57 protein-coding genes, 1 tRNA gene, 3 pseudogenes and 2 riboswitches are annotated in these 57460 nt (G+C 59.5%); of the genes and pseudogenes, 43 read left to right on the forward strand and 18 right to left on the reverse strand.

Annotation, left to right across the window (positions count from 1 at the left end; all coding sequences use genetic code 11):
• Window positions 1-305: 305 nt before the first annotated feature.
• From HW450_RS12130 to HW450_RS12180, 10 genes and pseudogenes are all read right to left on the reverse strand, one after another.
• Window positions 306-1046 (reverse strand): annotated as a pseudogene (locus tag HW450_RS12130) (IS256 family transposase); the annotation flags it as partial.
• A 45-nt stretch (window positions 1047-1091) separates the two neighbouring features.
• Window positions 1092-2015, reverse strand: a pseudogene (locus tag HW450_RS12135) (IS3 family transposase); the annotation flags it as partial.
• 14 nt (window positions 2016-2029) lie between these two features.
• Window positions 2030-2317, reverse strand: coding sequence for a transposase (locus HW450_RS12140; RefSeq protein WP_182384945.1), 288 nt, complete (start codon window positions 2315-2317; stop codon window positions 2030-2032).
• 56 nt (window positions 2318-2373) lie between these two features.
• Window positions 2374-2969 (reverse strand): annotated as a pseudogene (locus HW450_RS13115) (transposase); the annotation flags it as partial.
• A 9-nt stretch (window positions 2970-2978) separates the two neighbouring features.
• Window positions 2979-3917, reverse strand: coding sequence for an IS3 family transposase (locus HW450_RS12155; RefSeq protein ID WP_407926245.1), 939 nt, complete (start codon window positions 3915-3917; stop codon window positions 2979-2981).
• Window positions 3918-4059: 142 nt separating this feature from the next.
• The gene (locus HW450_RS12160; RefSeq protein ID WP_182385871.1) at window positions 4060-4617 is read right to left on the reverse strand and encodes a hypothetical protein; all 558 of its coding nucleotides are present in this window, start codon (window positions 4615-4617) and stop codon (window positions 4060-4062) included.
• Window positions 4618-4871: 254 nt separating this feature from the next.
• A tRNA-Arg gene (locus HW450_RS12165) sits at window positions 4872-4944 on the reverse strand.
• A gap of 88 nt (window positions 4945-5032) precedes the next feature.
• Complete coding sequence (locus HW450_RS12170) at window positions 5033-5665, reverse strand: LutC/YkgG family protein (RefSeq protein WP_182385872.1); 633 nt, start codon at window positions 5663-5665, stop codon at window positions 5033-5035.
• Window positions 5658-7172 carry a LutB/LldF family L-lactate oxidation iron-sulfur protein gene (locus tag HW450_RS12175; protein ID WP_182385873.1) on the reverse strand — a complete coding sequence of 505 codons (1515 nt, stop codon included), beginning with the start codon at window positions 7170-7172 and terminating at the stop codon, window positions 5658-5660. The genes HW450_RS12170 and HW450_RS12175 overlap by 8 nt, the downstream gene beginning before the upstream one ends.
• The gene (locus tag HW450_RS12180) at window positions 7169-7954 is read right to left on the reverse strand and encodes a (Fe-S)-binding protein (RefSeq protein WP_182385874.1); all 786 of its coding nucleotides are present in this window, start codon (window positions 7952-7954) and stop codon (window positions 7169-7171) included. Before HW450_RS12180 ends, HW450_RS12175 begins: the two co-directional genes overlap by 4 nt.
• Window positions 7955-8253: 299 nt before the next feature.
• Here HW450_RS12180 and HW450_RS12185 point away from each other — a divergent pair, with 299 nt between their 5' ends.
• The 9 genes from HW450_RS12185 to HW450_RS12225 all read left to right on the forward strand — a co-directional run bounded on the left by HW450_RS12185 (window position 8254) and on the right by HW450_RS12225 (window position 18018).
• Complete coding sequence (locus HW450_RS12185; RefSeq protein ID WP_182387539.1) at window positions 8254-9840, forward strand: L-lactate permease; 1587 nt, start codon at window positions 8254-8256, stop codon at window positions 9838-9840.
• A gap of 51 nt (window positions 9841-9891) precedes the next feature.
• Window positions 9892-11544, forward strand: a complete 1653-nt coding sequence (gene argS / locus HW450_RS12190; protein ID WP_182385875.1) for an arginine--tRNA ligase — start codon at window positions 9892-9894, stop codon at window positions 11542-11544.
• Window positions 11544-12866, forward strand: coding sequence for a diaminopimelate decarboxylase (lysA, locus tag HW450_RS12195; protein WP_182385876.1), 1323 nt, complete (start codon window positions 11544-11546; stop codon window positions 12864-12866). Before argS ends, lysA begins: the two co-directional genes overlap by 1 nt.
• A 73-nt stretch (window positions 12867-12939) precedes the next feature.
• The gene (locus tag HW450_RS12200) at window positions 12940-14226 is read left to right on the forward strand and encodes a homoserine dehydrogenase (protein WP_182385877.1); all 1287 of its coding nucleotides are present in this window, start codon (window positions 12940-12942) and stop codon (window positions 14224-14226) included.
• A gap of 2 nt (window positions 14227-14228) precedes the next feature.
• Window positions 14229-15299, forward strand: coding sequence for a threonine synthase (thrC, locus tag HW450_RS12205; protein WP_182385878.1), 1071 nt, complete (start codon window positions 14229-14231; stop codon window positions 15297-15299).
• A 1-nt stretch (window position 15300) separates the two neighbouring features.
• Window positions 15301-16215 carry a homoserine kinase gene (gene thrB / locus HW450_RS12210; RefSeq protein WP_182385879.1) on the forward strand — a complete coding sequence of 305 codons (915 nt, stop codon included), beginning with the start codon at window positions 15301-15303 and terminating at the stop codon, window positions 16213-16215.
• 123 nt (window positions 16216-16338) lie between these two features.
• Window positions 16339-16800: a hypothetical protein gene (locus tag HW450_RS12215; protein ID WP_182385880.1), complete on the forward strand. Its 462-nt coding sequence runs from the start codon at window positions 16339-16341 to the stop codon at window positions 16798-16800.
• The gene (locus HW450_RS12220; protein ID WP_182385881.1) at window positions 16797-17273 is read left to right on the forward strand and encodes a hypothetical protein; all 477 of its coding nucleotides are present in this window, start codon (window positions 16797-16799) and stop codon (window positions 17271-17273) included. The genes HW450_RS12215 and HW450_RS12220 overlap by 4 nt, the downstream gene beginning before the upstream one ends.
• A complete protein-coding gene (locus tag HW450_RS12225) occupies window positions 17266-18018 on the forward strand; it encodes a hypothetical protein (protein ID WP_182385882.1) in 753 nt (250 codons plus the stop codon). Before HW450_RS12220 ends, HW450_RS12225 begins: the two co-directional genes overlap by 8 nt.
• Here HW450_RS12225 and HW450_RS12230 read toward each other — a convergent pair.
• Window positions 18015-19325, reverse strand: a complete 1311-nt coding sequence (locus HW450_RS12230) for a hypothetical protein (protein ID WP_182385883.1) — start codon at window positions 19323-19325, stop codon at window positions 18015-18017. The two genes, HW450_RS12225 and HW450_RS12230, sit on opposite strands and share 4 nt — an antisense overlap.
• 54 nt (window positions 19326-19379) lie before the next feature.
• A complete protein-coding gene (locus HW450_RS12235; RefSeq protein ID WP_182385884.1) occupies window positions 19380-21101 on the reverse strand; it encodes a long-chain fatty-acid--CoA ligase in 1722 nt (573 codons plus the stop codon).
• A gap of 355 nt (window positions 21102-21456) precedes the next feature.
• Between HW450_RS12235 and rho the strand changes: the two genes are divergently transcribed.
• From rho to HW450_RS13120, 17 genes are all read left to right on the forward strand, one after another.
• A complete protein-coding gene (gene rho / locus HW450_RS12240; protein WP_182387541.1) occupies window positions 21457-23319 on the forward strand; it encodes a transcription termination factor Rho in 1863 nt (620 codons plus the stop codon).
• Window positions 23319-24392, forward strand: coding sequence for a peptide chain release factor 1 (gene prfA / locus HW450_RS12245; RefSeq protein ID WP_182385885.1), 1074 nt, complete (start codon window positions 23319-23321; stop codon window positions 24390-24392). The genes rho and prfA overlap by 1 nt, the downstream gene beginning before the upstream one ends.
• Window positions 24393-25232, forward strand: coding sequence for a peptide chain release factor N(5)-glutamine methyltransferase (prmC, locus tag HW450_RS12250; protein WP_182385886.1), 840 nt, complete (start codon window positions 24393-24395; stop codon window positions 25230-25232). It abuts the gene before it with no gap.
• A 39-nt stretch (window positions 25233-25271) separates the two neighbouring features.
• Window positions 25272-25922, forward strand: a complete 651-nt coding sequence (locus tag HW450_RS12255; protein WP_182387543.1) for an L-threonylcarbamoyladenylate synthase — start codon at window positions 25272-25274, stop codon at window positions 25920-25922.
• Window position 25923: 1 nt separating this feature from the next.
• Window positions 25924-27081, forward strand: coding sequence for an MraY family glycosyltransferase (locus HW450_RS12260; protein ID WP_182385887.1), 1158 nt, complete (start codon window positions 25924-25926; stop codon window positions 27079-27081).
• Window positions 27071-27481, forward strand: coding sequence for a hypothetical protein (locus HW450_RS12265; RefSeq protein WP_182385888.1), 411 nt, complete (start codon window positions 27071-27073; stop codon window positions 27479-27481). Before HW450_RS12260 ends, HW450_RS12265 begins: the two co-directional genes overlap by 11 nt.
• Before the next feature lie 363 nt (window positions 27482-27844).
• Window positions 27845-28657 (forward strand): F0F1 ATP synthase subunit A, encoded by an 813-nt coding sequence (gene atpB / locus HW450_RS12270; RefSeq protein ID WP_182385889.1) that lies wholly within the window; start codon window positions 27845-27847, stop codon window positions 28655-28657.
• Window positions 28658-28755: 98 nt separating this feature from the next.
• On the forward strand, window positions 28756-28998 hold the full coding sequence (locus HW450_RS12275) for an ATP synthase F0 subunit C (RefSeq protein ID WP_182385890.1): 243 nt from the start codon (window positions 28756-28758) through the stop codon (window positions 28996-28998).
• 37 nt (window positions 28999-29035) lie between these two features.
• Complete coding sequence (locus HW450_RS12280; RefSeq protein WP_182385891.1) at window positions 29036-29605, forward strand: F0F1 ATP synthase subunit B; 570 nt, start codon at window positions 29036-29038, stop codon at window positions 29603-29605.
• Between the two features lie 5 nt (window positions 29606-29610).
• Window positions 29611-30429: a F0F1 ATP synthase subunit delta gene (locus HW450_RS12285; RefSeq protein WP_182385892.1), complete on the forward strand. Its 819-nt coding sequence runs from the start codon at window positions 29611-29613 to the stop codon at window positions 30427-30429.
• A 57-nt stretch (window positions 30430-30486) separates the two neighbouring features.
• The gene (gene atpA, locus HW450_RS12290; protein ID WP_182385893.1) at window positions 30487-32127 is read left to right on the forward strand and encodes a F0F1 ATP synthase subunit alpha; all 1641 of its coding nucleotides are present in this window, start codon (window positions 30487-30489) and stop codon (window positions 32125-32127) included.
• 54 nt (window positions 32128-32181) lie between these two features.
• A complete protein-coding gene (locus tag HW450_RS12295; protein ID WP_182385894.1) occupies window positions 32182-33159 on the forward strand; it encodes a F0F1 ATP synthase subunit gamma in 978 nt (325 codons plus the stop codon).
• Between the two features lie 3 nt (window positions 33160-33162).
• On the forward strand, window positions 33163-34611 hold the full coding sequence (gene atpD, locus HW450_RS12300; RefSeq protein WP_182385895.1) for a F0F1 ATP synthase subunit beta: 1449 nt from the start codon (window positions 33163-33165) through the stop codon (window positions 34609-34611).
• A 12-nt stretch (window positions 34612-34623) separates the two neighbouring features.
• On the forward strand, window positions 34624-34998 hold the full coding sequence (locus HW450_RS12305) for a F0F1 ATP synthase subunit epsilon (protein ID WP_182385896.1): 375 nt from the start codon (window positions 34624-34626) through the stop codon (window positions 34996-34998).
• A 97-nt stretch (window positions 34999-35095) separates the two neighbouring features.
• On the forward strand, window positions 35096-35548 hold the full coding sequence (locus HW450_RS12310) for a DUF2550 domain-containing protein (RefSeq protein WP_182385897.1): 453 nt from the start codon (window positions 35096-35098) through the stop codon (window positions 35546-35548).
• Window positions 35549-35551: 3 nt separating this feature from the next.
• Entirely contained in the window at window positions 35552-36244 is a 693-nt protein-coding gene (gene nucS, locus HW450_RS12315) for an endonuclease NucS (protein WP_182385898.1), read from the forward strand.
• Window positions 36244-36513, forward strand: coding sequence for a hypothetical protein (locus tag HW450_RS13120; protein WP_232843269.1), 270 nt, complete (start codon window positions 36244-36246; stop codon window positions 36511-36513). The genes nucS and HW450_RS13120 overlap by 1 nt, the downstream gene beginning before the upstream one ends.
• A gap of 5 nt (window positions 36514-36518) precedes the next feature.
• On the opposite strand, the gene HW450_RS12320 is transcribed toward HW450_RS13120, so the two are convergent.
• Both HW450_RS12320 and mce read right to left on the reverse strand, forming a co-directional pair.
• Window positions 36519-36767, reverse strand: a complete 249-nt coding sequence (locus tag HW450_RS12320) for a hypothetical protein (RefSeq protein ID WP_182385899.1) — start codon at window positions 36765-36767, stop codon at window positions 36519-36521.
• Window positions 36768-36823: 56 nt separating this feature from the next.
• A complete protein-coding gene (gene mce, locus HW450_RS12325) occupies window positions 36824-37279 on the reverse strand; it encodes a methylmalonyl-CoA epimerase (protein WP_182385900.1) in 456 nt (151 codons plus the stop codon).
• Window positions 37280-37321: 42 nt separating this feature from the next.
• On the opposite strand from mce, the gene HW450_RS12330 reads away from it, so the two are divergent.
• The 4 genes from HW450_RS12330 (at window position 37322) to HW450_RS12345 (ending at window position 39414) form a co-directional block, all read left to right on the forward strand.
• On the forward strand, window positions 37322-37621 hold the full coding sequence (locus HW450_RS12330; RefSeq protein WP_182385901.1) for a thiamine-binding protein: 300 nt from the start codon (window positions 37322-37324) through the stop codon (window positions 37619-37621).
• Window positions 37614-38438, forward strand: coding sequence for a tetratricopeptide repeat protein (locus HW450_RS12335; protein ID WP_182385902.1), 825 nt, complete (start codon window positions 37614-37616; stop codon window positions 38436-38438). Before HW450_RS12330 ends, HW450_RS12335 begins: the two co-directional genes overlap by 8 nt.
• Before the next feature lie 246 nt (window positions 38439-38684).
• A complete protein-coding gene (locus HW450_RS12340; protein WP_182385903.1) occupies window positions 38685-39149 on the forward strand; it encodes a hypothetical protein in 465 nt (154 codons plus the stop codon).
• Entirely contained in the window at window positions 39136-39414 is a 279-nt protein-coding gene (locus HW450_RS12345; protein WP_182385904.1) for a hypothetical protein, read from the forward strand. The genes HW450_RS12340 and HW450_RS12345 overlap by 14 nt, the downstream gene beginning before the upstream one ends.
• A 12-nt stretch (window positions 39415-39426) precedes the next feature.
• Here HW450_RS12345 and HW450_RS12350 read toward each other — a convergent pair whose 3' ends face one another.
• The 3 genes from HW450_RS12350 to HW450_RS12360 form a co-directional block, all read right to left on the reverse strand.
• Window positions 39427-40035 carry a CPBP family intramembrane glutamic endopeptidase gene (locus HW450_RS12350; protein ID WP_182385905.1) on the reverse strand — a complete coding sequence of 203 codons (609 nt, stop codon included), beginning with the start codon at window positions 40033-40035 and terminating at the stop codon, window positions 39427-39429.
• Between the two features lie 252 nt (window positions 40036-40287).
• The gene (gene glgB / locus HW450_RS12355; RefSeq protein ID WP_182385906.1) at window positions 40288-42405 is read right to left on the reverse strand and encodes a 1,4-alpha-glucan branching protein GlgB; all 2118 of its coding nucleotides are present in this window, start codon (window positions 42403-42405) and stop codon (window positions 40288-40290) included.
• 1 nt (window position 42406) lies between these two features.
• Window positions 42407-44410 carry an alpha-1,4-glucan--maltose-1-phosphate maltosyltransferase gene (locus tag HW450_RS12360; RefSeq protein WP_182385907.1) on the reverse strand — a complete coding sequence of 668 codons (2004 nt, stop codon included), beginning with the start codon at window positions 44408-44410 and terminating at the stop codon, window positions 42407-42409.
• Window positions 44411-44459: 49 nt separating this feature from the next.
• Between HW450_RS12360 and HW450_RS12365 the strand changes: the two genes are divergently transcribed.
• From HW450_RS12365 to HW450_RS12425, 13 genes are all read left to right on the forward strand, one after another.
• Window positions 44460-45329 carry an ABC transporter ATP-binding protein gene (locus tag HW450_RS12365; protein ID WP_232843270.1) on the forward strand — a complete coding sequence of 290 codons (870 nt, stop codon included), beginning with the start codon at window positions 44460-44462 and terminating at the stop codon, window positions 45327-45329.
• Between the two features lie 11 nt (window positions 45330-45340).
• On the forward strand, window positions 45341-46102 hold the full coding sequence (locus HW450_RS12370; protein ID WP_182385908.1) for an NUDIX hydrolase: 762 nt from the start codon (window positions 45341-45343) through the stop codon (window positions 46100-46102).
• On the forward strand, window positions 46096-47202 hold the full coding sequence (locus HW450_RS12375; protein ID WP_182387547.1) for a THUMP-like domain-containing protein: 1107 nt from the start codon (window positions 46096-46098) through the stop codon (window positions 47200-47202). The genes HW450_RS12370 and HW450_RS12375 overlap by 7 nt, the downstream gene beginning before the upstream one ends.
• A gap of 19 nt (window positions 47203-47221) precedes the next feature.
• Window positions 47222-47998, forward strand: a complete 777-nt coding sequence (locus tag HW450_RS12380) for an electron transfer flavoprotein subunit beta/FixA family protein (RefSeq protein WP_182385909.1) — start codon at window positions 47222-47224, stop codon at window positions 47996-47998.
• Window positions 47995-48861, forward strand: a complete 867-nt coding sequence (locus tag HW450_RS12385) for an electron transfer flavoprotein subunit alpha/FixB family protein (RefSeq protein WP_182385910.1) — start codon at window positions 47995-47997, stop codon at window positions 48859-48861. The genes HW450_RS12380 and HW450_RS12385 overlap by 4 nt, the downstream gene beginning before the upstream one ends.
• Window positions 48861-49958, forward strand: a complete 1098-nt coding sequence (locus HW450_RS12390; RefSeq protein ID WP_182385911.1) for a cysteine desulfurase family protein — start codon at window positions 48861-48863, stop codon at window positions 49956-49958. The genes HW450_RS12385 and HW450_RS12390 overlap by 1 nt, the downstream gene beginning before the upstream one ends.
• A riboswitch (cobalamin riboswitch) is annotated at window positions 49958-50164 on the forward strand. (Overlaps the previous gene by 1 nt.)
• Before the next feature lie 45 nt (window positions 50165-50209).
• Window positions 50210-50887 carry an energy-coupling factor ABC transporter permease gene (locus HW450_RS12395; protein ID WP_182387549.1) on the forward strand — a complete coding sequence of 226 codons (678 nt, stop codon included), beginning with the start codon at window positions 50210-50212 and terminating at the stop codon, window positions 50885-50887.
• Window position 50888: 1 nt separating this feature from the next.
• Window positions 50889-51191, forward strand: coding sequence for an energy-coupling factor ABC transporter substrate-binding protein (locus HW450_RS12400; protein ID WP_182385912.1), 303 nt, complete (start codon window positions 50889-50891; stop codon window positions 51189-51191).
• Window positions 51192-51899, forward strand: coding sequence for a CbiQ family ECF transporter T component (locus tag HW450_RS12405; RefSeq protein ID WP_182385913.1), 708 nt, complete (start codon window positions 51192-51194; stop codon window positions 51897-51899).
• On the forward strand, window positions 51887-52663 hold the full coding sequence (locus tag HW450_RS12410) for an energy-coupling factor ABC transporter ATP-binding protein (protein WP_182385914.1): 777 nt from the start codon (window positions 51887-51889) through the stop codon (window positions 52661-52663). Before HW450_RS12405 ends, HW450_RS12410 begins: the two co-directional genes overlap by 13 nt.
• Before the next feature lie 7 nt (window positions 52664-52670).
• Window positions 52671-52787, forward strand: a riboswitch (TPP riboswitch).
• Complete coding sequence (gene thiC, locus HW450_RS12415) at window positions 52778-54424, forward strand: phosphomethylpyrimidine synthase ThiC (protein WP_182385915.1); 1647 nt, start codon at window positions 52778-52780, stop codon at window positions 54422-54424. (Overlaps the previous riboswitch by 10 nt.)
• Before the next feature lie 157 nt (window positions 54425-54581).
• The gene (locus tag HW450_RS12420) at window positions 54582-54749 is read left to right on the forward strand and encodes a hypothetical protein (RefSeq protein WP_182385916.1); all 168 of its coding nucleotides are present in this window, start codon (window positions 54582-54584) and stop codon (window positions 54747-54749) included.
• Complete coding sequence (locus HW450_RS12425) at window positions 54750-56240, forward strand: disulfide bond formation protein B (protein ID WP_182385917.1); 1491 nt, start codon at window positions 54750-54752, stop codon at window positions 56238-56240.
• Window positions 56241-56285: 45 nt separating this feature from the next.
• On the opposite strand, the gene HW450_RS12430 is transcribed toward HW450_RS12425, so the two are convergent.
• Window positions 56286-57458, reverse strand: coding sequence for an HNH endonuclease signature motif containing protein (locus tag HW450_RS12430; RefSeq protein ID WP_182385918.1), 1173 nt, complete (start codon window positions 57456-57458; stop codon window positions 56286-56288).
• Window positions 57459-57460 lie beyond the last annotated feature (2 nt).

Raw genomic sequence — 57460 nt, forward strand, 5'->3', positions numbered from 1 at the left:
GCGTAGCTTTTTAGGGAAATCCGGGAAGTACTTCCCGGGTCTTGGGGGAAATTTTGCTGATTTGCGAGGTTTCAGGCGAGTCGCGCCCCGAGATCCGGGTCGTACTTCCCGGGAAATGGAATTTGTGGGGGGCCTTCCCGAGTTTTCTCGGCGCTGTGGCTGGTGTTGGCCTGAATGCTAGACCTCGACATTACGCGCCCGAGGCTTCTTCGATATAGGGTCCGGGTGTACGGACTTTTTCTTGGAGTCCTACGCGTCGATAAATCGGTGGGCGTGTCAAGTTGTTTGTGTGTGGTGGTTGGTTTTTAGATGTATTGGTTGAAACGGTCTGGGTAGGCGACGATCATTTGGTTGAGTGCTTCCATCCAACCGACCGTTGTTCGACCTTCGATCATGCGGCCTGATCCGTCTGCTTTGGGTTTCTTGGCTCGTTTGATCGCTCGTTTATCTTCGATGTTGCAGATCGTCAACCACAACGCCTTCACCGCAGCCTGATCATTCGGGAACTGGATGCGGTTACGCGTTGCTTTCCGCAACTCACTACTTGAGCGATTCGATCGCGTTAGTGGTGTACACCATCTTCCTTGACCTGTGGTGTGAACTGTAAAAACGGCACAAACCTGTCCCAGGCACGTTCCCATACCAGCACCGATTGCGGGTACTTCCTACCCAACTCACTGTCAGCAAATGCATCCAGTGCCTGACGTGCCTCGGTCTCGTTGACAGCAGTGTAAACCTGTCGCAGCGCTGCACTGACCGCCTTGCGATCACCGTAGGCGACGTACTTGTTGGCATTACGAATCAAGTGCACCACGCAGGTTTGCACCAAGGACCCAGGCCAGGTCGCTTCGATCGCCTCTGGCAGGCCTTTAAGCCCGTCACAGGCAACAATAAACACATCCTCAAACCCCTCGGTTAGCAAGCTCTGCGCACACACCAGACCAAAAGGATGCACCTTCGTTGGCAGCAACCCAGATACCAAGGACATGGTTAGCCCCACTTAGGTCAATACCGACCGCGATATGGGCTGCCTTGTTAATGACCCTTGGGCTGTGTCAAGTTTTGTTGACGGTTAGACCCGTTTGTTTTGGTTAGGCTGCAAGGGCCTCGGGGAGTAATTCGGGGCTGGGGGTCAGGAAATCGGCCATCGCCTCAGCGGGAATGAGGCCGGTCGCACTATGGCGGCGCTGTCGGTTGTAATACGTCTCAATCCACGACAGTGTCTCTAGGCGGGCGTGCTGCTTGGAATCGAATTGTTTGCGCTCATGCAGCAGGTGAAGTTTCAGCGTGGAAAAGAAGGATTCCGCCACCGCATTGTCCCAGCACACGCCAACAGAGCCGACAGACAAGCGAACGTCGAGTTCTTCGGCGCAGTCAGCGAACACCTTTGAGGTGTACTGACTGCCTCTATCCGAGTGGAATATCGCATCACCAGCAACGAAGCCTCGATCATGGGCCATGGTCAAGGCATCCACCACAAGCTTCGAGCGCATGGAATCGGCCATCGACCAGCCCACCACCATCCGGGTGCCCAGATCCATGACTGTGGCCAGGTACATCCAGCCTTCACGGGTGCGCAGGTACGTAATATCTCCGCACAAGACCGTGGTGGGCACTGGGGGATAAAACATCCGCCGCAGGTAGTCTTTGCGCAGGTCAGCGTCAGGATCCGCAATGGTGGTGCGTACCTTCTTGCGTCGGTACTTCGTGACTAAATTGTTCTGCGCCATGATGGTGCGCACCGCGTACAACGTGGTGTCAATACCTTCAGCGACCAGGTCAGCAAAAATGGTGCGAGCACCGGCAAACCCTTTGTGCTTGGTCGTGAAAAGCTCTGTGACGCGGGCACTGATGGCAAGCCTGCGCCCCCTGGGAGAAGATGCAGCCACAGGGGTGTGGTGGCGTTTCTTCCAGGCGTAGTAGCCGGCTCTGCTGACGTTAAGGACGCGTGCCATCATGGTGACCGAGTATCTGGGCTTGGTCGTGCCTTCTTTGTCGAAGTGGTAGATGACGCGGAAGAAGTCGTCTTCTACTGCTCCTTGGCAAAGAAGGCGCTGACTTTTTTTAAGAACTCGTTTTCAAGCTCCAGCTCCCGGATTCGTTTGGTCATTTCAGCTGGGTCTTGGGAGTTGGGGTCTGCTTTGCGCAGGTGAGAGCCGCGGCCGGTGCCTTGGGTGCCTTTGGCTTTGGCCACCCACCGGCCCAGAGCTGAGGAGGAGATCCCGTACTCGGCAGCGACTTCCTCGCGTGTCTTGCCCAACACGAGAACCGCATCCACGCACTGCTGTTGAAATTCTTTTGGATAAGCCTTCGGCATAATCACACATCCTTGTCGTTGAGGGTTTCACCGTCAACAAGAATCATGACAGCTCACCTGCCACCATCACGGACGTTGATGCGGATGGCATCTAAGGAACATGATCGGGTAAAACGCATCCAACCTGCGGTGCCATCATTGCATTACCGCTTCCAACACACTGTCGGTAACGTTGCTTATTGTCTCATGCGACATGTCCACCCCATATGAGGTGGCGATGTGGTGCTGGATATCCCTGACCGTCATGCCACCGGCATACAACGAGACGATCATGTCACCAGGGTTCCGTGATCCTGCGGGCCCCTTTAGGCACCATACGAGGGATAAAGGTGCCGTCGCGATCACGAGGAACATCAATATCGATCGGTCCGTAATGAGTATCGACAGTTGTGGAATACGACCCGTTGCGGGAATTGCTCTGCCCAGCTGCAGCCTTGCCTGCCCGGTCACCGGAGCTGTATCCCAGGTGGGCGTCCATTTCAGCGGCTAAACCACTATTGATGGATGATTGCAGCACGCCACGAACAAGCGCATTGATATCGCCATCAGCAGCTTCAGCAAGCTCACCGATCATCTTCGCTAGTTCAGGGCTCGCCAGGATCCGCTGAGATACGGCACGGACCTGATCGGCATCCTTATGCTTCTTTGTCAGACGTAACAGTCATAATGGTTCATCCTTCCGGCTATGTGGTGGAAACCCCACACACAAACCATTTGACACTCTCATATCGGTCAGTAACGGTTCCAACCCCCGGCTTGCAGCCAGGGTTCGATATCCCCGGCGTTTAAACCGCCTGCGATAAACATACCAAGTAATGTACTCATCCAACAGAGTCACCACTTGACTTTTTGTCAACTCCCTCTGATTAATATCGTGGTAATAAAACACCTCACGTTTTAACACACCGAAAAACCCCTCCATCGCAGCATTATCACCACTGGTAGCTTTCCGCGACATCGATGGAATCACCCGGTAATCGGCCAAATCCTCAACCGGCGTGGTGCTGTCAGTGACCGTGATCGTTTCAAACCACGCCTTCGCCCGGTAATGAAACCCCCGATCCGAATGGATAATCGGCTTTTCACCAGGGCCTAGCTGATCGATCGCATCCTGGATCATCTCGGTCACCAACGCCACCGACGGACGATGACCAATCATCACCGACACCGGATACCTATCATGCAGGTCAATAACCGGGGATAGATACAACTTACCGTCCTTACAGGGGATTTCACTGATATCAGTGACCCATTTCTGATTCGGGGCATCAGCATAAAAATCATGAGTTAACACCGGCACACCATCATCGTCCACACACTCCCGGTAGGTGGCAGACAGCTCGATGACCTCTTCATGCGCTGTACGGCCTTTCTCATCGGCGACATACAACCGGTTGGCCACACTCGGGTCCGTCTCTTCCTTGTAGGAGCTGTAGGATCGACGTCGTTTGATCTTCGGGGATAGATCAAACTCGGCCATGATCTCCCGCACGATCTTCTCTGATACCCGTATGCCGGTTTCTTTCAAGATCGCATGCACTACCCGGTACCCGACCCGATAATGCTCTTCATCGCAGATCTTAATCACCTTAAGCAGCAAGCGACGCGCGACGAGCTAAACCTGGGTGATCAAGCCGCGTGCGGGCGTAGTAAAACGACGAGGAGGCAAGACCTAAAAACCGCAACGTTTCCGCCACAGCAAATCCCTGGGCGATCACCCCAACAGCGATCCGGGTGATGTCTTAAACACCCCATGTCGGGGCGTGGTCTTTTCCCAGGCGGATGATCCCTTCTTCGACCAGTTTTTGCCGCTGGGCAAGCACGGCGTAGGCCAGTTGCTGCTGACGTAAAATCTTCTTCAGCTCATCCGGGTTGCTGGTGAGTTTGTCCATGTCAGGGGTGGCGAACATGTCAGCGCCTGGGATGTGCTTCGGGATGGATTCCAGCAACTGCACATCCACGCCTTGCGCTTGTAGCCAATCATAAAGCTGTTGGTGCATGCGCTGCTTGTGCGCGCCTCGACCGGTGGTGGCGGCGCGGTGGTTTGTCTTTTTTGTTTCATCCACGGCTTTGATAATGGCAGCAACGAGCTCATCGAAGGGGATGTTGTGCGGTGTGTCAACGACATCGCTGTATAGCCGGCACCACTGTCTGATGCGCACATCACTGGGGCCGAAGGTGCGTGACAAGGCTGCCCACGAGGTGGGGTTGTGAAGGTAGGTCGCGACAACAGGGGCGATGAATTCGGAGGAATAACGCTGGTACCTACGTCGAGGAGTAACAGGTTGGTCGGTAGGCATAGTTTGAAGGCTTTCTCCCGGTGTGGGCACCGGGCTTGGTGCCGCGTAAAACCTTCCAAGAAAACGTCCGCAGTCCCTCCGCGATCCCGAACTTCGGGAGGGTAATGTCAGGGCCAACGTAGAAACCACATGCCAGGCCTCGTGAATAGCGCAAAGCCAAGTGCATACAGCCCACTGTCGCACAGGTGCCAAAAGTCACCACAGGAAACACCGCAGCCCCGCTCTCCGAAGAGAACGGGGCTGCATTTTAGCTGTGCCCTCGAGAGGATTCGAACCTCCGACCTTTGGTACCGGAAACCAGCGCTCTATCCCCTGAGCTACGAGGGCGAGTCGCGTTGCGACTAAGGTGCTACACCTAGCACCTCGCGTTGCGGCGACGTGCCGAGTTTAGCACCTCGCCGCCGCGAGACTGAAATCAGGATACGTAAATCACGATCAGGGTGCGTGGACCGTGGACACCTTCGACGCGATTGAGCTCGATGTCGGAGGTTGCGGATGGTCCGGAGATCATGGTGTTAGGCACTGCCGGGTCAAGGCGACCGACCATCTCGGGTACCGAGTAGACCACGTTGTCCTTGCGCACGAGGCAGATGTGGACGTCGGGGACGAGGGTGAGAGCGCGGCGGCCACAGACGTCGTTGGCTGCGAGGCAGATAGTGCCGGTTTGTGCGGAGGTGACGTGGGAGTCAGTGACGACGGCGTCGACGTCATTGAGCCCGCGGGGGTCGGTGTCAGAGGAATCTGGTGTGGCGACCCCGCTGAACTCCGCGAACAGGGACTCGGGGAGCCCTGGGGCGTGTACGACGGTCTGTGCGCCCCGATCGCCCAGGATACGGGCGATGGTTGCGGGCAGGTCGGCCTCCGTGGATTCTTCCACGATTGCTTTGTAATCGACGAGCCTGTCGATCAAGATTTCTCGCAGTTCCTCCTCCGAGTGAGTGAAGGTGGTGTGGTAGTCGCGTGGCACGGGGTGTGGCCCGGGCGGGGTGCCAGCGAGTTGGTGCGCGTTGCGGATGCGCTCCAGGATTTCCTGCTTTGCGCTAGTCATTGGGGATGCCTTTCTCGCGGGCGTTGGCAAGCAGTGCTTGGCCCTCTTTGCTGTCGAACCAGGTGCGGAAGCTCTTCTTTGGCGGGACTGGGGTGTCGCGGACCTTTGTCCAGCCGCCGAGGAAGCTTGGGAGTTTATCGATCTTGCCGTTGAAACCACCGAGGATACGGCCCATGAAAATGACCTTGGTGACGAGGCTCCACACGTGCTGGTTGCCGAAGGTCAGGCCGACAGCATCGAAAATCAGGTTCTCGATTGGTGGTTTGGCGTCGGTGATCTTCTTGTGGCGCAACTCGAGGAGCACGTCGGTGATCGGGATCTTCACCGGGCATACTTCGTTGCATCGGCCGCACAGCGTCGAGGCGTAGGCGAGCGAGGCATTCGGATCGTGGTGATCATTGAATCCGGTCAGCTGCGGGGTCAGGATCGCGCCGATGGGGCCCGGGTAGGTGGAACCGTAGGCGTGGCCGCCCGCGCGCTCGTAGACCGGGCAGACATTCAAGCAGGCAGAGCAGCGGATGCACTTCAGCGCTTCGCGGCCAATGGCGTCGGCAAGCACGGCGGTGCGACCGTTGTCCACGAGCACCACGTGGAAGTTCTGCGGCCCGTCGCCCTCGGTGACACCCGACCAGGTGGAGACGTACGGGGCTTGGCGCTCGCCGGTGGAGGAACGGGGGAGGAGCTGCAGGAACACTTCAAGGTCTTTGAAGGTAGGCAGCAGCTTTTCGACGCCCATCACTGAAATCAGCGTCTCCGGGAGGGTCAGGCACATGCGGCCGTTACCCTCAGACTCCATGATGGCAATCGTTCCGGTTTCGGCAATGCCGAAGTTTGCGCCCGAGATAGCGACCTTCGCCTGCATGAACTGCTGGCGGAGGAAGGAACGGGAGGCTTCCGCCAAGTCAGCGGGTTCCTCGGTGAGGGATTCGTCGGTGTTAGGCATCTCCCGAACGAAGATTTCGCGGATCTCCTGGCGGTTGCGGTGGATCGCGGGAACCAGAATGTGCGAAGGGCGGTCCTTGCCCAGCTGGACGATGAGCTCCGCGAGGTCAGTTTCCTGGGCGTGGATGCCGACCTTCTCCAGCTGCTCGTTGAGGGCAATTTCCTGCGTCGCCATGGACTTAATCTTGACGACATTCTTCTCGCCCGTCTCTTGCACCAGTTTGGTGATGATTTCGCCGGCTTCCTTGGCGTCCCGCGCCCAATGCACGTGCCCGCCCTTGGCGGTAACGGCGGCCTCAAACTGCTCAAGCAGTTCCGGGAGCCGAGCGAGGACGTCGCGCTTGATGTTGGAGCCAGCCTCACGCAGGTCCTGCCAATCGTCCAGCTCATCGACGACGTTCTGCCGCTTGCCACGAATGGTGGTGGTGGCCTTGTTTAGATTGCGACGCTGCGTTTCATTGTGCAGCGAGGTCTTGACGTTTTCCGTAAAGAGGTGGTCGCCGCGCAGCAAACTGATGTCAGCAGCGTGCGGTGGCACGGTTGGGGTTCCGAGTTCGACTTTCACAGCATGGCCTCCTTGCCATACACAGCTGACGTTGGGGACCAAGGATGTTCCTTGGTAGATGCCAGGATTTCTGCCAGATGCAGCACGCGGACACCGGTCTTGTCGCGGGAGAGGCCACCGCCGATGTTCATCAGACAGGAGGCGTCACCGGCGGTGACGTACTCAGCGCCGGTCTCCACCACGTGGCGGACCTTGTCGTGCATCATCGCTGCGGATACATCTGGGTTCTTCAGGGAGAAGGTGCCACCGAAGCCGCAGCATTCTTCGACGTTGGGCAGCTCGCGAAGGTCGATGCCTTCCACGTTGCGCAGCAAACGCAGTGGGCGATCGCCCACCTCGATGAAGCGGAGGGAGTGGCAGGAAGCGTGGTACGTCACCGAGTGTGGGAAGTAAGATCCGAGCTCGTCGGTGCCTGCGATATCGATGAGGAATTCGCTGAGGTCGAACGTCTTCGCAGCTGCGATCTTGGCCCCGCTGGCCAGCGCGGAATCTCCGTAGCGGTTCGCCACGTGCTCGTGCTGCTCTCGGACGGCGCCAGTACAGGAGCCGGAGGGGCACACCACGTAGTCGATGGAAGAATCAGCGAACGCGTCGACGTAGTTGCGGATCTGCGGGATCGCTTCCTTTTGGTAGCCGGTGTTGACGTGCATCTGGCCACAGCAGGACTGCTCGGGAGGGAATACGATGTCGTAACCCAGGCGGGACAGGATGACCGCGGTGGCTTTCACTGCATCGGGGAACATGACGTCACCGATGCAGGTGGAGAAGAGGGCAACTCGCATGAGTGTTCCTTTGTTGTATTGCGGGCAAAGTCAAAAGAAATAGAAAAGTAATTAGTTACTTAAATCGCGCGATTTCTATGGTCCAGCATACCGGGAAAATTTGCGGTGGGAAAGTTGAGATATTTCATAATATTATCCAGCTACCAGCACTTATGTATTTATCTAAATGTATCCAATGTCATGCTTTTGCAACTTCTCGCTCGGGGGTGCCCCTTGCTAGCCTGGGAAGGAAAATGTTTGTAATTTGCATATAAAACAAACAAAAGCCCAACTTGGAGGGTTAAATGCCACAGGAACCTGTGTTTGTACCGGCTGTTGACGCGGTTGCGGGTAGTTTGCCGCTAACAGCTGTTGTGGGGCTCGCCCCGTTGATTGTGTTTTTTCTATTTCTCATGGGGCTGAAGCAGTCTGCATACGTTTCCGCAGCTGCCGCGCTGGTCACCGCCCTCCTCGGAGCGGTCGTCGGTTTCGGGATGCCCGCTAAGCTCGCGGCGCTGTCCATGTCCGAGGGTCTCATGTTCGGTCTGTTCCCTATCGTGTTCATCATCTGGATGGCGGTCTGGATCTATGACCTCACCGTCCGGGCGCATCGCTTTGAGGATCTGCGTCAGATTTTCGCGGCACTTGGCCGGGGCGATCAGCGCGTTCAGGCGCTGCTCATCGCGTTTTCCTTCGGTGGCTTGCTGGAAGCTCTCGCGGGCTTCGGTGCTCCCATCGCGATCGTGACGGCGATGCTGCTGGCCATCGGTATCAAGCCGCTGCGTGCGGTGATTACGACGCTGGTTGCTAACACCGCTCCTGTCGCATTCGGCGCCATGGCTATTCCTGTGACGACCGCGAGTATTTTGTCCGAACAACCACTTCATGACGTCGCAGCCACCACCGGCAAGCTCATGGCGATCCTCGCCGCAGTAGTTCCATTTGTGCTGTGCTTCGTCCTTGATGGTTCCCGCGGTTTTCGACAGATTTGGCCGGTCGCCGTGGTGCTGGGCGCAACGTTCTCCGGCGGCCAGTTCCTCGCGTCGAACTACCTCACCTACGAGCTGACCAACGTTGTGGCCAGCCTGCTGTCGCTGTCGGTGGGCATTGCTTTCCTTAAAGTGTGGGCGCCTACGACCCCAGAGGAGCAGGCCTCTGCCGTGTCGGCATCGCCGCTCACAGTGCAGCGGACTACCTTGGCGCTGTTTCCTTATGTGCTGGTGGTTGTGGTGTTTGGCGTCGCGAAGCTGTGGCGTATCGGGGTGGACATCCCTGCGTGGCTGCAGAGCACGGACATTGCGATTGCGTGGCCCGGCCTGCACGGCAAGATCCACAGCAACGGCACCATGTTCAACGTCAACTGGCTCTCCGGGCCGGGCACGTTGCTGCTGCTGTGTGGCCTCGCCACCGCTGTGGTCTACGCGGCCACCGACCGCGAGTTCACCGTCGGTGGGGCGCTGCGCGAGCTTATCGACGGCCTGAACCGCATGAAGTTCAGCTTCCTCACCATCGCTCTGGTCATGGCACTGGCATATGTGATGAACTTCTCGGGCCAGACGACAGCGATCGGTGCGGCCTTGGCCACCACCGGGTCGGTGTTCCCACTGCTTTCTCCGGTGCTCGGCTGGGTTGGTACCGCGGTGACAGGATCTGCCACCTCTTCCAACGCCCTATTCGCAAACATGCAGGCCAGCACCGCGGAACGCATTGGCGCAAACCAGACCTTGCTGGTTTCGGCGAACGCTGCTGGTGCGGTCACCGGTAAGATGCTGTCCCCACAGACCGTTTCCATCGCGGCGGCCGCCGCCAAGATGGACAATGGCGAAGCGCAAATCATGCGCGCAATTGCAGGTTTCTCCTTCGGCCTGCTGGCGTTCATGTGCGTCGTGGTGTTCCTGTTTGCCTAAACCTTCGGCAAATTCTGAGTCGCCGTCAGTGGTGCATTAGGATAGACCACCGTGACTCCTGCAGATTTAAGTAACCTCATCAAGACCACCGCCACCACCGTCCTAGAGGACAAAGAACTGGACGTAACCGTTCTCCCGGAGACCGTGGTGGTGGAGCGCCCTCGCAACCCCGAACACGGCGATTACGCAACGAACCTTGCGCTGCAGATCGCCAAGAAGCTCGGGGTGAACCCACGCGAGCTGGCTAGTTGGCTGGCTGAGGCACTGGGCAGCGATGACGCCATCGACGTTGCTGAAATCGCCGGACCTGGCTTCCTCAATATTCGGCTGGCCGCCGCTGCACAGGGTGGCATCGTCTCCACTGTGCTGGCAGCAGGGGATGCCTACGGGCATAACGACTCTTACCAGGGACTCAAGGTCAATCTGGAGTTCGTCTCCGCTAACCCCACCGGCCCGATTCATCTCGGTGGCACCCGCTGGGCCGCAGTGGGTGACTCGCTGGGGCGCGTCCTCGCTGCCAACGGCGCTGAGGTCACCCGCGAGTACTACTTCAACGACCACGGCGGTCAGATCGACCGCTTTGCTCGCTCCCTCGTTGCCTCCGCGAAGGGTGAGCCCACTCCTGAGGATGGCTACGCCGGCGCCTACATCGAAGAAATCGCAGCCGCGGTTGTTGCTCAGAATGCAGGAGTTCTGGAGCAAGAACCAGCACAGATGCAGGAAACCTTCCGCGCCTGTGGCGTGGAGATGATGTTCGCCCACATCAAGGAGTCCCTGCACGAGTTCGGCACCGACTTTGATGTGTACTTCCACGAAAACTCCCTCTTCGAATCGGGTGCCGTGGACCGCGCCGTGGAGATGCTCAAGGCCAATGGCAACCTGTACGAAAACGAAGGCGCCTGGTGGCTGAAGTCCACCGACTTCGGTGATGACAAGGACCGCGTCGTCATCAAGTCTGACGGTAACGCCGCCTACATCGCCGGCGACATCGCCTACGTGGTGGACAAGATTGAACGCGGCCACGACCTGTGCATCTACATGTTGGGCGCCGACCACCACGGTTACATCGCCCGTCTTAAGGCAGCAGCCGCGGCCCTGGGATACAACCCGAATGCCGTGGAAGTGATGATCGGACAGATGGTCAACCTGGTCCGCGACGGTAAGGCAGTGCGCATGTCCAAGCGCGCCGGCACCGTCATCACTCTCGACGACCTGGTCGAGGCCGTGGGTGTCGATGCAGCGCGCTACTCCCTGATCCGGTCCTCGGTGGACTCCTCCCTGGATATCGATATGGGGCTGTGGGCGTCGCAAAGCAGCGAAAACCCGGTCTACTACGTGCAGTACGGACACGCCCGGCTGTGCTCCATCGCTCGTAAGGCCGCTGAGGTGGGCGTCGCGGTGAGCACCGACAACCTCGACCTCCTCACCCACGAGCGCGAGGGCGAACTTATCCGTACGCTGGGTGAATTCCCAGCCGTCGTGAAGTCCGCAGCAGAGCTGCGCGAACCGCACCGCATCGCGCGCTATGCCGAAGAACTCGCTGGCAGCTTCCACCGCTTCTACGACACCTGCCAGATCCTGCCCAAGGCCGATGAAACCGAGCAGCCTATCCATGGCGCTCGCCTGGCGCTGGCAGCCGCGACCCGCCAGACCCTGGCCAATGCGCTTGGCCTCGTCGGAATCACCGCACCGGAAAAGATGTAATGACCTTTAACGAACTCCCAGCACACGTCTGGCCACGCACTGCGCGTCGGGAAGAAGACGGCATTGTCACCATCGGTGGCGTACCACTGACCGAACTCGCCGAAGAATACGGCACGCCCTTGTTCGTCGTGGACGAGGACGACTTCCGGTCGCGCTGCCGCGATATGGCAGCTGCGTTCGGTGCCGAGAAGGTGCACTACGCCTCCAAAGCGTTCCTGACCACCACGGTTGCCCGCTGGGTGGATGAAGAGGGCCTGAGCCTGGATGCCGCCTCGCCCAATGAACTCGGCATCGCGCTGGCCACAGGTTTCCCCGCCGAGCGGATCACCGTGCACGGCAACAACAAATCCGCTGCCTTCCTCACAACGTGCGTGACGGAGGGCGTCGGCGCCGTCGTGCTAGACAACGCCGCTGAGCTGGAACTGCTAGACCTGATCGCAGCTAAGCACGACACCATCCAAAAGGTGCTGGTGCGGGTGAAGCCCGGTGTGGAGGCACACACCCACGAAATGATCGCCACCGCCCACGAGGATCAGAAATTCGGTTTCTCTCTCGCTTCCGGCTCCGCGTTCGCCGCTGCGGGCGCTGCGATCACCGCGGAGAACCTGGACCTGGTGGGGCTGCACTGCCACGTCGGTTCGCAGGTGTTCGACGCCACCGGCTTCGCGCTCGCCGCCGAGCGCGTGCTGGGGCTGGTGAGCCAGATTCATGAGGAATACGGACACCAGCTCGCCATCCTGGATCTCGGTGGTGGCTACGGCATTGCCTACACCGCTGACGAACAGCCATTGAACGTGGCTGAGGTGGCACGCGACTTGATCGACAAGGTGAGCAGCCATGCCGCCCAGCTAGGCCTTGAGACCCCGCATGTGATGGTGGAGCCAGGCCGCGCGATCGCGGGACCATCCACCGTGACCCTGTACGAGGTGGGCATGATCAAAGACGTGCACGTCACCGACGAAAAAACCCGCCGCTACATCGCCGTGGACGGTGGCATGAGCGACAACATTCGTCCCGCGCTGTACGGCGCACAGTACGACGGCCGGGTGGTCAGTCGCTTCGTGGATGGGGAACCGACCGCGACGCGAGTAGTCGGCAGCCACTGCGAATCCGGAGACATCCTCATCGACGATGAGCAGTACCCCGACGACATCACCACCGGCGATCTGTTCGCGCTGGCAGCGACCGGCGCCTACTGCTACGCCATGTCCTCCCGATACAACCAATTCGGCCGACCAGCAGTGGTATCCGTCCGTGGCGGGCGCACCAAGCTGATGCTGCGCCGGGAGACCCTGGAGGACATTCTCGCTCTAGAGGGGTAACCCTCGTGGTGGCCGTGCGAATAGTCTGCAATAATGTGGAAGTTATTCGCACGCAACTCTAGGGGATTTTTCGATGGGTAAAAAGACTACAGTAGGCATCGCCATTCTTGGCCACGGCACCGTAGGTAGTGAAGTCCTCCGCTTGATGGGCGAATACTCCGAGGACCTTACTCATCGCATTGGTGGCGAGCTGGAGATCAAGGGCGTCGCAGTATCCGACCTGGACAAGCACAAGGATTCTCCTGCCGCGCACCTGATGACTACTGACGCCATGAGCCTCATTAACCGTGAGGACGTTGACATCGTCGTCGAGGTCATCGGTGGCATCGATTACCCACGCCAGCTCGTGCTCGCTGCCCTCAAAGCCGGCAAGTCGGTAGTGACCGCCAACAAGGCGCTGGTCGCGGCTCACGCAGCCGAGCTCGCGGAGGCCGCCGATGAGGCCAACGTCGACCTGTACTACGAGGCAGCTGTCGCCGCGGCGATCCCAGTGATCGGCCCACTGCGTCGTTCCCTGGCAGGCGACCGTGTGAAGTCCGTGATGGGCATCGTCAACGGCACCACCAACTTCATTCTTGACGCGATGGACTCCACCGGCGCGTCCTACGATGACATGCTCGCGGAGGCCACCCGCCTCGGCTACGCAGAGGCCGATCCAACCGCTGATGTCGAGGGCTACGACGCCGCCTCCAAGGCCGCCATCCTGGCGACCCTGGCCTTCCACACCCGCGTTACCGCAGACGACGTCTACCGCGAGGGCATTTCCAAGATCACCGCTGCGGACATCAACGCAGCTAAGAACGCGGGCCACACCATCAAGCTGCTCGCCATCTGCGAGCGGGTCGGCGACACCGTTTCCGCCCGCGTCCACCCAACCCTGATTCCACGGGACCACCCACTGGCCAGCGTGAACAAGTCCTTCAACGCGATTTTCGTAGAGGCAGAAGCCGCTGGTCGCCTGATGTTCTATGGAAACGGTGCCGGTGGCGCCCCAACCGCCTCCGCCGTGCTCGGTGACCTGGTGGGAGCGGCCCGCAACAAGGTGCATGGCGGCCGTGCCCCAGGCGAATCCACCTACGCCAACCTGAAGATTGCCGACTTCGGTGATGTCAGCACCCGCTACCACGTGGACATGGACGTCCATGATCAGCTGGGCGTCCTTGCTCGCATTGCAGAGCAGTTCTCCAACGCTGGGATCTCCCTGCGCACCGTTCGTCAGGAGGAAAAGGGCGAGAACGCCCGCCTGATCGTGGTCACACACCACGCCTACGAGCGTGACCTCGCGGGGGTAGTGGAAAAGTTGAAGTCCATGGACGAAGTAAAGTCTGTTAACAGCGTAATCCGACTGGAGAGTGAGTAAGAATGAACGCAGTTCATCGTGGCTGGGCAGGCCTGATCAACGAATACCGCGAGTACATGCCGTTCGGCGATGACGTCGAGGCTGTCACTCTGCTGGAAGGTGCCACCCCGCTGATCCGTGCTAACTACCTCTCCGACCTCCTCGAATGCGAGGTGTACCTAAAGGTGGAGGGTGCCAACCCTACCGGTTCCTTCAAGGACCGCGGCATGACCGTGGCCGTGACCGACGCTGTACACCAGGGCAAGAAGGTCCTGATGTGTGCCTCTACCGGTAACACCTCCGCATCCGCAGCAGCGTACGCCGCCCGCGCCGGAATCAAGTCCTGCGTCCTGATCCCAGAAGGCAAGATCGCCATGGGCAAGCTGGCACAGGCAGTGATGTACGGCGCAGAGATCATCCAGGTCAAGGGCAACTTTGATGACTGCCTCGAACTGGTACAAAAGACCTGCGTGGAGTACCCAGAGATCGCACTGGTGAATTCCGTGAACCCGATGCGCATCGAAGGCCAAAAGACCGCCTCCTTCGAGATCATCGACGTCCTGGGAGATGCCCCTGATATCCACGCGCTGCCAGTGGGGAACGCGGGCAACATCACCGCCTACTGGAAGGGCTACAAGGAATTCCACGACGCTGGCAAGTCCACCAAGCTGCCACGCATGTTCGGTACCCAGGCTGCGGGCGCGGCTCCGCTGGTCAGTGGCGCGCCTGTGCTGGAGCCAGAGACCATCGCTACCGCGATCCGCATCGGTAACCCAGCGTCCTGGAACGGTGCGATGAACGCTAAGGAAGAATCCAACGGTCGCTTCCACGCAGCTACCGACGAGAAGATCCTGGAAGCGTACCGCCTAGTCGCTGCCAAGGAAGGCGTGTTTGTGGAGCCTGCTTCCGCAGCGTCGGTGGCCGGTATCCTAGCCGCGCACGAAGAGGGCCTGATTGAGAAGGGCCAGACCATCGTCTGCACCGTAACGGGTAACGGTTTGAAGGACCCAGACACCGCGCTGCTGTCCATGACCGAGCCGCACCCAATCGAGGTTGACGCCGCTGCCGTAGCCGAGGCTTTGGGACTCAAATAACATGCGTCAGCTTTCCATCGGCACCACGGTGCACGTTCGTGTCCCAGCCTCGTCTGCGAACCTGGGACCCGGCTTTGACACGCTGGGGCTGGCGCTGGGGCTTTACGACGACCTCACCGCCGAAGTCATCGCCGAAGGTTTGGAACTCACCATCGAAGGTGAGGGCGCAGACATTCTGCCTCGCTCCGAAAAGCATTTGGTGATCAAGGCCATCCGGCTTGCCCTGGCCGAAGCTGGGGTAGCGGCGCCTGGGCTGAAAGTCCACTGCGTGAACCGGATTCCGCAGTCGCGCGGACTAGGTTCGTCGGCGTCGGCAGCTGTCGCGGGTGTGGCTTTGGGCAACGCGCTGGCCGGAAACGTGCTGACGCAGGAGCAGGTCGTTCACCTGTCGGCCACGTTCGAAGGACATCCCGATAACTCCTCGGCGTCTGTCCTCGGCGGGTTCGTGGTTTCCTGGACCGAAAATAATGACGGTGCCACGGAATTTAAAGCCGTATCCGTGCCACCATTCCCTGGGCTGCGGGCGACGGCGATAGTGCCGGAGACCTATGCGTCGACAAGCGAGGTGCGTCGCGTGCTGCCGGCGTCGGTGCCGCATATCGACGCCCGGTTCAACGTCGCCCGATGCGCACTCCTTACCCATGCCATCCAACACGATCCAGCGCTGCTCGTGGAAGCTACCAGGGATCGCCTCCACCAGGGCTACCGAGCGAAGGCGCTTCCTGTGACGACGCAGTGGGTGGAGAAGATGCGCGACCGTGGCTTGGCTGCCTTCGTTTCTGGTGCCGGGCCCACCGCGTTAGCGCTGCATGTGGAGGATTTCCCGCAGGACCTTCGGGAAGAGGCACTCGCAGCGGGGTTGCGCGTCATGGACCTCGACATCGTTGACGGTGTTCAAGTAACAGTCGAAAAATAGCCTGCGAAACTGATCTCGTCTACCTATAATGTCGAGGTGAGCGAAAACAAAACCGCCTCGAAATTCGTGTCCTACCTCGCCTCGGACTTGTTGACCTCCGGGAACATCATGTAGGTTGCTGCCGTGGGCGTCGTGGGCTTGCTGGGACTTTCCGGCGGTTTCGAGGCCGCTGAACCTGCGGGCATGACAAAGCTGAGCGCTGTCTCGGCCAGTGGTCAGACGGTGGAGACCACCCCATACACCGTCGTCGTCGGCCAGTCTCGCGTCGTCGACGGCAGAATTGAGGTTCCGCTGTCGATTACGCTGAACTCCTCACATCCGTTCCGCGGCAGCTGGGATTTGTCTCGCGCGTTTCAACTAAAAGACAGCGCAGGGCATCCCGTGTTCACCCGCGAGACGGACATTTTCCCAGTGACCGTGCTGACCATTTCTCCCGGAGTGCAAACGGACATCATTGCTAGCTGGCCGGACTCCCCAGGAGCCAAAGTGCTCGAAATCAACTCGCTTACCTGGCGCAAATCATCCTTGGACGGCTCCATGCAGTGGCTTGATGCCACTCCGGTGGCGAAGGTGCAGCTGCGATGAAACAAAAAGCTGGACTGGCGGTGATGATCCTCCTTGCCGTCATCATGTCAACCACGATTCGCGAGAGGATGCCGAACCCACAAGACACCTTCGCGCGCCCCTTTGAGTACTCCGGGAATACGGCGCCGGGGTTTGGTGAGCTCGGCGACGTAAAAGCGAAGCTCACTGACAGCGTTGACGGAAACCGGACAACCGAGACGTTCATCGAGATTCAATTCGGCTTCACAACGTCTAAATACCAACGCCCGCCATATGCAACGCTCGTCGATGGGAAAAACCGCGACATCAACCCGCTGCGCCCTCCCAAGTGCGGTTCTGTGCAAACCGGAGTTCCAGTCACGTGCACAGTAGGCTTTGAAGTCGCGCGGGACGCCACCGACAACGCGGTACTCCGCGTTCACCCGGGTTACTCGGACTCTGCCGCACCGGTAATCGTGCACCCACTGACCCTGGAGGGAGGAACCAATGGCTGATTCTGAACTGACGAACGCCGAGCGTTGGGAAGTGGAGCAAGCAGCGCAACAGGAACTCGATCGTATCGAGCGAAGCGCCGGTAAAGATGGTCGCTCGTGGTGGCAGGCCAACAAAAGGTGGACTGTAGCGCTGCTCCCAGCTATCGCAGCCGTCATCGCAGCGTCTTCTTTCCGCTATTTTCACGTGTACCAGCCCAACACATTCTCGGAAGCGGTATCCGTAGCTGCAGGGGAAACGGCCCATTTTGATCGGGAGTTCGTCACCGAGGAGCACACCTTCCGGCGTGCTGCGGAGGTGGAGGTGTTTGCCGTGCAGAAACTAGAAGAGATAGATTTCCCGGACTTCCAGCCCACCGCGGATGTGGAGCTGTGGGCAGTGGCCACGAGCTGGAAAGCTCAGCCTGACATCACCCTGTCATGGTGTGAAACGTGGCTGACGGACACCAATGGCACATCGTACGGCAACTATTCGGAGCTGATCGGCGATAAAAACTTCGACAAAAACTTTTCCTCGATGTACGCCTGTGTCCCGCCCGAAGCCACCGGACCCGATGCACCATCGATCTTTGATCCAGATCCACAGGAAGATCCGGACAATAAGCGGCCGGAAACCTGGCGTAAGGTCAACGTGTTCGCATTGCCACCGGGAGTAACCCCGAAGACTCTCCAGATCGCGTGGGAGAAGCCGTTCTACCTTCAACTGGAGCTGCCAGAGCCGGGAACGGACATTGTGCCCAAGAATTAGTCGCTCACGCTGACAATTTCTTCCGCCGCAGCTTCCGCAGCGTCGGCCGCGTAGGAGTGCCGCAGGTAGCGATCCAACGCGGCCGCGAGCAGCGGCAGCGCCACCAAGAAGTAGCCGATCCGTCCCGCTACAAAAATATAAGGGGACACCGTGGCAGCAACGAGATAGTCCTGCGGGCCCATGATCGCGCGCCCGAGGTAAACCGTTGCCAGCTCGGTGATCGAGCACAGGATGAAAATCAGGCAGAACACGATCATGGGCACTACGCCAGCGATCGCGAGTTTCTTGAGCCCGTCCCAGGACAACTTGATCGGGCCCCAGATCGGCTGAGCAGCGGTGTCCAGCAGCGACTGGGCCTGGCTGCGGGTGGCCACCACAGCGCGGTGCTTGCTGAACGACGCCCATCGGGACCGCGGTGTCTTCGCGTGTTTTCCAGTGTGGCTTTCCGGGGTGGCTTTCTTTTTCGGCAGCAGGGTAGTGCCGAAGAGAACCGCGCCTAGGGTAAGCCAGGCGAGGGGAACCACGATGGTGTCATCAAGCTTCGCGAGGACGACGCCGGCGCCCACATACAGCTTGCCGACGATTCCCGTATTCTCGATCAGCGTTTCCTTAGCCACCAGAAAGTTGTGGTAGGCGGGAGCGATGACCGCGCGGCTGGTCAGCCATTCTTTGATCCCATTGATGTTCGCGGTGAGCATCGCGGACAACGAAACCATCCAGAGCGCCTCAAGGTACGCGGAAAAGGACGCGATACCAAAGTGACGTTCGCCGAGCGCGAAAAAGCCGATCAGTTTCCGGAGGAACAACACCACAATGATGAGGATGAGGGCTGCGGTGGTGTCGTTGATGAACACGCGGGAGAAATCAGTAGTGGTGAAGGTGTTAATAGACTCGTCAAGGGTTGCGTCGTAGACAAAGGTACGCAGGTCGTCCTTGAGTAGCCCATTAGAGGCGTACACAGTGAGGAACGGGATGAGCAGACCGCCGATGGTCAACAGGCGGGTTGTGCTGAGGTAGCCCGCGCGAGGAGCCTTCACCGCAGTAGAGAGGAAAGGCAAGCTAGGCTGCATTACCCACAACGCGATAATAATGCCGGTCATCACCGCCAGCGGCGCGAGCGGCACCACCAAAGTAGCGATCAGTGGCGAGGAGTCGGATACCGCCACCGCGCCCCACAGCACCGCGGCACGCACCGCAAACGCAGTGCACAACACCACTATGAGCGCAGGCCAATGACGTACGAGGAGTTTGCAGCCCTGGAACGGGATGGACAGGCTTTCCGCTACCGACGCCATGAGTTTTTTCACCGCCACAGTATAGCCAGAGACACTGCGGTAGCGCGGGGCGAAGCGAGAAAAGTATCAGGATTGTGACTTCGACTCGCCCGGCCCGAGCAGTTTGATGACGTGGTACTCGCCGTCGGCAAGGTGCTGGCGCAAGTCCTTCTTGTCGAACTTGCCCACCGACGTCTTGTCGATGCTCGACACAAACGCCCAATACTCCGGCAGCATCCACCGTGGCAACTTCTCCCGCAAGCTGTCGCGCAGTCGTTCCGCGGTGTCCTTGCCCGCAGTAATGCCCTCATGCAGCACTGTGACGGCCAGTGGGCGCTCGCCCCACTTATCGTCCGGGTAGCCAATCACGGCGCACTCAACCACATCGGCGTGCTCCATCACCAGATTCTCCAGCTGCACAGAGTAAATCCACTCGCCACCGGAACGAATCACATCGCGGGCGCGGTCCTCCACGGTGAGGAAGCCGTCAGCGGTGACAGAACCGACATCTCCGGTGCGAAGCCAGCCGTCGGAAGTGAACTGCTGTGGCGCGTCCTCAACTGCCTCATTACGGAACACCGCAGCCGGCCCACCGTTGTCTTCTGCTTGCGAATGGAAGTAGCTGCCCGTCACCCATGGGCCACGGACCTGAATTTCGCCCTGGTTCCGGTCGGAGGAGGCCATGACCTTGCCGTCATTAACCACCCGATACTGCACCGACGCCGGGAACCTACCCTGGCTGATTCGGTACTCCCAACGGTTGGTACCCGACACACCGCGTGGCGGACGGGCGACCGTAGCCACCGTGCCCGTCTCGGTCATGCCCCACACGTGCACAATATCGACACCGTAGCGCTCTTCCCAGAGCTTGATGAGCACCGGAGGCACCGGAGAACCGCCAACGAAAATCTCCTGCAAACTCATGCGCTCTGGCGGATTGCTTAAGTAATGCACCATCAGAGAAATCCAGATGGTTGGCACGCCATGAGCCACACGCGGGTGAGTCTGCGCGATAATCTGCGCCAACCCCGCGGGACTTGTTTCCGCGCCCGGGAACACGAGGGGAGTGCCCGACATGAACGCTGCCAGCGGAACACCCCAACTAAGCACGTGGTAGATCGGGATGCAGCACAAAAAGGGATCACCGTGCGAAATACCCATGGAATCTGTGGTTCGCAGGCTCATGGTCTGCAAGTACAGCGAGCGGTGGGAATAGGCTACGCCCTTCGGGGCGCCCGTGGTTCCGGTGGAATAACAAATGGCTGCGGCTGTCCGCTCCTCCAGGTCTGGCCACTCGTAATGCGTGGGCTTGCCGTCGAGAAGCGCCTCTAGCGAAAACAGTGCGATGCCTTCCGGTAGTGGCTCGCTCGGCGCCGGCTCCAACCCCGTGTACACCACGGCGCGCACCTTCGGGCAGTGGGGAAGAAGTGGCCACAGGATTGGCACCAGGCGAGGCTCGACGACGATCACTTCCATCTCGGAGTGATTAATGATGTGTTGGATCTGATCGCCCATCAGCTGTTTGTTCAGCGGGGTGAACACCGCGCCCTTGCACATTGTGGCGAACATCACTTCAAGGTGTTCTACGCGATTGTTGAGAAGTGAACCAACTCGCTGGTCAGACGTGATCCCAAGGTCATGTTCCAGAACGTGGGCAAACGCCGCAGCACGCGCCCCAATCAGGGAAAAAGACTGCTCTACAGGCCCCTCCGACGTCCACGTGGTTACCGTCGTTTCCCCATGAACGGTTTCCGCGTACGACAAAATCCGCGACACCAAAAGGGGCATGTCCTGCATCGTGCTCAGCATGCTTACTACTCTAGCTGCGTCACTAACCCGCGCCAATGTAAGTAAAACCGAACGCATGCGCTACACTTGGCCGTGAACCGACAGTAACGTAACGCTAACCGCACATCATGTGCACATTTCACACAGCGAGTCGGCTCCTCACACGATGTACCTCAATGCGCTTGCGTCCTGGGACTCACTTCCCCCAGCGCAACGTAAAAGCGGTGTTTTGCACCGCACGATGAATTCCACAGAAGCTTCCAGGGATCAACTGCTGTAAGCAACAAACCTGGTGAAGCGCGAAAGGACCTCTGTGACTCAAGCAGACAGCGCCACAGCCAACGACGGCGCTACCACCAACCTCGGCGCACTCCGTATGCCAGAACTTCGCAAAATCGCAGAAGAACGTGGCATTCGAGGAATCTCCGGACTGCGAAAGTCGGAACTGATCGCTGCGATCCAATCCGGCGGAAAAGCACCTAAGGCGGCAAAGGCCGCGAAAGAAAAAGCGCCCGATGCGCCGGCCGTAACCGACAGCGCTGCAGCGGAAAAGCCAGCTGAAAAAGCAGCTCCACGGCGTCGCCGCGCCACCGCTACCACCGCGGAGACCCGCGCCAAGGACGAGGCTGCAACCGCAGCTCAGTCCAGTGACACTCCTGAGCAGGAAACAGCCGGTGACAACAACGCAGCTGAGGGTGGCAACACCAGCGAAAACAAGTACGAGTCCCGCTCCGCTGCCCGCCGTGCTCGTCGCAACCGCGCCCGTTCCGCACAGCGCGAAGAAGCACGTGAGGAAGCGCGCGAAGAAGCGCAGGACCAGTCCACCGCGGACAACAAGTCCGAATCCGCGGCCGATGGCGGTGACCAAGGTGAGCGCACTGACCGCTCCGAGCGCTCCGAGCGCTCCGAGCGTGACGACGAGCGCGGTGACCGTGGGGATCGCGGTGACCGTGGGGATCGCGGTGAGCGCCGTGGCCGTCGCAACCGCCGCGATCGCGGTCGCAACCGTCGCGACCGGGACAATCGCGACAACCGCGACAACGAGGAAGTTCGCGAGGACGATGTCCTGCAGGCAGTCGCCGGCATCTTGGACATCGTGGACAACAATGTCGCATTCGTGCGTACCACCGGTTACCAGGCTGGCCAGGCTGATGTCTTTGTCACCCAGCAGATGATCCGCAAGTTCGGGCTGCGCCGAGGCGACGCTATCACTGGCCAGGTGAAGATGCCGCGCGAAGGCCAGCACCACGGGGGTGGCCGTAACCGTCAGAAGTACAACGCCTTGGTCCGCGTTGACTCGGTGAATGGCAAGACTGTGGAGGAAGCTCGCAACCGCCCAGAGTTTGCCAAGCTCACACCGCTGTACCCGAACCAGCGCCTGCGCCTGGAGACCGATCCGAAAATCCTGACCACCCGCGTGATCGACCTGATCATGCCGATTGGTAAAGGTCAGCGTGCCCTGATCGTCTCCCCGCCAAAGGCCGGTAAGACGACGATCCTGCAGAACATCGCTAACGCTATCGCGACGAATAACCCTGAGTGCTACCTGATGGTGGTGCTGGTTGATGAGCGTCCGGAAGAAGTGACGGACATGCAGCGCAGCGTCAAGGGTGAGGTCATTGCATCCACCTTCGACCGCCCGCCAAGCGAGCACACCGCCGTCGCCGAGCTGGCCATCGAGCGTGCTAAGCGCCTGGTGGAGCAGGGACAGGACGTGGTGGTTCTCCTGGACTCCATCACCCGCCTGGGGCGTGCCTACAACAACAGCTCCCCAGCCTCGGGCCGTATCCTGTCCGGTGGTGTGGACTCCAACGCGCTGTACCCGCCAAAGCGTTTCCTGGGTGCTGCCCGCAACATCGAAAACGGTGGCTCCCTCACGATTATCGCCACCGCCATGGTGGAGACCGGTTCCGCCGGTGACACCGTGATCTTCGAGGAATTCAAGGGCACCGGCAACGCTGAGCTCAAGCTGGATCGTAAGATTTCCGAGCGTCGCGTGTTCCCAGCCGTGGACGTGAATCCGTCCGGCACCCGCAAGGACGAGCTGCTGCTGGCCCCTGAGGAAGCACGCATCATGCACAAGCTGCGTCGCATCCTTTCGGCTCTGGACAACCAGCAGGCGATTGACCTGCTGATCAAGCAGCTGAAGAAGACCAAGTCGAACGGCGAGTTCCTCATGCAGGTCGCGTCGTCCGCTCCTATGGCTGCGTCTGCGACCGGCGAGGAGGATTTCTCCTAATGGCCGCAGAGGTTTCAGTTGTCGACGATATCCTCTCCGAGTACCAGGGCCTCGAGGCCCAGATGCAGGACCCGGAGTTTGCGAACGACGCTGCCCAGGTGCGCAAGGTAGGCAAGCGATACTCCGAGCTGCAGCCGATCATCAACGTGTACCGGGAGCTGTCCCAGGCGAAGGAAGATCTGGCAGAGGCGAAGGAACTGGCCTACGAGGATCACGATTTCCAGGCGGAGGTCGATCGCCTCGAGCCACGTGTGCTTGAGCTGGAAGAGCAGCTTACCGATCTGCTCGCGCCACGTGATCCGCACGATGGTGATGACATCGTCATGGAGATCAAGGCTGGTGCTGGCGGTGAAGAAGCCGCTCTGTTCGCCGGTGACCTGCTGAAGATGTACCAGAAATACTGCGAAAAGCATGGCTTTAGCACCGAAATTCTGGGTCTTGCTGAGTCGGATCTGGGCGGCGTCAAGGACATCACCCTGTCCATCCGTTCCAAGACGCCTTCCCGCGATGGGGCGTGGAGCGTGTTCAAGTTTGAAGGTGGAGTGCACCGCGTGCAGCGCATCCCCGTCACTGAATCTCAGGGCCGCATTCAGACCTCCGCAGCTGGTGTGCTGGTGTACCCGGAGCCAGACGAGATTGAAGACGTGCAGATTGATGAGAAGGATCTGCGCGTTGACGTCTATCGTTCCTCCGGTAAGGGTGGCCAGGGCGTGAACACGACAGACTCCGCTGTCCGTCTGACCCACCTGCCCACCGGCCTGGTGGTGACGTGTCAGAAGGAACGTTCCCAGATCCAGAACAAGGCCCGCGCCATGCAGGTGCTGGCAGCCCGGTTGCAGCAGATGCAGGAAGAAGCTGCGGAAGCGGAAGCCGCTGAGGGGCGCGCTGCTCAGGTGCGCACCATGGACCGCTCCGAGCGTATCCGCACCTACAACTGGCCGGAGAACCGCATCTCCGACCACCGCATTAACTACAAGTCCAACAACCTCGACGCCGTCCTCGGTGGAGACATGGATGACTTGTTCGCTGCGCTTCAGGCAGCTGATCGCGCAGCGCGACTCGAAGCCGAGTAAATGACGGACGTGTCCCAGGCCGTCAAGGCAGCAGCAGCCACCCTCGCCGACGCGGGGGTGGCATCGCCGCTTCACGACGCCCAGTCCCTCGCAGCCTGGTGCCTTGGCATCAGTCGCATGGACCTGTTCCTGCACGGCGCCGATGAGATGCCCGCCGAATACAGCGAGCTCATTGCGCGTCGCGCCGGCCGCGAACCGCTGCAGCACATCGTGGGCAGCGCGCCAGTCGGCCACCTCGATCTCCTAGTGGGGCCGGGGGTTTTTGTGCCTCGTCCAGAAACCGAACTCATTGGTGACTGGGCGGTGCAGCGATTGCGGGGGATGGGCGTCGATAAGCCGTGCGTGGTCGACCTATGCACCGGCAGCGGTACCCTGGCCGCTTACGTCGCGTCGTTGGTGCCCTCTGCCCTGGTCACAGCCGTGGAAATCGACCCGCAGGCGATGACCTGGGCGCAGCGTAACCTCGATCCGCTCGGTGTACGCACTGTGCTTGGCGACGCCACCGCCCCCGATCTCTTGACGAACCTCAATGGGCGGTGCGACATGGTTCTTAGCAACCCGCCGTACGTGCCCGAAACCACCCCTGTGGAACCGGAAGTGCGGGCCGACCCGCACCACGCCGTGTTCAGCGGCGAAAGCGGGATGGACGTCATCACCGCGATGGCGCCCACCATTTACCGGCTCCTTGCCCCCGGCGGAGTCACAGCCATCGAACATGACGACGCGACAGCCGACCTCGTGTGCGCAGTGCTGGAACAGTACGGTTTTGAAGAAATCATCTCCCATCAGGATCTTGGCGGGAGAGATCGCTACGTGACCGCGATGAAACCAGCAGAGTAAACTATTCGTTTGATTACCCCAATTCACAAGGAGTTCACCGTGAGCCGTATCTACGACTGTCAAGACCCAGCGACCCGGGCACTCGGCCTGCGCGCCGCCACCGACGCAGTGCGTTCCGGACGCCTCGTGGTCATGCCCACGGACACGTTGTACGGACTCGGCTGCGACGCCTTCGACAACCAGGCTGTAGCGAGCCTCCTCCAGACCAAGCACCGCGGCCCTGACATGCCCGTTCCGGTCCTCGTGGGATCCTGGGACACCATCCAAGGCCTGGTCCACACCTACTCGGAGCAGGCCCGCACCCTCGTCGAAGCATTCTGGCCCGGCGGCCTGTCCATCGTGGTACCGCAAGCCCCGTCGCTCACCTGGAACTTGGGCGATACTCGCGGCACCGTCATGCTGCGCATGCCACTACACCCCGTGGCCATTGAACTGCTGCGTGAGACCGGTCCGATGGCCGTGTCCTCCGCAAATATTTCCGGACACACCCCACCGACCACGGCCGTGGCCGCGAAACAGCAGCTCGGAAATGCCGTCAATGTGTACCTCGACGGCGGCGAGTGCCCAGTAGGTAAACCATCGTCCATCGTCGATCTCTCCGGACCGGCGCCGCGCCTGCTCCGCGAAGGGGCCATCTCCGCCGAAGAGATCGCCACGGTACTAGGAGTGACTGCAGAAAGCCTACGCTGATATGGGAACCGGGGCAGTGGGGGTACCACTGCGGGAAATCGCGCTCGTCATTGTCGTGGCGACTGCGGTCACCTTCCTCACCACCGGCATCATTAGGCACATTATGGTGCGGTGGGGAAAGCTCGCCGCCATCCGCGACCGCGACGTACACACCGTGCCCAAGCCGCGGCTCGGTGGCGTTGCCATGTTCTCTGGGTTTTTGTGCTCGGTCTACCTAGCAGGCCTGCTGCCGGCCCTCACCCGTGGTTTTCGTCCCGTGACACCGGAAATGGACGCGGTGGTGTGGGCCGGATTCGTGATTGTGATCGTGGGAGTGCTCGATGACCTCTTCGAGCTCGATGCCGTCACTAAACTTATCGGCCAGCTGGCCGGAGCAGTGGTGATGAGCCTACTCGGCCTGTCCTGGACCCTGCTGTACATGCCGTTTGACGGCGGGTCCACCGTTTTTCTCGACCAAGTCCAGTCAACAATCTTGACTACACTGTTTACGGTCATGCTCATCAACGCCATCAACTTTGTCGATGGGCTGGACGGGCTCGCCGCGGGGCTCGGAATGATTGCGGCGTTAGCGATCCTCGCGTTCTCACTAACCGTGCTCTACGACCAAGGCGGCACCGTCGCGGCATATCCGCCGGCGATCATCGCAGCTGCGCTTTTCGGCATGTGTGCCGGATTCCTGCCCCACAATTTTGAGCCCTCACGTATTTTCATGGGTGACTCTGGATCCATGCTGATCGGACTGCTGCTAGCGGCAGCTGCAACCTCAGCCTCTGGCAAGATCAACATGACCCTGTATGGCCCCGCTGATATCGTGGCCACGTTGTCCCCGTTCATCGTGGTGATAGCCGCAGTGTTTATCCCCACACTGGACCTAGTGCTGGCAGTTATCCGCCGTGTATCCAAAGGACAGTCGCCTTTCACGGCAGACAAGATGCATCTGCACCACAGGCTGTTGGCCTTGGGGCATTCTCACCGCCATGTAGTCCTGGTGTTATACGCCTGGGTGACGGTGGTTGCTTTCGGTGCAGTGGGTTTTACGGTTTTTCCTGCCCGGGTCGCGCTCGGCGGCATTGCCATCGGCATCGTACTCGCCATCGCATGGACGCTCATACCGCTGCGAAGGAGTCGGTGGGGTAGGGTAGCAGCTTATGACAAGTGAGTATGACGACCATCGGCGCCCTTTGCTACGGGCGCTCAAATTTGGTTGGATCGGCCTGCTGATCGTTACCGTGGCATCGCTCGCGCTCTGGGGAGGCATCCGGGAGTTGCCAGGAATTTGGGGCGCGCTCCTGGGGGCAGCGATCGGGGGTGGCTTCCTGTTGTTGACTGTGTTGAGTGTGTTGATAACGGCGAACTCCACTCCAGCAACCACCGGGGCTATCGTGTTGGGTAGCTGGTTGCTCAAGATCGTGGTGCTTCTGATCATCATGTATGTGCTTAAAGACCTGCAATTTTATGATCGTGTAGCCTTCGTGGTCACCGTTGCTCTAGCCCTCGTTGTGGTGCTCGCGGCGGAGGCGTGGGGGGTAGTTACATCTAAGGTCACATACGTGTCCTAAACCGTTGTTTTTGTACCCCCGAAAATGCCAATCGTTCAACGTGTGACCCACCTTACAAAGTGGTGAAATGCCCGGTCAGGATAGGTTTCCTGCCGGGCGTTACATTTTGATAAAACTACCCCCCGCGCAACTTGGGTAAAACTCATTCACACCTGCTAGTCTGCATAGCGGGCAACTTCCATCAGGAACCGTAACTTTTATGCTGCGGGGAAACGACTGATGGGGTTTCTCCGCAGGTTCACTTTGATGATGTGCGACGGAGTCCAAGGTGAATCAGGCAAGATTTTTAGACCTCCATCGCACCGCTTTTGCGAAAAAGCGGCCCGAACACGGGAGAGAACGCTGAGCGTTACAACACTGTCCATGAAGGGTGAGTTTCACGCACCTAATCTGGACCATGAACTTTTCCCGGGGCACGTAACCGAAGCTGGCGAAAAGGTAGGCCTCTGGCTGACCGACGTTGCCAACAACTGGTTTGCACTTGATCGTTTGATGCTGATTCGTCTTTTGATGACTCTCATCCTCGCGGTCTTCTTTGTTATCGCAATGCGCAGCCCGAAGCTCATCCCTTCTGGCGTGCAGAACTTCGCAGAACTCTGTCTTGACTTCGTGCGTATTCACATTGCCGAGGACATCCTTGGAAAGAAGGAGGGGCGTCGGTTCCTTCCGGTCATCGCGACTATCTTCTTCCTGGTTCTCTTCATGAACGCGCCAACCGTCATTCCAGGAATGAACATTTCTCCAAACGTCCGTATCGGTATGCCACTGGTACTGGCTCTGTTTGGATACGTGGTCTTCATCTACGCCGGCGCAAAGCGCTACGGCTTCTTCAAGTACATGAAGTCCTCCGTGGTTATTCCTAACCTCCCTTGGGCACTCCACCTCCTGGTGGTCCCACTCGAGTTCTTCTCGACGTTCATCATGCGACCTGCCACTCTGACTCTCCGTCTTTTGGCAAACATGCTGGCTGGCCACATCATTCTGGTGCTGCTGTTCTCTGCTACGAACTTCTTCTTCTGGCAGTTCAACGGCTGGACCGCCCTGTCTGGCGTGACCATCCTGGCCGCGATTGCGTTCACGTTCTTCGAGCTGCTGGTCGTCTTCCTGCAGGCATACATCTTTGCTCTGTTGGTTGCCGTCTACATCGAACTTTCGCTGCACGCAGACGAACACTAACCCCCGCGGAGCTGCAACGGCTCCAAAACATCTGAAAATCAAAAACCACTCGCTTTCCAAGAACATCACGGAAAGCACCCAGAAAGGGAACGACAACAATGAACGAACTGATCCTCGCTCAGGACGCAGCTGGCATGACCGGTAACCTCGCAACCATCGGCTACGGCATCGCAACCATCGGCCCAGGCCTCGGCATCGGCATCCTCGTTGGTAAGGCTCTCGAGGGCATGGCACGTCAGCCAGAGATGGCCGGCCAGCTCCGTACCACCATGTTCCTGGGCATTGCATTCGTTGAAGCCCTGGCTCTGATCGGCCTCGTTGCCGGCTTCCTGTTTGTTTAATCGAACAGACCTCGATAGCTAAAGAAAGCACAGGATTATGACGAACGTCATCACTTACCTCGCTGCAGAGGGAGGTGGACTGCCTCTCGAGACCGGCAACTCACCTCTGCTCCCAGCGCCATACGACATCGTCTGGTCCCTCGTTCCGCTCATCGTCGTCCTGTTGATTTTCTGGAAGCTCGTTCTTCCGAAGTTCCAGGAGGTCCTGACTGAGCGTGAGGACCGGATTAAGGGTGGCATCCAGCGCGCAGAGGCTGCACAGGCCGAAGCCAAGGCCGCTCTTGAGAAGTACAACGCACAGCTGGCTGAGGCTCGCGCTGAGGCTGCACAGATCCGCGAAGAGGCCCGCGAAAAGGGCAAGCAGATCATCGCTGAAATGCAGGCAGAAGCTGTCGAGAACAGCAACCGCATCATCGCAGCTGGTGAAAAGCAGCTTGAGGCACAGCGCCAGCAGGTTGTCACCGAACTGCGTCAAGAGATGGGCCAGAACTCCATCAATCTTGCTGAGCGCCTGATCGGCGAGCAGCTGTCCGACAACGTGAAGCGTTCCGGAACGATTGACAAGTTCCTGTCCGAGCTCGACACTGTGGCTCCGGCCGGAAAGTAGGCGACATGCACGCAGCTAGCCGCGAAGCACTGACGACCACCGCTCAGACCCTGGACCAGTGGATCCAGAACTCTGACCAGGCGATCGCAGCTGCATCCCAAACCGGTGCTGAACTGTTCAGCATCGTTGAGGTTCTTGACGGCGACCGTGGCTTGCGTGTCGCTGTGGCAGATTCCTCTGCCACCGCCGAGCAGCGTTCTGGCCTGATGCGCACGGTGTTTGCCGGCAAGGTGTCCCAGATGACTCTGGACCTTGCTGCGGAAGCCGCATCGCGTATCTGGTCAACTCCCCGCGAGTTCCGCACTGGACTCGTCGAACTGGGCCGCCGCGCCCTGCTGCGTTCTGCTGAAAAGCAGGGCCAGCTGACCCAAGTTGAAGACGAACTCTTCCGTCTCGGTCGCATCCTCAAGGATGAGCCAGAACTTGCTCAGCTGTTGGGAGACCGCAACACGAAGGCTGACCGGAAGCGCGAGCTTTTGGCCGCTGTCCTCTACGGCAAGGTAACCGCCGTATCTGAGGCGCTGGCTAAGCAGGCAGTTGGACGCCCAGAGGCAAATCCGATCGACGACATGGCTACCCTGGCCGGCGCTGCTGCAGCGCTGCGTGGCAAGGAAGTCGCAGTAGTCACCTCGGCTGAGCCACTGAACGCGATCCAGGCTGACCAGTTGGCAGCTAAATTGGGCCGAATTTACGGTCGTGAGATGAGCATCCACACTGAGGTTGATCCCAGCCTCCTCGGTGGACTGGTCATCCGCGTTGGCGACGAAGTTATCGACGGCAGCACCTCGGGCAAGCTCGAGAAACTCCGCGCAAGCCTCGTCTAGAACACGACTAATAGAAGACAAAAATTGCTGGAAGAAACAACCGAGAGCAGGAAGAACATGGCGGAGCTGACGATCTCCTCCGATGAGATCCGTAGCGCGATTGCGAACTACACCTCGAGCTACTCCCCGGAGGCCTCCCGTGAGGAGGTCGGCGTGGTCATTTCGGCAGCTGACGGTATTGCCCAGGTTTCTGGTCTGCCGTCTGTTATGGCGAATGAGCTGCTCGAGTTCCCAAACGGCGTCATTGGCGTCGCACAGAACCTCGACACCGACCGTATCGGCGTCGTTATTTTGGGCAACTACGAGACTCTTACTGAGGGCGACGAAGTAAAGCGGACCGGCGAGGTCCTTTCCATTCCGGTCGGAGATGCATTCCTCGGCCGCGTTATTAACCCACTGGGTCAGCCTATCGACGGCCTTGGCGCCATCGAGAAGGAAGAAGACCGCGTCCTGGAACTGCAGGCACCATCCGTGCTGCAGCGCCAGCCGGTTGAAGAGCCATTGGCAACTGGTATCAAGGCAATCGACGCGATGACCCCAATCGGTCGCGGTCAGCGTCAGCTGATCATTGGTGACCGTAAGACTGGTAAGACCGCAGTCTGCATCGATACCATCCTTAACCAGAAGGCAAACTGGGAGTCCGGCGATGTCAACAAGCAGGTGCGCTGCATCTACGTTGCCATCGGCCAGAAGGGCTCGACCATTGCCGCAGTCCGCAAGACCCTCGAAGAGCACGGCGCTCTGGAGTACACCACCATCGTGGCAGCTCCAGCATCTGACTCCGCCGGCTTCAAGTGGCTCGCACCTTTCGCTGGTGCAGCACTGGGTCAGCACTGGATGTACCAGGGCAAGCACGTCCTGGTTATTTACGATGATCTGACCAAGCAGGCAGAAGCCTACCGTGCGATCTCCCTGCTGCTGCGCCGCCCACCAGGCCGCGAGGCTTACCCAGGTGACGTGTTCTACCTGCACTCCCGTCTGCTGGAACGTGCTGCAAAGCTTTCCGACGACATGGGCAAGGGTTCCATGACGGCACTGCCGATCATCGAAACCAAGGCAAACGACGTTTCTGCCTTCATTCCTACCAACGTGATTTCCATCACCGACGGCCAGGTCTTCCTCGAGTCTGACCTGTTCAACCAGGGTGTCCGCCCTGCTATTAACGTTGGTGTGTCGGTGTCCCGTGTTGGTGGTGCTGCACAGACCAAGGGCATGAAGAAGGTCGCAGGTTCCCTGCGTCTGGACCTTGCCGCTTACCGTGACCTCGAGGCATTCGCTGCGTTCGCTTCTGACCTGGATGCTGCATCCAAGGCTCAGCTGCAGCGTGGTCAGCGCCTCGTCGAGCTGCTCAAGCAGCCAGAGAGCTCTCCTCAGCCGGTGGAATACCAGATCGTTTCCATCTTCCTGGCTGGCGAAGGCCACTTCGATAACGTTCCCGTCGAAGATGTCCGTCGCTTCGAGGCTGAGCTGCAGGACTACCTGAAGCAGCACGCTGCAGGCGTTTACGAGCAGATCGAAGGTGGCGCTGCGCTGTCCGACGACTCCAAGCAGGCTCTGATTGCTGGCACCGAAGATTTCAAGCGTATCTTCGTCACCAGCGAGGGCGCTCCAGTCATCGGTGAGCCAGAGGCCGCTCCTCTCGCTGAGGGCGAGCTCGGTAAAGAGCAGCTGAACGTCTCCCGCAAGGTGAACAAGTAAGAAATTACTTCACAGGACATTCACCTAAAGCATTAGAAGGGAGGCGTACATACCATGGCTAATCTTCGCGAGCTTCGCGACCGCATCAAGTCGGTCAAGTCAACGAAGAAGATCACCAAGGCCCAGGAGCTGATTGCAACTTCTCGCATCACCAAGGCTCAGGCTCGTGTTGAGGCATCGCAGCCGTATGCAGATGAAATCCGTAAGGTTACGGAAACCCTGCTCGCGGCCAGCAGCCTTGACCACCCGATGCTGCGTGAACGTGAGAACGGCAAGCGCGCTGCCATCTTGGTGGTATCCAGTGACCGCGGCATGGCCGGCGGTTACAACTACAACGTCTTCAAGAAGACCCGTGAATTGCGCAGTCTGCTTGAAGAAAAGGGTTACGAGACCGTAACCTACGTAACTGGCCAAAAGGGTGTTGGTTACTACAAGTTCCGTGGTGTTGAGGTTGCCGGTGCTTGGACTGGCTTCTCGCAAGACCCGGGATACAAGGAAACGCACGATGTGCGCCGCCACCTGATCGACGGCTTCATCGCTGGATCCGAAGGCACTGCAAAGTACCGTGCGGGTCTCAATGTCGCTGAAGGCGAAGGTATTCAGGGTTTCGACCAGGTTCACGTGGTGTACACCAAGTTTGAGTCCATGCTGACCCAAACTGCAACAGCTCACCAGCTGCTGCCAATTGAGCCTGTTATTAAAGACATGGAGCTCGAATTCAAGGATGGCATCCTCGCCAACACCGGCGAAGTCCACCCTGACGTCGAGTTCGAGCCAGACGCAGACACGCTTCTTGCAGAGCTTCTGCCGAAGTACGTCTCGCGCAGCCTGTTCGCAATGATGCTCGAAGCTGCCGCTTCCGAGTCTGCATCGCGTCGTAACGCAATGAAGTCCGCAACCGACAACGCTACGGCGTTGGTCAACGACCTCTCCCGCGTTGCAAACCAGGCCCGTCAGGCTCAAATTACCCAGGAAATCACAGAGATCGTCGGTGGCGCCGGTGCGCTCGCCGAAAGCGGAGAAAGTGACTAGATTATGACTACAGCTCTTGCAGAGCAGAACGCACAGCCAGGCGCTTACGCCGCTGGCCGTGTCGTGCGTGTCATCGGTCCGGTCGTCGACGTGGAATTCCCGCGTGGCGAGCTGCCGGCCCTGTTCAACGCACTGACTGTTGAGGTCACCCTCGAAGCAGTCGCAAAGACCATCACCCTCGAGGTTGCTCAGCACCTCGGCGACAACCTGGTTCGCGCCGTTTCCATGGCTCCTACCGACGGCCTCGTCCGTGGCGTTGAGGTTCAAAACACCGGTCGCCCAATTTCCGTCCCAGTTGGTGACGTCGTTAAGGGCCACGTGTTCAACGCACTCGGCGACTGCCTCGACGATCCAGCTGCTGTCGAAGGTGCAGAGCGCTGGGGCATCCACCGCGACCCACCACCATTCGACCAGCTCGAAGGTAAGACCGAGATCCTCGAAACCGGCATTAAGGTCATCGACCTGCTGACCCCTTACGTTAAGGGTGGCAAGATCGGCCTGTTCGGTGGTGCAGGTGTGGGTAAGACCGTTCTGATTCAGGAAATGATTACCCGTATCGCACGTGAGTTCTCCGGTACCTCCGTGTTCGCAGGTGTTGGTGAGCGTACTCGTGAAGGCACCGACCTCTTCCTTGAAATGGAAGAGATGGGCGTTCTTCAGGACACCGCCCTGGTGTTCGGCCAGATGGACGAGCCTCCAGGAGTCCGTATGCGCGTGGCGCTGTCCGGCCTGACCATGGCGGAGTACTTCCGCGATGTTCAGCACCAGGACGTGCTGCTGTTCATCGACAACATCTTCCGTTTCACCCAGGCAGGTTCTGAGGTTTCTACGCTGCTCGGCCGTATGCCTTCCGCAGTGGGTTACCAGCCAACCCTGGCTGACGAAATGGGTGTTCTCCAGGAGCGCATTACCTCCACCAAGGGTAAGTCGATTACCTCGCTGCAGGCCGTTTACGTCCCTGCTGACGACTACACCGACCCAGCTCCAGCAACCACCTTCGCCCACCTGGACGCAACCACCGAGCTTGACCGTGGTATCGCTTCCAAGGGTATTTACCCAGCAGTGAACCCACTGACCTCCACCTCTCGTATCCTCGAGCCAGGTATCGTCGGTGAGCGTCACTACGAGGTTGCTCAGCGCGTTATCCGCATCCTGCAGAAGAACAAGGAACTCCAGGACATCATCGCCATCCTCGGTATGGACGAGCTGTCTGAAGAGGACAAGATCACCGTGGCTCGCGCACGTCGTATCGAGCGCTTCCTGGGCCAGAACTTCTTCGTCGCAGAGAAGTTCACCGGTATCCCTGGTTCTTACGTGCCACTGGAGCACACCATCGACGCTTTCGAGCGCATCTGCAACGGCGAGTTTGACTCCTACCCAGAGCAGGCCTTCAACGGCCTGGGTGGTCTCGACGACGTCGAAGCTGCGTACAAGAAGCTCAACGAGAAGTAAGGGGCGCAGGCTATGGCTGATATCACCGTTGAACTGGTCTCTGTCGAGCGCAAGCTGTGGTCCGGTCAGGCCACGATTGTCACCGCACAGACGACCGAGGGTGAGATCGGCGTGCTGCCTGGTCACGAGCCGATGCTCGGCCAGCTGGTCGAAAATGGCGTCGTCACCATTCGCCCTGTGGACGGCGGCAAGCTTACCGCTGCCGTCCAGGGTGGTTTCCTTTCGGTAGGTATCGACAAGGTCACCATCTTGGCTGACTTCGCCATTTGGGCTGATGAGGTGGACACCTCTGAGGCTGAATCGGCACTGTCCGCTGCTGTGGATGAGTCTTCAAAGGCACGCGCCGAAGCTGAATTGCGCGCGGTGCGCCGCGCTCAGGAGAGCTAAGATCTCCAACACGTAAACAGGAGGGTCTGCCCACTGGGCAGGCCCTTTCCTTATTTTCTCTGAGGTTGATCTATACTCTTTTCAAAGGAGGTCATCCGTGGAAATTATCGGCTGGATCATCGCGGTACTAGGCGTGGTGTTGTTCCTCCTTGCTGCTTGGCGTTTTATTGCCCACCGTGCGAATGGCACGCCGGTGTTGATCCGCCGAATGCCTGCGAAAGACGGGCGGGCGTGGCGCCATGGTGTCGTGCGCTACCGTGGGAATATCCTCGATTTTTACAAGCTCCGTTCCGTATCTCCTTCGCCGGATGTGACCTTTGAGCGTCGTGGGTTTTCGCTGAAGGGCCGTCGTGAACAGACGGCTCGTGAGCAAAAATTCATGGAACCAGGTTTGAAGGTGTTGGTGGTACAGACCAGCCGTGGCGAGTTTGAGTGGGCCATGGATTCTCATGCGGAGATGGCCTTGCTAGCCTGGGTGGAGTCCGCTCCTACGCAGCCACTGCAGCGGATGGATGTGAAGACCGCGCAAAAGTACTTTAAGGACAAATAGTTTATGCGACTTGTGATCGCCCGTTGCATCGTTGATTATGTGGGGCGCTTGGAATCTCACTTGCCTGAGGCCAAGCGCCTTCTGCTTGTTAAGGCTGATGGTTCCGTGAGCGTTCATGCTGACGATCGGGCCTACAAGCCTCTTAACTGGATGAGTCCGCCGTGTTATCTGACGGAGCAGCCGGTGCTTGACCTGGACGATACGGACACGGGGGAGCAGCTGTGGATTGTGGAGAACAAGAAGGGCGAGCAGCTGCGCATCACCATCAAGGAGATTTTCGCCGACGTCGAGCATGAGCTGGGCACCGACCCAGGTCTGGAGAAGGATGGCGTGGAGGCGCACCTTCAGGAGCTGTTGGCGGAGCATATTGCCACGCTTGGCGACGGCTATTCCCTCATCAGGCGCGAGTATCCCACGGCCATTGGGCCGGTGGACATTTTGTGTCGAAATGCTGATGGGGAGACCGTGGCGGTGGAGATCAAACGCAGGGGCGGTATTGACGGTGTGGAGCAGCTGACCCGCTATCTGGAACTTCTTAATCGTGACGAGCTGCTGCGCCCGGTGCACGGGGTGTTTGCTGCGCAGGAAATCAAGCCGCAGGCCCGCACCTTGGCGGAGGACCGCGGTATCCGGTGCGTGGTGCTGGACTACCAGGAGCTGCGAGGCATCGAATCTGACGAGCTCCGGCTGTTCTAATGCCTCGCAGAAACAAGCGCCAACGCACGGAGCTGCGCCAGCTACCTGTCGACGGCTCCACCTATTGGGGAACGAGGCGTCAAAAAGCACACGGAATCTCGTTCTTGGTGCGACAGATCGGGTCCAGCGCTGCGCGGAAGTTCTACATCTGTCCAGGCTGCAATCAAAATATCCCGCCCGGGGTGGCCCACATCGTGGCGTGGGAACCCGGGCGGGAACATGATCGTCGACACTGGCACAAGCCGTGCTGGCACCGGGAATGCGCGTAGGAAAACTAAATCCCTAAGTTCACCCTGATGCCGAATATTCCGAACGCCAGAAACATTAACAGGATGTCGATCCACGGCGCGACGAGTGCTAGGGCTGCGATCGTAAACTGGCGCTTTTTGACGGCCACGACTACGGCCATGCACCCGAGAATCACGGCGGAAATCGCTCGAAACCCGTCATTACCCTGAAACGGTTCGGAGGAAACGAGCGCAGCGACGAGGAAAGACGAGATGAGCGTGAATCTACTCAGCATGTCGGGCCAGGATTTCATGAGAGTATTCTTTCGGCCAATCAGAACCAGAAATTCGGCTACTTAACTGGTTCCGTAATCTCCAGCAGAACGCCGCCAGCATCCTTCGGGTGCACGAAGTTGATGCGTGCGCCGCCGGTGCCGATCTTTGGCTCTGGGTAGAGCAGGCGGACGCCTTGGGCGCGCAGGTGCTCGGAGAGTGCGTCCATGTTGTTGGTGCGCAGGCACATCTGCTGCAGGCCTGGGCCTTTCTTGTCGATGAACTTGGCGATGGTGGACTCTTCGTTCAGTGGGGCGAGGAGCTGGATCATGCCGTCGCGCTCGGTCTTGTCCTTAGGGCCGATCATGGCTTCGCGGACGCCTTGTTCTTCGTTGACTTCTTCGTGGTGGTTGACCCAGCCGAATGCGGTGCGGTAGAACTCGACGGCTGCATCGAAGTCTGGGACAGCGATGCCGACGTGGTCGAGGCAGGTGACGTACTCGTGTGGGATTTCGATTGCTGCAATATCAGACATGACATCAAGTTTAGTCCCGGGCAGATCGCTATGCTGGAAAACATGATTATTGCGTTTTCTGTTGCCCCCGCGGTGACTAATGAGTCTGCTGACATGGCTGATGCTGTCGCTGAGGCTGTGCGGGTGGTCCGCGAGTCTGGCCTTCCGAATGAGACGAATGCCATGTTCACGCTTATTGAGGGGGAGTGGGATGAGGTAATGGGCGTCGTGAAGCGTGCTACTGACGCTGTGCTCGCGGTGAGCCCGCGCGCCTCCCTCGTGCTTAAGGCGGACATTCGGCCTGGTTATGAGGGGCAGCTGATGCGGAAGGTGGCGGCAGTAGAGGAGCGTCTCCGTGGCTAATTTCGTTGATCTGGCAGAGGTAAAGGCCCGCGCGGAGGCCAAGCAGGCCGCCACAGGTGGGGACGTCGCGACCGCGACCACGCTCACGCAGGAGAATTTTGAGGCGACCATCGGCCTGTCCATGAAAGTGCCGGTGGTGGTGCTGGTGGGTACCGCGCGCAGCCAGGACTCAGAAGAGCTGCGGCACAACCTATCGACGCTCGCCGCGCAGGCAGGCCGCAAGTGGCTCTTCGCTTACGTCGACGCCGACACCACACCCCAGATCGCGCAAGCGTTCGGTATTCAGGGGCTGCCGACCGTCATTGCACTTGCCGACGGCCGTCCCCTAGCGAATTTCCAGGGTGGTCAACCCCTGGAAGCGCTGCAACAGTGGACAGCGGCCGTGGTCGGGGCCGCGAAACTACCCGGCCTTGGGGAGCAGGAAGAAGATCCCCGCCTGGTAGAGGCTGCCGCGTTGCTGGACTCGGGCGAGTTCGAGGCGGCTATCAAGGCCTACGAAGCGATCCTGGCCAAGGAACCCGCCAACAAGGAAGCAAAAGCTGCCCTCGACAACGCGAAACTCGTATCCCGACTCGCCACCGCTGAAGGTGACCCCGTTGCAGAAGCTGCAGCCGACCCTACCAACGTGGACAAGCAGCTGGCCGCGGCTGATCGGGAAATCGCGGTGGGGAAAGTGGAAGAAGCATTTGACCGTCTCATCGAGCTGTTGCCAGATGAGACGGTCAAAAAGCGCCTATTAGAGCTGTACTCCGTATTCGAGCCTGGCGATCCGCGCGTGAAGGCCGCGCGGACCAAGATGGCGATGAAGCTGTTTTAGTAGGTGCTTAGCGCCGTTGATAGGCTGCCTGTAGATGTCAACGGTCGGTTTGGTCGGTGCGGAATTCTTCCATAACTGGTCTAGGGGTCATTAATAACTGAAAAGCTGGTATATGGTGATGTCAATGATAATGTTAGTTATGGTCTGAGTAGTGATGTGTACCAAATAGCCCAAAAGGGGTACTTATGAGAAAAAGTTCTCGCATCGTTGCTGGTGCTAGCATTAGCGGCGACACCGTCAGTTTCCGTGGCTAATGAAATAGACCCAGGGGTTATGCAGACCGCTTCAACATTCGATCTCACTCCGCAGGAAAAAGAAGCTCTGGCACTAATCGAAGCCGAGCTTCAAGCGCTCGAGGGGATGACACCAGAAGAGATCGAGCGAATTGCTTCCGACAGCACGGCCCCGCAGCCGTATGGGATTCCCTTGCCGGGACCAACCGCGATTATTGGTTGCGTCCTCAATGTGGGTTGGGTATTTCGTAACGGTTCTGATTCCCAGCGCATATATACTCAGCTTGCTGACATTGTGATTGGCTGCGTAGGTATTCCACTTGGGAGCCATGCCACTTTGCTTGTCGCGAAGCAAAACTGGAAATATCGCCAAAAGATAGCTGCAGCGCTAGCTTTAACAGGAATCTCCGCCGCTTGGTTTGGATTTGCTTGCTTCAACAGCAGCCAATTTTACTTTGGCCTGGGTGTGGTTCTTTGAGCGTCACTTCCATGAACTGCCGGAGATGATGCCGATCCCCATTGCGCTGTGTGTTGTTTCTGGCTTGTGGCTTTCACTTAATCAACTTACGGCACAAGATTTCGCACCAGTGACGTCCAGCATTGCTGTATTAGTGTCACTGGCAATCATTGTGGCGCTCGTAAGTGGTGTGAGAAATTTCTGGGGGATCGAGGTTATGGTTGCTGCGGGGGCAATCGTGACATTGTCGCTAGCAAAAAGCACCAAAATTTCCAGGCATATCTAAAAACAAAGTGTTTTAGCGAGGCAGGAACTGTAGCAGGCTGACGCCAAAAATGTCACCAAGCATATGGGCGATTACCAGCGGGTATATATTCTTATTTGTCATTTTCTTCCACACGAGGTAGAAAATTGGCCCCACAATAACGCCAATGCAAAGCGCAATGAAAGCGCCCATATAGATGTGGAAAGAAAACCGGACAATAAGGGAGTAAATAAAAGCAACGCGCTGGTATTTGGGGGCAACCGAAAGGCATACGCCGAGGAAGAAAAGCTCTTCATAGAGGCCGTTGAAAAGGGAGTACACGACCAGGGTGGGGTCTGTGAGGTTGGCCCATGGGCCCCAGGAGTTCTCGGCCGCGGCCACATCAGTAGTTACTTCGCCGCCCGTCGGCGCCAGGTAGTACTGGCCGGAAAGGGCAAGGTCCATGCAGAGCCCAATCAGGGCGAACGCTAGGAGAGCGATGAAGGTGCCCCGCACCGAGGGGCGTAGGATCCACTGCCGGAAATTAAATCCCCTCAGATATAGGTAGCCGAGGGCAATCAACAGCAGCGGGACCTGGGTCGCTAGGGCGACGAGATTGTCGTTGGAGGAAAACTCCGGAACTGCGTCTGTGGCAGCGTTCATGGGTTCCGCGGAACGCTGCACAAAACTAGCAGTTGCGGCATAAATGGACGTGCCCCACATGATAGCGGTGACGGCTGCGATATCCCACCATCTCAGGTGATCGAGCCGCCCCCGGTTTTGGTTAATGCTTATAAAAGCCAGCCGTTTTATTTTGGTCTCCTAACTAAGGGTTTTCGTTGCTTATTTTCCCAAATTATACTGCCGGACATGTAACCGACGAAAACGGCTAAAGCCAAGCACCAAACCAGCTACCTACCCGTCCCAGCGGTACCACTGTGCGGACATCGCCGGAATATGCAGTGTGACGCAGTGCGGGTACCCGTCCCAGTGGCCGTTATCTGCCCACACCGAGAACGGCAGCTCATTTCCGGCACCTTCATAGACGGAATCGTCAGTGTTGACCACGCGCGTCCAGGTGCCGCCATGTGGCACACCGAGGGTGTAATTCGGTTGGGAGGTGCCACCGAGGTTGAATACACACAGGTAGGTTTGTCCGTCGCTGCCGTAGCGCGCGAAAGCGAGGATGTTGTTCGCTGCGTCATCGCCTTTGATCCAGGAAAAGCCCTCCGGCGTGGTGTCCTGCGAGAACAGAGCCGGGGAATCCTGGTAGACCAGGTTGAGGTCGCGCACCAGGCGGTGGATACCGCGGTGGTATTCGGACTCCCAGCCCTCCAAGTTGTGCCAGTCGAGCGAGTGAGCCTCCGTCCACTCCGCAGCCTGGGCAAACTCTTGTCCCTGGAAGAGCAGCTTCTTGCCGGGGTGAGACCACATGTAAGCAAAGAGGGTGCGCACGCCGGCAGCCTTGTTCCACGCATCTCCCGGCATACGGGTCCAGAGCGAGCCTTTACCGTGGACCACCTCATCGTGGGAGATCGGCAAACAGAAGTTTTCGCTGAACTGGTACACCATGGAGAAGGTGATCTCACCGTGGTGGTAGCTGCGGTGGATCGGATCCTTAGAGAAGTACTCCAGAGTGTCGTTCATCCACCCCATGTTCCACTTCAGGGAGAATCCCAGCCCGCCGGTCGACGTCGGGGCGGTCACTCCTGGCCAAGACGTGGATTCCTCGGCGATGGTCAACACCCCTGGGTGAAGCTTGTGCACCGTGGCGTTCATTTCCTGCAGGAACTGGACAGCCTCTAGGTTCTCTCGGCCACCATACTGGTTTGGTGCCCACTCGCCCTCGTTACGGGAGTAGTCGAGGTACAGCATGGATGCCACGGCATCCACGCGTAGACCGTCGAAGTGGAACTCTTCCAGCCAGTACAGTGCGTTGGCAACCAGGAAGTTGCGGACCTCAGCGCGGCCAAAATCGAAGACGAAGGTGCCCCAATCCTTTTGTTCGCCGCGGCGCCAGTCGGGGTGCTCGTAGAGCGCGCGCCCGTCAAAGCGGGCCAGTGCCCAGTCGTCCTTAGGGAAGTGAGCAGGGACCCAGTCGACGATGACACCGATGCCGCGAGCGTGGAAGGCGTCGATAAGCGCCTTCAGCTGGTCCGGGGTGCCCCAGCGCGCGGTGGGGGCATAGTAGCCGGACACCTGGTAGCCCCAAGAACCGCCGAAGGGGTGCTCGGAAACGGGCATGAACTCGACGTGGGTGAAGCCTTGCTCGGCCACGTAGTCGACAAGCTCGGTAGCCATGTCCTCGTAGGAAAGACCTTGCTTCCAGGAACCGAGGTGCACCTCGTAGACGCTCATCGGCTTGTCTGAGATATCAGCGCGGGCGGCCAACCAATCGGAATCCTGCCACTCGTAGGACGAGGACGTGACGATGGACCCGGTGTGCGGAGGAATCTCCGTGCGGCGCGCCAGCGGGTCGGCCTTATCGCGGCGATGGCCCTCTGGCGTCTGGATCGCGTACTTGTACACTGTGCCTTCATCAAGGCCAGGGATGAACAGCTCCCACACACCGGAGGAACCCAGGGACCGCATCGGGTGCTGGGAGGCATTCCAACCATTGAAATCGCCGACTACCGCCACACCAATAGCATTCGGAGCCCACACCGCGAATGACGTGCCTCGGACCCCATCGATCTCGCGGACGTGCGAGCCGAGGGCCTCCCAGAGCCGCTCATGGCGGCCCTCAGAAATGAGGTAAATATCGATTTCCCCCAGAGTCGGCAGGAAGGAATACGGGTCGCGGGTCACCACGGTTGCCTCTGGCCAGGTGATCTCGAGCTCGTAAGTGCCCTCCGGCACGGCGCCTTCGAAAATGTCATTTCCGACGGGGGCGAGTTCGTGGGACACGCCGTCGATAAGCGCGGCGACCTTGGTGGCGCCGATCTGACGGGTCCGAACTACGCCGTCGTGACGCCCGTACTGGGAGTGCGGGTCGTGATGCCGGCAATGCAACAGGCGGTCTAGGTCAGTCATATCAGCTCCTGTACTCAGTTACTTCGCGCCAGGCGAGGGCCTCGCGCCGCTCTTCCGGGACCTCAGGCAGCACAAAAATGTGCGCGACGTCGTCCCACGGGCGCAGTTCCACATAATTGTCGGAACCCCACGTGTAGCTGGCGCCGGTCACCAGATCATGCACCGGGAAGGTGCCGGTGACACCGAGTTTAGTCAGATCAAGACGCACCGTGGCCCCTTGAGCATTGAAAGAATCAAGGTTCACAACCACGAGGATGCAGTTGCCCGTCAAGGCGTCCACCTTGGAGTAGGCAAGGATCTGATCGTTGTCAGTGTCGTGGAAGTGAATGTTACGCAACTGCTGCAGCGCAGGCTGCTCCCGGCGGATCCGGTTGAGCAGCGTAATGAAGCTCTCCAGGGAGTTCTCGCCGTACACGCGGGGGCGCAGCTCGTATTTTTCCGAATCGAGGTACTCCTCGGATCCTTCCTTCACCGGGACACTCTCGAACAGCTCGTAGCCGGAGTACACGCCCCACAGCGGGGACATGGTGGCTGCCAGCACGGCGCGGATCGCGAACATACCTGGACCACCCTTCTGCAGGGATTCATGCAGAATGTCCGGGGTGTTTACGAACAGGTTCGGGCGGGAGATGTCCGCCATGTTCGCGATCTCAGTGGCGAACTCCGTCAGCTCCCTCTTGGAGGTCTGCCAGGTGAAGTAAGTGTAAGACTGGGAGAAACCAGCCTTGGCCAGGCCGTACAGCCGTGGCCGTCGGGTGAAGGCCTCTGCCAAGAAAATCACCTCTGGGTGATCGACGTGAACGGTATCGATCAGCCACTCCCAGAAGTTCGCTGGCTTGGTGTGCGGGTTGTCCACTCGGAACGTGGTCACGCCCCGGTTGACCCAGAACAGCACCACCCGCAGAATTTCCTCATAAATGCCCTTTTGGTCATTGTCGAAGTTCAGCGGGTAAATGTCCTGGTACTTTTTTGGTGGGTTCTCGGCGTAGGCGATGGTGCCGTCGGGAAGCACCGTGAACCACTCTGGGTGCTCCGCCGCCCACGGGTGGTCGGGCGCGCACTGCAACGCCAGGTCCAGCGCGATTTCGATGTCCAGCTCGCGGGCGCGAGCGATCAGCGCGTCAAAGTCCTCGAGGGTGCCGAGCTTCGGGTGGACGGCGTCATGGCCGCCATCCTTGGAGCCAATGGCCCACGGGGATCCGACGTCCGTGGCCGATGGGGTCAGGGTGTTGTTGCGGCCCTTGCGGTTGATCTCGCCGATCGGGTGGATAGGTGGGAAGTAGACGGTGTCAAAGCCCATTCGCTTCACGCGATCCAGCTCGGCAGCGGCGGTGGCGAAGGTGCCGTGCACTGGGTTGCCATCCGCATCCCAGCCGCCGGTGGAACGAGGGAAGAATTCATACCACGAGCTCACGAGCGCTTTCCGACGCTCCACCCGCACAGTACTCGTCTGGCCACGGGTCAGCAGATCCCGCAGTGGGTGCATGCTCAGGATGCTGGAAACTTCCTTGGTGAAGGCCGGTGCTACGCGGGCGCGCAGATCGCCGGTGGACCGCAACGAATCGGAGACGTCTTGCAGCGTGTCGCGGTGCTCCTTCGGGGCGCCGGCGGCCACCCGCTCGAAGAGCTGGGCGCCGATCTCAATGTCATTAGTCAGTTCGGCCTCGCCCTGGCCGGCCTCGATCTTGGCGGTGACATTGTGCTTCCAGGTGGCGATCGGATCGCTCCACACATCGACGCGGATGGTCCAATCGCCCGGAACATCGGGAACGAAAATCCCATGCACCTGGTCAGGGTCCTCGCCGCGGGACATGATGGTACGCATCGTCTTTGCAGCAACAGCGGAATTCTCTGGCCCCTTGACGTTGAGAGTTGCGGAGATCACGTCGTGACCCTCGCGCCACGCCAGTGCGAACACTGGGATCACTTCGCCAACTACCGCTTTGGAAGGGGCCCCGCCGGCCACGTTAGGGCGTACGTCGTCGATGCCGAGTCGTCCGGTCATCACAAATCCTTTCGCGCTTGTACAGTACTCAGTCCAGAGTAGGTGAGCAGTGTCGATCGCACACGGCAACCCAGTTGTGATCCATGATGGTGGGGTGAGCGAATACAACCCAGATTTGATCATTGACTTTGCCGACGTCACCTTTGTGCGGAATAACCGCACGTTGCTGGGGCCACTGTCCTGGCAGGTTGAGCTTGACGAGCGGTGGGTGATCATTGGTCCAAACGGTGCGGGCAAGACCACCCTCATGCGCTTAGCGGGCGCCGAAGAATACCCGTCCGGGGGTAGCGCCCACATCATGGGGGAGCGCGTCGGCAAGACCGACATGCGCGACCTGCGCACCATGATCGGTGTCTCCTCCGCTGCGCTCGGCAGCCGCATCCCCAAGGACGAGACGGTAGAGGACTTGGTGGTGTCCGCCGCCTACGCCATCCTGGGGCGCTGGCGCGAAGAATACGACCAGATGGACTTCGATCAAGCCATGGACATCCTGGAGCGCGTCGGTGCGATGCACCTAACCAAACGAACCTGGGGCACGCTTTCGGAAGGCGAACGCAAACGCGTGCTGATCGCCCGCGCGCTCATGACCAACCCGGAGCTGCTGCTTCTCGACGAACCGGGTGCCGGACTCGACTTGGGCGGTAGGGAAGACCTGGTGGGGTATCTCGGGGAACTTGCCCTGGACGCGGATGCGCCCGCCATTGTCATGATCACCCACCACGTGGAAGAAATCCCATTCGGATTCACGCACGCGATGCTGCTGGACGAGGGGAAGATCGTCGCTCAAGGACTCATTGATGATGTGTTGACGAGCGAAAACCTGACCACGACTTTCCACCAGCAGATTCAGGTGGATCGCATCGACGGCCGATACTTTGCCCGCCGAATCCGTGGGCGGGGTCGCCACCGGGCGGGCTAGAATCGCTAGCTATGGAAGGAATCCGTGGCGCCAAGCTCGCAGCAACAGTGCTCCTCGTCCGCGACAGCGCACTCGGCATGGAAGTGTACGTGCAGGAGCGCGTCGCTGAGATGCCCACGTTCCCCAACACCACCGTTTTCCCCGGTGGTGTGCTCGATGAACGAGACCTCGGTGACGGCGATGGGGTGGAGGCGCAGCGGTGGAGCACACTGCTGCAGATCGAGCCAGCCATCGCGCACGGCCTGGTGATGGCTGCCGTCCGGGAAGTATTCGAGGAAACCGGAATCCTCCTAGCCCGGCACCGCACCGGCGAGCTGGTCTCTGACGCCGTGCAGTACCACTACGCCCGCCCGCTGCTGGAAAATCACGAACTGGCTTTCACCGATTTCCTCCACGACAACGATCTGACTGTGGCCACAGACCTGCTGTATCCCTTCGCTCGTTGGGTGGGGCCGGGGCCAGTGGCACCGAAATTTGATGCCTTCTCTTTCGTGGCCCAAGCACCGCTCGGGCAAATGCCAGACGGCGCCACCCGGGAAGCTGCCTCCACCGGCTGGTTCCTGCCCTCCGTGATCTTGGGTGGTTGGAAAACTGGGCTGCTGCGCCTGGTCATTCCAACCTGGGCGCAGCTGACCGCCCTCACTGAATTCCACACCGTGGCGGATTTGGAAGCCTCCCTCATCAACGTGGATATGACCCCGATCATCGGAGACCCCGACGACCCGTTCTTCGATGAATTCTTTCTCTACGGAGACCTGCCGGAGCGATTTTGATCAACCTCGACGAAGCCCGCTACCTCACCTCACGCACCATCGACCCCTGCCCGGAAACCGACCCATTCAAGCGGGCCACGCTGCTTAAGAAAGAACACGGCGAGTTCTCCCGCGCCGTCGCCGAGCTCCTTGATGCCCGCGCAGGCGGGAAACTTCCGACCCACTGGTACGCCGACAGTGACAGCGCCCAGCAAGCCACCCCACTGCCCGTGGCCCAGGTGAGATTCGACCGAATCCGTGAGGTGCTCGGCAGCCCCCGCGTCCACGACGTCACCTGCTCCATCGGCACCGAAGGCTCCGCGGCGGCCGGACTCGAGTACTTCGGCTCCGACCTGTCGCTGCCACGCCTGATCATGGCTAAAGCCAACGTAACCGGCCACTTTTTCCAGGCCGACGCTCTGCGCCCGGCCATGACCGCCGATGTGGTCATCGCCGATCCCGCCCGGCGGGCTGGCGGCCGACGCATCACCGCGCCGCAGGACCTGATCCCGCCCCTGCCTGACCTGCTGGCGACCATTTCCGGCGAGGCAGCCATCAAGTGCGCTCCCGGTATCGATTACACCTCCTGGGAGGGGCTGGTCTCCGTGGTCAGCGTCGACGGCGGGGTCAAGGAAGCCTGCCTTTACACTCCGGGGCTGGCTGGCGGGATCACCCGGGAGGCCGTGGTGATTCGGGGCAGGGGCGTCGATAAGCTCAGCGATGCCCTCCCGTCCGCCGACGAACTCGCCGCTCCGCACGGCACCTACCTTATTGACCCCGACGGCGCGATCGTGCGCGCCGGGCTCGTGCGCCAGTTCGCGGTGCGCGAGGGACTGTGGATGCTGGACGAGCGCATCGCATACCTCACCGGCGACCGGATTCCGGACGGCTACACCGGGTTCCCGATCCTGGAACAGGTGCCGCTGAAGAAGTTGAAGGGTGCTCTCGCGTCGTTTCAGCCGGGCTCGCTGGAGATTTTGGTGCGTGGGGTGGACATTGATCCGGATGCGCTGCGCAAGAAATTGCGGCCGCGTGGGGAGCGTCCGATGGCCGTCGTGGTGACGCGGATCGGGTCCCAGGGGGTGGCGTTCATCTGTGGGGCGCGCGGGGTAGGATCGTAAAAAACGAAACGGAGGAACGATGCCCGCTATTGTGGTCCTGGTAAAGAATGTGCCGGACACCTGGTCAACAAAGACACTGAATGAGGACTTCACCCTCCACCGCGAGGGCGTCGATGAGGTTATCGACGAAATCAACGAATACGCCGTGGAGCAGGCACTACGCATCCGCGAAGCGAACCCCGGACACGAGGTAATCGCACTATCCGCTGGCCCATTCCGGGCGCAGGAGGCGCTGCGGAAGGCGCTCGCGATGGGGGCGGACAAGGCCGTGCTGCTTTCCGACGCCGCCCTTGCCGGATCCGACGTGCTCGGCACGGCGTGGGCCCTGACCAGCGCGATCAATACTCTGGGTGATGTCCAGCTGATCGTCGCCGGGAACGCCTCGTCCGACGGCGCGATGGGGGCGCTGCCGGGAATCCTCGCGGAGTACCGTCAGATTCCATCGCTCACGAACCTGTCCTCCGTTGCCGTAGCCGACGGCGTGGTCTCGGGAGTCAAGGAAGCCCCAGAAGGCTCCTACCAGCTGCAGGCGTCGTTGCCGGCGCTGATCTCTGTGACAGAAAAGACGGACAAGCCGCGGTTCCCTAATTTCAAGGGCATCATGGCTGCAAAGAAAGCCGACATTGCCGTGCTCACCCTGGCGGAAGTGGGGGTCGACCCTTCGCAAGTGGGACTGGCCAACGCCGCAACGGCTGTCACCGCAGCTGAGCCACGCCCGGAGCGCGACGGTGGGGAAATGGTGTACACCGACGGCGCAGAGCGCATCTACCAGTTCATTCAGGAGGCCATCAAGTGACGTACGTACTCGCAGCAGGGTCCCACACCCTGGAACTGATCGCGGCTGCCCAGGTGCTGGGCGATGTCACCGTCGTGTCCTTTGACGAGGAACAGTACCCCGCCAACATTGTCCGCTGCTCCGCCGAGGGGCGCGTAGTGATGCCGGCGGTGGATGCGCTGTCCATGCTCGCGGCCCAGAACCCGCAGCCGATTGTGCTGCTCGCGGACTCCGTGGGCAACGAGATCGCCGGTCGTCTCGCTGCCCGTCTCGCCTCCGGCGTGCTCACCAACGTGGTGGGCATCAACGCGGACCGTACCGCGCAACTGTCCATCTTCGGCGACACCATCTCCGGCACCGCAGCGGTGGGTGGCACCAGCCCGATCTACACCATCCGCCCCGGCTCTGTCACCCCGGTACACCCCGGTTCCGGTGCGGTGACCACCATGGAACTCCCAGCAGCTGGCGTTATGGATGCTCAAGTAACTGGCTTCACCCCGGCTGTTGAGGGGGAGCGCCCTGAACTGGCGACCGCTAAGGTCGTGGTGTCTGGTGGGCGCGGCGTCGGCGAGAGTGGCTTCGCAGAGTACGTTGAGCCGCTTGCCGACGCCCTGGGCGGCGCCGTGGGTGCCACCCGCGACGCGGTCGACGACGGCCAGTACCCAGCTCAGTACCAGGTGGGACAAACCGGTGTGACGGTGTCGCCAGATCTATACATCGCGCTCGGTATCTCGGGAGCCATCCAGCACACCTCGGGTATGCAGACCTCGAAGAAGATCATCGCTGTGAACAACGACGAGGACGCCCCGATCTTTAAGATCGCCGACCTCGGTGTCGTCGGCGACGTGGAAGACATCATCCCTGAGCTGCTGAAGAAGTTCTAGTGTATTTCGATCACGCTGCTACCACACCGATCCGCCAGGTAGCGCGAGATGCCTGGCTAGCGGCCTCCGAGTTTCTCAACCCCGCCGGCCAGTACGCGGCGGGGAGGGCGGCGAACCGGGCGTTATCCGAGGCCCGGGAAGCGGTGGCCTCCCTGCTGGACTGCGAGCCGATCGAAGTCATTTTCACCGGTTCCGGTACTGAGGCCGACAACCTGGCCATTCAGGGCCTGTTTCGGCAGTCGGAGCTTAGCCGCGTGGTCTCCACCGAGATCGAACACCCGGCGGTGCTGGAAACCGTGGCGGCCCTTGGCGCGGACGTTGCGATGCTGCCACTTACCGACGGACGGGTGTCCTCCTTCGAGCCATTGGCCGAGCCTGCGGCCCTGGCCACCTGCATGTGGGCGAACAACGAAACGGGCATCCTCCAGCCGGTCCATGAGCTGGTTGAGGCAGCGGGGCAGACCCCGGTACATGTGGACGCGGTGCAGGCAGTGGGGCACATCCCTGTGTCCTTTGCTTCGCTCGGCGCCACCACACTGGCTGCCTCTGCGCACAAGTTCGGCGGGCCGAGGGGCGTCGGGATCCTGCTGGCGCGCCGCTCCGGGCTGGCACCCACCCTGTACGGTGGCGGCCAGCAGCGAGGGATCCGCCCCGGCACCATCGACGTGGCGGGAGCCGTGGCAACGGCAGCGGCTTTGCGCGAGGCAGTGGCGGAGATCGACACAGAACAGGCACGGCTGTCCGAGCTGCGTGATCGGCTCCGCGCAGGCATCGAGCTTATCGACGGCGCAGTCATCCATTCAACGGGCGACCTCCTACCGGGACACCTGCACGTTTCTTTCCCAGGGGCCGAAGGCGACAGCCTGATCATGCTTTTAGACATGCTCGGAGTGGCGGCGTCCACGGGATCGGCGTGTGCGAGTGGCGTGAACCGCGCGAGCCACGTCCTGCTCGCCATGGGGGTGCCTGAGGAGGTGGCGCGGGGCGCCTTGCGGCTGACCCTCGGTCGGACAACCACGTCGGATGAAGTCGAGTTTTTACTAGCCCACTTGGGGGGAATAGCCCGTCAAGCCCGAGAAGCGGGAATGGCAATCTGATAATCTGAATCCGCTGCAATGTACGGGAATGCCGGTGAGAATCCGGCAGCGGTCCTCGTCACTGTATTGCTTCTTAGGACAGGTGGCTTTCACCTGTCGGCGCTGCGCGTGTTCACTTCCTGTTGGCATCACGGGTGGGAAGGACGTGCGCGAGGTTTTCAGCGTGGAAGCTAAGCCAGGAGACCGATTGCAGTGGCCTACTCATACAGGTTCGCGAGATGGACGGACCTAAAGTTGGAAAGAAGATTGTCATGCATATTGCCGAGGGATTTCTCCCCGTCGAGCATTGCGTAGCCTGGGGTGCGGCTGCCACCCCCTTTGTTGTTTATGGTGCTTACGCAGTCAACAAACAGATCAAGGAACGTCCAGAAACCGGCATGCTGTTGGGTGCTGCCGGTGCTTTTACCTTCGTGCTGAGCGCGTTGAAGATCCCGTCCGTGACCGGTTCTTCCTCCCACCCCACCGGCACTGGCCTCGGAGCGGTGTTGTTCAAACCACCGGTGATGGCGTTCATCGGTACCATTGTCCTGCTGTTCCAAGCAATTTTGCTGGCGCACGGTGGCCTCACCACCCTGGGGGCAAACGTGTTCTCCATGGCGATCGTGGGCCCGTGGGTAGCGTACGCGGTGTGGAAGCTCCTGGGATCCAAGTCCCCTGAGCTGGCCATGTTCTCCGCTGCATTCCTCGGCAACTTCGCCACCTACTGCGTTACCGCGCTGCAGTTGGCGGCAGCACACCATGCTGCTGGTTTCGCTAACGCCGCCGGAACCTTCCTGGCGCTGTACGCCCCAACTCAGGTGCCACTGTCCATCGTGGAAGGCATCGTGTCCGTGCTGATCTTCCGCAGCCTGCGTCAGATCGCGAAGAAGGAACTGACCGTTCTGGGCATCCCTGTGGCTGCCCCGAAGCGAGAGATGGTGGCAGCCTAAAATGAAGAACCTAGTTTTGGTCATCGTGGCCGGCGTTCTGATCATGTTCCCGATGTTCTTCAATTTCGGTGACCCGGACGCTGAAGAACAATTCGTGGGCACCGACGCGGGTGCGGAAACCTTGGTGGAAGAGGCTAACCCTGATTATGAACCATGGTTCGAATCTGTTGCTGGTGAACTGCCAGGAGAAGTGGAGTCCGGCCGGTTCGCGCTGCAAGCTGGTCTTGGTGCTGGCCTGCTCGGTTATGTCCTCGGTGTGTTCCGTGGCCGTACCCAGCGTGCTGAGGAATCTGCTGCTGTCTAAATGAATGCCCTGGAACTAGCCGCTGCTAGGAGCCGCTGGGCGCACGTGAATGTGGGCGAAAAAAGCCTGCTCATCGTACTGCTGTTTATTGCGATCTCGGTTTCCGGTATCAAACTCGCAGTGATCGCCGCTATCACCTTGGTGATGGCGGTCGCTGCTGGGATCAACTGGAAACTGTACCTGGGTCTGGTCGGGGCCCCGGCGACGTTCATCGCGCTGGGCCTCGGCCCGCTCATTTTCTCCATTACCTCCGGCGGGTTGATCATGGTCCCAGGAGGGGTGGCGCACGCCGGTGAGGTGTTGGCTAGGTCCGTGGTGGGCATGGGAATCACCATGTTGTTTGCGCTGACCACCCCGATGTCCGAGATCCTCATGTTCGCGCGTCGTCGGCACCTTCCGGAGTCGCTCGTGCACGTCACGGGCCTGATATACCGCCTGGTGGGTGCCCTGGTGGTGACGGCGAAGACGATGTGGGAGGCCCAGGCCGCCCGGCTCGGGCATAGCAGTACCCGCCGGTGGGTGGGTTCGGTTGCGGGCCAAGCAGCGTCGCTATTTGTGCTGTCCTTTGCCAGGGCTCGGGCGCTGCAAGAAGGATTGGAACTGCGGGCGGATCCCACCGCGATGAAAGTGCGTACTGTGGCGCGCCCCGTGAACTGGCTCCGTGCCTGCGGCGCCGTGATTGTGATGAGTTTATTATGTCTGTTCTAGAGACCCGTGACCTGACTTTTTCCCACGATCAGCCTGTGCTGAACGGGGTCGACCTAGCCGTGGCAGCGGGGGAACGCCTCGCGATCCTCGGTGCGAATGGCTCCGGGAAGTCCACGCTGCTCAAGCTGTTAGCGGGGGCGTGGCAGCCTCAATCTGGCACGGTTTTGCTCGATGACACGCCGATGGAGTACACCAGGCGCGGCCGGGACCATGTGCGCCGCAATGTGCAGCTTGTGCTGCAGGAACCCGATGAACAAATCTTCGCCACCACGGTTGCGGAGGACGTGTCTTTCGGCCCCGTGAACATGGGATTGGAGGAGTCGGACGTCGATAAGCGCGTGCGTGAGGCGCTGGCCACCTGCGAAATCACTGGCCTTGCTGACCGCGTCCCCCACCAGCTTTCCTACGGCCAACGCAAACTCGTGGCGCTGGCCGGTGCGCTGGCGATGCAGCCACGCGTCCTCCTTCTCGACGAGCCGACCGCCGGCCTCGACCCCGTCGCCTCCGACCGCCTGCTAGCCACGCTGCTGCAGCTTAACGACGCCGGAACAACCATCGTCATCTCCACGCACGAAATCGACTTCGCCTACGCTTTCGCAGCGTCGGTGGGAGTCCTCGTTGACGGGACGATCCGCTCTGGTGACCGAACCCTCCTTACCGACCCATCGCTGCTGGCCGCGGCGCGTCTGCGCCCACCGTGGGCGCCACTGGTATCAGAAAAAATCGGAAAAGCCGTCGAACGGGTGGAAGATCTATTAGGGTAGAGGGGCACATTCGTCACACGGGAGCGGAGCCGATTCTTCGCTGAGAGGACGCAACAAAACACGGAGCGTCGACCGTTTAACCTGTCCGGATAATGCCGGCGTAGGGAGGTTTAAATGATCACCACTGGACCCATTTACCGCAGCGAAAAGGTCTACCAGGAGGTGTCCTTCGAGGGACACACCCTGAAAATTCCAGCTCGACGCATCGGCCTCACGACTGGCGAACATTTCGACGTGTACGACACCTCAGGCCCGTACACGCTCGAAGATCCGCAGCTGGATCTGGAAAAGGGATTGTCGCCAGTTCGTACCTGGGAGCCAGCGGAAGCAGTACCGGCTTCCGAAGAGCACCCAGAACTTCGCGTTCAAACTCAGCTCGCGTGGGCGCGAGCCGGGATCATCACCCCGGAGATGGCATTCTGCGCGGCACGCGAGGGATTCTCGCCGGAGTTCGTGCGATCCGAAGTAGCCGCGGGGCGGGCCGTGATCTGCGCGAACCGTAAGCACCCGGAGCTGGAGCCGATGATCATCGGTAAGGCGTTCGCGGTGAAGATCAACGCCAACATCGGCAATTCCGCCGTCACCTCATCCATCGATGAGGAAGTGGAGAAAATGGTGTGGGCGACGCGCTGGGGCGCGGACACCATCATGGACCTTTCCACAGGCAAGGACATTCACGAAACCCGCGAATGGATCCTACGCAACTCCCCAGTACCTGTGGGAACGGTGCCGATCTACCAGGCGCTCGAAAAAGTTAAGGGCGACCCAACAAAATTGACCTGGGAGATCTACCGCGACACCATCATTGAACAGTGCGAACAGGGCGTCGACTACATGACCGTCCACGCCGGCGTACTCCTGCGCTACATCCCGCTGGCCGCCGACCGCGTCACTGGCATCGTCTCTCGCGGCGGCTCCATCATGGCTGCCTGGTGTCTGAAAGAGCACCGCGAATCCTTCCTGTACGAAAACTTCGCCGAGCTCTGCGACATCCTCGCTCAGTATGACGTCACCTTCTCCCTCGGCGACGGTCTGCGTCCAGGTTCCATCGCGGACGCCAATGACGAAGCTCAGCTGGCAGAACTGCGCACGTTGGGCGAACTGACTCTCATCGCGCGCTCCCGCGGCGTCCAGGTCATGATCGAAGGCCCCGGCCACGTTCCGATGCACAAGATCCCAGTCAACGTCGAATGGGAAGAGGACTGGTGCCACGGCGCACCTTTCTACACCCTGGGGCCCCTGGCGACAGACATTGCACCAGGCTACGACCACATCACCTCCGCGATCGGCGCTGCGATCATCGGCCAGGCTGGGACCGCGATGTTGTGTTACGTCACCCCGAAGGAACACCTCGGGTTGCCGAACCGCGATGACGTGAAGGTCGGCGTTATCACCTATAAGATCGCCGCCCACGCGGCGGACCTGGCGAAGCAGCACCCGCGTGCCCAGGAGCGAGACGATGCGCTGTCTCGCGCGAGGTTCGAATTCCGCTGGCATGACCAGTTCGCGTTGGCTCTGGATCCGGACACCGCACTGTCTTATCACGACGAGACCCTCCCAGCAGAGCCTGCGAAGACGGCGCATTTCTGCTCGATGTGTGGTCCGAAGTTCTGCTCCATGAAGATCTCGCAGGATGTGCGGGACTATGCGGCGGAGCATGGGCTTGAGACTGTGGAGGCCATTGAGGCGGGCATGAAGGAGAAGTCGGCGGAGTTTGCTGAGTCGGGTTCTCGCGTGTACTTGCCGGTGGTGGAGAGCTAGCAGATATCGGGTGGGCTGAGCTGTTTTTGGCTCTAGCCCGACCGGAACTAACTAACTGTGTTTTTTCCTACAAAACTCTTACGTTTATTTACAGTAATGAGCAGCCAATTTTATTATTTGAGGGTCATCGTTTCTCTCAACTAGGAAAGGCTCTCTCGTGGAGTTTGTTTTCTACAGTTTGTGTGCAATTGCACTCGTTCTGGTGTTATTCAAGCCAGAAAAAGAAAAGCTGGCATTCAGCTTGTTGGTCGGATCATTTGCATTTTCTGTGCTGATGTTCTTCATGGCTTCTGCTACGTCAATTGTTCCGGCGGTGAACCTGTAAATGTTCGATGCAAAGGTTTTCCGTTTTATTCTGGCCGCAGCGGTCTTTATTATCATGGCGTTTCCGGTGGGCGTCGCAAACATCTACCTAGGCTTTATTAATGGTGAATCCCCGTGCATCCTCTGTGGTAACGAGCGCTTTGGTATGGTCCTCATCGGGGCCTTGGGGGTATTTATCCTGCGCTACGGGGCACGTATGCGCTACATGGTAACTCTCCTGTTGGTGGCCTTCTATTATCTGTACACCACGGTGCGCCACTGGGGTGGACGTGCTAATGCTGACCTTGGTCAAGGGTTTGGTGACGCCGTGTTGGGTGTTCACACCTACACCTGGGGCATCCTGGTGTACTGGGTTGTGATTGGTGTTCTCGCGGTTGGTTTCATCTTTATCGGAAAAGATAAGGTGCTGGCGCAGGAATTTATTTCCACTGAGGTGAACGTAAAGAAATTCTCTCCCGCCACTAAATTTGTGACCATCGTCGCCATTCTTATTACGTGCACTAACTGTCTTCAATTTCTCATTGGTAATGGTATTCCTCCCTATGCGGGGGCAGGGGATCCGGCGCGGTTCACTTTTAATATTGCACAAACCGCGAAATACTGGGATAAGGAGCATCAGTATGAATCTCTTGGTGACATTCGGCTACACAAATTTAATGCACCCGACCCGCATAAAGGTATTGAGTTTGATACCAGCCCACTAGTAGGAAAAGAAACCTTGGAGCTGGCCGGTACTCAGGAGATCGGTTTCCCCGTCGCAGGCTTCCGTGGAAAAGGTCGTGCTGCTGGTATCGCCTATGATTCCGACAATGACAAGTTTGGTCTGGTCTCCTCCGATGGTGGCTTTTACTACACTGACGAGAATTTTAAAGAGTACTCCTCGTTTGCCCGGGTGGACGTTCCTAATGGCTCCGATATTCACAACACCGTAGATGCGGCCTACTTTAAACCAGGCGGTTTGGTTGCGATTGCGCAGAACAAAACGATCTACGGTGCTGTGATTCAAGATGAAGTGGATGAGAAGATTGCCTGGAAGGATTTCACTGATACTTCAGGCGACATCATGCCGATCTTCGACTCGAAGGGGCGTCCGGAGCTGCGGACTATTCGGGCTCGGATGGCCTACACGTTGTCAGTCGCTTCGGAAAGCACGGCAGACACATTTGTCACTCTCAGTGTTCCGCATGAGCGCTCTAAGCAGGTGGTTATATCGGAGTTTTCTAAAGCGGACAACAAGCTGATCCGGGAAGGGGTGTTGGACGCCGAAGGGGTGTATCCGGTGGGTGCAGACCTGCACGACGGACTCCTGTATGTCCTGTCTAAGGAACACAACAGTCTCTTAACCATTGATATTGCGGACTTTAGTGTGAAAGAGATTCGAAACCTGCCTGAGCTTGGCGATGTTCGCGACGTGGCGGTATCCGGAAAGAGCGCCTTTGTGCTTGCACACGATGGTGACCGTGATTTAGTTCATGAGCTAAAGATTTCCTAGAAAATCTGCACGTTAACGCGCCCCGGCTCACTAGGGTGGGGTGCGTTAGTTGTCTTCGGTCAGCCTGCGGCCGTTGGATCTTCGGGCTTGCGGGCTGTTGTTTCTGTGGTGTTTTCCGGCGCTATCGACCAACACGGGGTATCTACTGAGCACCATTGCGATGTGTGCTTCGATGGCGCTGTCGTCGTTCCAGCCGTGGTGTTTCGGGCAGAGTGGGGCGAGGTTGTCGATACTGGTTGGTCCGCCTCGCGCCCACGGTACGACGTGGTGGGATTCGCAGCGGCTGATCGATTCGTTGCAGCCTGGGTAAGCGCAGCATCCATCTCGGGAGAACATTGCCAGACGCTGGTAGAAGGTGGCTGATCGGCCGGCTGTTACTAGCTTTTTCACTGCGCCGTGGTGATCGTGGACCACGATGTAGTCAACGATGCGGTGGCCGTCGAGCAGTTTGAGGTCGAAGAGGGTGAGGTCGATGCCGACGTGGCTGCCGAACTTCGCTTCCCAGTTGAATTCGTGTTCTTCGGTGACGCCGATGACGAGGGAGCAGTGCCCGACCTGGTCGATGCGGGTGGCGGAAGCCCAGCGCAACACTTGGAAGAAATTGTCTGCGTGTCGTTGGGCTACGGTTCGGTTGTCGTCTTTGCGTCGGTCCTCGGTGGCCTGTTCCGCGCGCCAGGCGTCATCCATGAGTGATTTCAGGAGTGCGGCGTGGGCCGCTGGTGCGTAGCCGTGGAAGCTGCAGCCACCGTGCTCGTCTTGTTCGCGTAGCTGGAAACGGCGCTGGTTGTAGGCTTCGTGTGGATCCTTGGCCAGGCGCCGGTTTTCTTCGCGGACAAGTTTCTTGGCGTAGGCGTGTGTTGCCTTGGGGGAGGACTCGGCGGCGGAGGCTGCGGCGAGGTTGTAAATCTCGGTGCGCCGTTTGGATGCTGAGCTTAGTTTCTCTAGAGCCGACAAAATGAGGTCTTGGTGCTCAACTGGGACACCTTCCCCCCAGGGATTCAGGGAGCGTCGGTGAATGCGGCGGGCTTCGCTAGCCGACACCCCAGCACGTTCCAATTTGTTGCGCTCATACCCCGAAGCCATGTCTGTTTCGAGCCGGGCAATCAGCTCCTTGATCTCCAGCAATGCGGGGAAATGTTCGAAAGGCTCACCGAAGTCAATGGAGTGTTGAAGTAACTCCTTGACCTGGGTAAGTGTTGAAGATTCCCCGAATTTCATAC

The organism is Corynebacterium hindlerae (assembly GCF_014117265.1).
GTDB lineage: Bacteria > Actinomycetota > Actinomycetes > Mycobacteriales > Mycobacteriaceae > Corynebacterium > Corynebacterium hindlerae.

Coding starts and splice junctions, on each gene's coding strand:
- HW450_RS12430 (WP_182385918.1), bottom strand. CDS start 57,458: ATGAAATTCGGGGAATCTTCAACACTTACCCAGGTCAAGGAGTTACTT.
- HW450_RS12405 (WP_182385913.1), top strand. CDS start 51,192: ATGAATGCCCTGGAACTAGCCGCTGCTAGGAGCCGCTGGGCGCACGTG.
- thiC (WP_182385915.1), top strand. CDS start 52,778: ATGATCACCACTGGACCCATTTACCGCAGCGAAAAGGTCTACCAGGAG.
- HW450_RS12400 (WP_182385912.1), top strand. CDS start 50,889: ATGAAGAACCTAGTTTTGGTCATCGTGGCCGGCGTTCTGATCATGTTC.
- nucS (WP_182385898.1), top strand. CDS start 35,552: ATGCGACTTGTGATCGCCCGTTGCATCGTTGATTATGTGGGGCGCTTG.
- HW450_RS12280 (WP_182385891.1), top strand. CDS start 29,036: ATGACGAACGTCATCACTTACCTCGCTGCAGAGGGAGGTGGACTGCCT.
- HW450_RS12305 (WP_182385896.1), top strand. CDS start 34,624: ATGGCTGATATCACCGTTGAACTGGTCTCTGTCGAGCGCAAGCTGTGG.
- atpA (WP_182385893.1), top strand. CDS start 30,487: ATGGCGGAGCTGACGATCTCCTCCGATGAGATCCGTAGCGCGATTGCG.
- HW450_RS12360 (WP_182385907.1), bottom strand. CDS start 44,410: ATGACCGGACGACTCGGCATCGACGACGTACGCCCTAACGTGGCCGGC.
- HW450_RS12330 (WP_182385901.1), top strand. CDS start 37,322: ATGATTATTGCGTTTTCTGTTGCCCCCGCGGTGACTAATGAGTCTGCT.
- HW450_RS12140 (WP_182384945.1), bottom strand. CDS start 2,317: ATGCCGAAGGCTTATCCAAAAGAATTTCAACAGCAGTGCGTGGATGCG.
- HW450_RS12220 (WP_182385881.1), top strand. CDS start 16,797: ATGAAACAAAAAGCTGGACTGGCGGTGATGATCCTCCTTGCCGTCATC.
- HW450_RS12320 (WP_182385899.1), bottom strand. CDS start 36,767: ATGCTGAGTAGATTCACGCTCATCTCGTCTTTCCTCGTCGCTGCGCTC.
- HW450_RS12370 (WP_182385908.1), top strand. CDS start 45,341: ATGGAAGGAATCCGTGGCGCCAAGCTCGCAGCAACAGTGCTCCTCGTC.
- lysA (WP_182385876.1), top strand. CDS start 11,544: ATGACCTTTAACGAACTCCCAGCACACGTCTGGCCACGCACTGCGCGT.
- mce (WP_182385900.1), bottom strand. CDS start 37,279: ATGTCTGATATTGCAGCAATCGAAATCCCACACGAGTACGTCACCTGC.
- HW450_RS12410 (WP_182385914.1), top strand. CDS start 51,887: ATGTCTGTTCTAGAGACCCGTGACCTGACTTTTTCCCACGATCAGCCT.
- prmC (WP_182385886.1), top strand. CDS start 24,393: ATGACGGACGTGTCCCAGGCCGTCAAGGCAGCAGCAGCCACCCTCGCC.
- glgB (WP_182385906.1), bottom strand. CDS start 42,405: ATGACTGACCTAGACCGCCTGTTGCATTGCCGGCATCACGACCCGCAC.
- HW450_RS12260 (WP_182385887.1), top strand. CDS start 25,924: ATGGGAACCGGGGCAGTGGGGGTACCACTGCGGGAAATCGCGCTCGTC.
- HW450_RS12425 (WP_182385917.1), top strand. CDS start 54,750: ATGTTCGATGCAAAGGTTTTCCGTTTTATTCTGGCCGCAGCGGTCTTT.
- HW450_RS12265 (WP_182385888.1), top strand. CDS start 27,071: ATGACAAGTGAGTATGACGACCATCGGCGCCCTTTGCTACGGGCGCTC.
- HW450_RS12295 (WP_182385894.1), top strand. CDS start 32,182: ATGGCTAATCTTCGCGAGCTTCGCGACCGCATCAAGTCGGTCAAGTCA.
- HW450_RS12395 (WP_182387549.1), top strand. CDS start 50,210: ATGCATATTGCCGAGGGATTTCTCCCCGTCGAGCATTGCGTAGCCTGG.
- prfA (WP_182385885.1), top strand. CDS start 23,319: ATGGCCGCAGAGGTTTCAGTTGTCGACGATATCCTCTCCGAGTACCAG.
- atpB (WP_182385889.1), top strand. CDS start 27,845: ATGAAGGGTGAGTTTCACGCACCTAATCTGGACCATGAACTTTTCCCG.
- HW450_RS13120 (WP_232843269.1), top strand. CDS start 36,244: ATGCCTCGCAGAAACAAGCGCCAACGCACGGAGCTGCGCCAGCTACCT.
- HW450_RS12160 (WP_182385871.1), bottom strand. CDS start 4,617: ATGCCTACCGACCAACCTGTTACTCCTCGACGTAGGTACCAGCGTTAT.
- HW450_RS12380 (WP_182385909.1), top strand. CDS start 47,222: ATGCCCGCTATTGTGGTCCTGGTAAAGAATGTGCCGGACACCTGGTCA.
- rho (WP_182387541.1), top strand. CDS start 21,457: ATGCCAGAACTTCGCAAAATCGCAGAAGAACGTGGCATTCGAGGAATC.
- HW450_RS12350 (WP_182385905.1), bottom strand. CDS start 40,035: ATGAACGCTGCCACAGACGCAGTTCCGGAGTTTTCCTCCAACGACAAT.
- HW450_RS12285 (WP_182385892.1), top strand. CDS start 29,611: ATGCACGCAGCTAGCCGCGAAGCACTGACGACCACCGCTCAGACCCTG.
- thrB (WP_182385879.1), top strand. CDS start 15,301: ATGCGTCAGCTTTCCATCGGCACCACGGTGCACGTTCGTGTCCCAGCC.
- HW450_RS12275 (WP_182385890.1), top strand. CDS start 28,756: ATGAACGAACTGATCCTCGCTCAGGACGCAGCTGGCATGACCGGTAAC.
- HW450_RS12170 (WP_182385872.1), bottom strand. CDS start 5,665: ATGACTAGCGCAAAGCAGGAAATCCTGGAGCGCATCCGCAACGCGCAC.
- HW450_RS12180 (WP_182385874.1), bottom strand. CDS start 7,954: ATGCGAGTTGCCCTCTTCTCCACCTGCATCGGTGACGTCATGTTCCCC.
- HW450_RS12225 (WP_182385882.1), top strand. CDS start 17,266: ATGGCTGATTCTGAACTGACGAACGCCGAGCGTTGGGAAGTGGAGCAA.
- atpD (WP_182385895.1), top strand. CDS start 33,163: ATGACTACAGCTCTTGCAGAGCAGAACGCACAGCCAGGCGCTTACGCC.
- thrC (WP_182385878.1), top strand. CDS start 14,229: ATGAACGCAGTTCATCGTGGCTGGGCAGGCCTGATCAACGAATACCGC.
- HW450_RS12200 (WP_182385877.1), top strand. CDS start 12,940: ATGGGTAAAAAGACTACAGTAGGCATCGCCATTCTTGGCCACGGCACC.
- HW450_RS12235 (WP_182385884.1), bottom strand. CDS start 21,101: ATGCTGAGCACGATGCAGGACATGCCCCTTTTGGTGTCGCGGATTTTG.